The sequence below is a fragment of the Shewanella sp. S1-49-MNA-CIBAN-0167 genome (assembly GCF_040310145.1).
Classification (GTDB): domain Bacteria; phylum Pseudomonadota; class Gammaproteobacteria; order Enterobacterales; family Shewanellaceae; genus Shewanella; species Shewanella psychromarinicola.
On record NZ_JBEOPO010000013.1, the window covers coordinates 57,672 to 114,934 of the forward strand.

General features: G+C 43.3%; 46 protein-coding genes (1 of these 46 only partly in view). 10 read left to right on the forward strand and 36 right to left on the reverse strand.

The genetic code is table 11. From position 1 onward, the window contains the following. Nucleotides 1–487 carry the 5' end (the start) of a hypothetical protein gene (locus AAEZ00_RS08015; protein WP_351088528.1) on the reverse strand. 881 nt of this gene lie to the left of the window's left edge, so only the first 487 of its 1,368 coding nucleotides appear in the window; the start codon lies at nucleotides 485–487; its stop codon lies off the left edge, out of view. Between the two features lie 200 nt (nucleotides 488–687). Further along, nucleotides 688–2,067, reverse strand: coding sequence for a metalloprotease PmbA (gene pmbA, locus AAEZ00_RS08020; protein WP_351074667.1), 1,380 nt, complete (start codon nucleotides 2,065–2,067; stop codon nucleotides 688–690). A gap of 159 nt (nucleotides 2,068–2,226) precedes the next feature. On the opposite strand from pmbA, the gene yjgA reads away from it, so the two are divergent. The 3 genes from yjgA to AAEZ00_RS08035 all read left to right on the forward strand — a co-directional run bounded on the left by yjgA (nucleotide 2,227) and on the right by AAEZ00_RS08035 (nucleotide 5,812). Continuing rightward, nucleotides 2,227–2,760: a ribosome biogenesis factor YjgA gene (gene yjgA, locus AAEZ00_RS08025; RefSeq protein ID WP_101034789.1), complete on the forward strand. Its 534-nt coding sequence runs from the start codon at nucleotides 2,227–2,229 to the stop codon at nucleotides 2,758–2,760. Nucleotides 2,761–2,788: 28 nt separating this feature from the next. Continuing rightward, nucleotides 2,789–5,248, forward strand: a complete 2,460-nt coding sequence (locus AAEZ00_RS08030) for an Ig-like domain-containing protein (RefSeq protein WP_351074669.1) — start codon at nucleotides 2,789–2,791, stop codon at nucleotides 5,246–5,248. Nucleotides 5,249–5,410: 162 nt separating this feature from the next. Beyond that, complete coding sequence (locus tag AAEZ00_RS08035) at nucleotides 5,411–5,812, forward strand: hypothetical protein (RefSeq protein WP_351074671.1); 402 nt, start codon at nucleotides 5,411–5,413, stop codon at nucleotides 5,810–5,812. A 330-nt stretch (nucleotides 5,813–6,142) separates the two neighbouring features. Here the strand turns inward: AAEZ00_RS08035 and AAEZ00_RS08040 are convergent, their stop codons facing one another. From AAEZ00_RS08040 to AAEZ00_RS08205, 34 genes are all read right to left on the reverse strand, one after another. Further along, nucleotides 6,143–7,288, reverse strand: coding sequence for an ABC transporter permease (locus AAEZ00_RS08040; RefSeq protein WP_351088529.1), 1,146 nt, complete (start codon nucleotides 7,286–7,288; stop codon nucleotides 6,143–6,145). Next, nucleotides 7,285–8,457, reverse strand: coding sequence for an ABC transporter permease (locus AAEZ00_RS08045; protein WP_351088530.1), 1,173 nt, complete (start codon nucleotides 8,455–8,457; stop codon nucleotides 7,285–7,287). Before AAEZ00_RS08045 ends, AAEZ00_RS08040 begins: the two co-directional genes overlap by 4 nt. 12 nt (nucleotides 8,458–8,469) lie before the next feature. Further along, entirely contained in the window at nucleotides 8,470–9,459 is a 990-nt protein-coding gene (locus AAEZ00_RS08050; RefSeq protein ID WP_351088531.1) for an HlyD family secretion protein, read from the reverse strand. Next, a complete protein-coding gene (locus AAEZ00_RS08055; protein WP_351088532.1) occupies nucleotides 9,449–10,882 on the reverse strand; it encodes a TolC family protein in 1,434 nt (477 codons plus the stop codon). The genes AAEZ00_RS08050 and AAEZ00_RS08055 overlap by 11 nt, the downstream gene beginning before the upstream one ends. A 199-nt stretch (nucleotides 10,883–11,081) precedes the next feature. Beyond that, the gene (gene tldD, locus AAEZ00_RS08060; RefSeq protein WP_351088533.1) at nucleotides 11,082–12,530 is read right to left on the reverse strand and encodes a metalloprotease TldD; all 1,449 of its coding nucleotides are present in this window, start codon (nucleotides 12,528–12,530) and stop codon (nucleotides 11,082–11,084) included. Nucleotides 12,531–12,594: 64 nt separating this feature from the next. Continuing rightward, complete coding sequence (locus AAEZ00_RS08065) at nucleotides 12,595–13,425, reverse strand: carbon-nitrogen hydrolase family protein (RefSeq protein ID WP_101033820.1); 831 nt, start codon at nucleotides 13,423–13,425, stop codon at nucleotides 12,595–12,597. A gap of 179 nt (nucleotides 13,426–13,604) precedes the next feature. Continuing rightward, nucleotides 13,605–17,633, reverse strand: coding sequence for a YhdP family protein (locus AAEZ00_RS08070; protein ID WP_351088534.1), 4,029 nt, complete (start codon nucleotides 17,631–17,633; stop codon nucleotides 13,605–13,607). Continuing rightward, nucleotides 17,633–19,123 (reverse strand): ribonuclease G, encoded by a 1,491-nt coding sequence (gene rng / locus AAEZ00_RS08075; RefSeq protein WP_101033818.1) that lies wholly within the window; start codon nucleotides 19,121–19,123, stop codon nucleotides 17,633–17,635. Before rng ends, AAEZ00_RS08070 begins: the two co-directional genes overlap by 1 nt. Nucleotides 19,124–19,208: 85 nt before the next feature. Then, entirely contained in the window at nucleotides 19,209–19,796 is a 588-nt protein-coding gene (locus tag AAEZ00_RS08080; RefSeq protein WP_124013459.1) for a Maf family protein, read from the reverse strand. A gap of 55 nt (nucleotides 19,797–19,851) precedes the next feature. After that, nucleotides 19,852–20,343 (reverse strand): rod shape-determining protein MreD, encoded by a 492-nt coding sequence (gene mreD, locus AAEZ00_RS08085; RefSeq protein WP_124013458.1) that lies wholly within the window; start codon nucleotides 20,341–20,343, stop codon nucleotides 19,852–19,854. Continuing rightward, nucleotides 20,340–21,287, reverse strand: a complete 948-nt coding sequence (gene mreC / locus AAEZ00_RS08090; RefSeq protein WP_101033815.1) for a rod shape-determining protein MreC — start codon at nucleotides 21,285–21,287, stop codon at nucleotides 20,340–20,342. Before mreC ends, mreD begins: the two co-directional genes overlap by 4 nt. Nucleotides 21,288–21,350: 63 nt before the next feature. Next, nucleotides 21,351–22,400, reverse strand: coding sequence for a rod shape-determining protein (locus tag AAEZ00_RS08095; RefSeq protein WP_101033814.1), 1,050 nt, complete (start codon nucleotides 22,398–22,400; stop codon nucleotides 21,351–21,353). A 192-nt stretch (nucleotides 22,401–22,592) separates the two neighbouring features. Further along, on the reverse strand, nucleotides 22,593–27,212 hold the full coding sequence (locus AAEZ00_RS08100) for a DUF6701 domain-containing protein (RefSeq protein ID WP_351088535.1): 4,620 nt from the start codon (nucleotides 27,210–27,212) through the stop codon (nucleotides 22,593–22,595). Next, on the reverse strand, nucleotides 27,202–27,663 hold the full coding sequence (locus AAEZ00_RS08105) for an MSHA biogenesis protein MshP (RefSeq protein ID WP_351088536.1): 462 nt from the start codon (nucleotides 27,661–27,663) through the stop codon (nucleotides 27,202–27,204). The genes AAEZ00_RS08100 and AAEZ00_RS08105 overlap by 11 nt, the downstream gene beginning before the upstream one ends. Continuing rightward, nucleotides 27,653–28,492, reverse strand: coding sequence for a PilW family protein (locus AAEZ00_RS08110; RefSeq protein WP_351088537.1), 840 nt, complete (start codon nucleotides 28,490–28,492; stop codon nucleotides 27,653–27,655). The genes AAEZ00_RS08105 and AAEZ00_RS08110 overlap by 11 nt, the downstream gene beginning before the upstream one ends. Beyond that, on the reverse strand, nucleotides 28,492–29,130 hold the full coding sequence (locus AAEZ00_RS08115) for a prepilin-type N-terminal cleavage/methylation domain-containing protein (protein ID WP_351088538.1): 639 nt from the start codon (nucleotides 29,128–29,130) through the stop codon (nucleotides 28,492–28,494). Before AAEZ00_RS08115 ends, AAEZ00_RS08110 begins: the two co-directional genes overlap by 1 nt. After that, a complete protein-coding gene (locus AAEZ00_RS08120; RefSeq protein WP_351088539.1) occupies nucleotides 29,120–29,602 on the reverse strand; it encodes a pilus assembly FimT family protein in 483 nt (160 codons plus the stop codon). Before AAEZ00_RS08120 ends, AAEZ00_RS08115 begins: the two co-directional genes overlap by 11 nt. Before the next feature lie 250 nt (nucleotides 29,603–29,852). Continuing rightward, nucleotides 29,853–30,359 carry a prepilin-type N-terminal cleavage/methylation domain-containing protein gene (locus AAEZ00_RS08125; protein WP_351088554.1) on the reverse strand — a complete coding sequence of 169 codons (507 nt, stop codon included), beginning with the start codon at nucleotides 30,357–30,359 and terminating at the stop codon, nucleotides 29,853–29,855. Nucleotides 30,360–30,650: 291 nt separating this feature from the next. Beyond that, on the reverse strand, nucleotides 30,651–31,268 hold the full coding sequence (locus AAEZ00_RS08130) for a pilin (RefSeq protein ID WP_351088540.1): 618 nt from the start codon (nucleotides 31,266–31,268) through the stop codon (nucleotides 30,651–30,653). A gap of 108 nt (nucleotides 31,269–31,376) precedes the next feature. Then, complete coding sequence (locus AAEZ00_RS08135; RefSeq protein ID WP_351074690.1) at nucleotides 31,377–31,949, reverse strand: MSHA biogenesis protein MshF; 573 nt, start codon at nucleotides 31,947–31,949, stop codon at nucleotides 31,377–31,379. Between the two features lie 32 nt (nucleotides 31,950–31,981). Then, nucleotides 31,982–33,196, reverse strand: a complete 1,215-nt coding sequence (locus AAEZ00_RS08140) for a type II secretion system F family protein (protein ID WP_351088541.1) — start codon at nucleotides 33,194–33,196, stop codon at nucleotides 31,982–31,984. 2 nt (nucleotides 33,197–33,198) lie between these two features. Beyond that, nucleotides 33,199–34,959: a GspE/PulE family protein gene (locus tag AAEZ00_RS08145; protein ID WP_335689548.1), complete on the reverse strand. Its 1,761-nt coding sequence runs from the start codon at nucleotides 34,957–34,959 to the stop codon at nucleotides 33,199–33,201. Beyond that, complete coding sequence (locus AAEZ00_RS08150; RefSeq protein ID WP_351088542.1) at nucleotides 34,956–36,350, reverse strand: tetratricopeptide repeat protein; 1,395 nt, start codon at nucleotides 36,348–36,350, stop codon at nucleotides 34,956–34,958. The genes AAEZ00_RS08145 and AAEZ00_RS08150 overlap by 4 nt, the downstream gene beginning before the upstream one ends. Then, nucleotides 36,347–37,291 (reverse strand): ExeA family protein, encoded by a 945-nt coding sequence (locus AAEZ00_RS08155; protein WP_351088543.1) that lies wholly within the window; start codon nucleotides 37,289–37,291, stop codon nucleotides 36,347–36,349. Before AAEZ00_RS08155 ends, AAEZ00_RS08150 begins: the two co-directional genes overlap by 4 nt. A gap of 83 nt (nucleotides 37,292–37,374) precedes the next feature. Continuing rightward, nucleotides 37,375–39,039, reverse strand: coding sequence for a pilus (MSHA type) biogenesis protein MshL (gene mshL, locus AAEZ00_RS08160; RefSeq protein ID WP_351088544.1), 1,665 nt, complete (start codon nucleotides 39,037–39,039; stop codon nucleotides 37,375–37,377). 13 nt (nucleotides 39,040–39,052) lie between these two features. Next, complete coding sequence (locus tag AAEZ00_RS08165; RefSeq protein ID WP_351088545.1) at nucleotides 39,053–39,355, reverse strand: MSHA biogenesis protein MshK; 303 nt, start codon at nucleotides 39,353–39,355, stop codon at nucleotides 39,053–39,055. A 4-nt stretch (nucleotides 39,356–39,359) separates the two neighbouring features. Next, nucleotides 39,360–40,016, reverse strand: coding sequence for an MSHA biogenesis protein MshJ (locus AAEZ00_RS08170; protein WP_351088546.1), 657 nt, complete (start codon nucleotides 40,014–40,016; stop codon nucleotides 39,360–39,362). Then, entirely contained in the window at nucleotides 40,013–40,633 is a 621-nt protein-coding gene (locus tag AAEZ00_RS08175) for a PilN family protein (protein WP_351088547.1), read from the reverse strand. The genes AAEZ00_RS08170 and AAEZ00_RS08175 overlap by 4 nt, the downstream gene beginning before the upstream one ends. Continuing rightward, on the reverse strand, nucleotides 40,630–41,511 hold the full coding sequence (locus tag AAEZ00_RS08180; RefSeq protein ID WP_351088548.1) for a biogenesis protein MshI: 882 nt from the start codon (nucleotides 41,509–41,511) through the stop codon (nucleotides 40,630–40,632). The genes AAEZ00_RS08175 and AAEZ00_RS08180 overlap by 4 nt, the downstream gene beginning before the upstream one ends. Before the next feature lie 302 nt (nucleotides 41,512–41,813). Further along, complete coding sequence (csrD, locus tag AAEZ00_RS08185) at nucleotides 41,814–43,724, reverse strand: RNase E specificity factor CsrD (RefSeq protein WP_351088549.1); 1,911 nt, start codon at nucleotides 43,722–43,724, stop codon at nucleotides 41,814–41,816. A gap of 216 nt (nucleotides 43,725–43,940) precedes the next feature. Then, nucleotides 43,941–45,188: a malic enzyme-like NAD(P)-binding protein gene (locus AAEZ00_RS08190; RefSeq protein ID WP_101033797.1), complete on the reverse strand. Its 1,248-nt coding sequence runs from the start codon at nucleotides 45,186–45,188 to the stop codon at nucleotides 43,941–43,943. 662 nt (nucleotides 45,189–45,850) lie between these two features. Beyond that, entirely contained in the window at nucleotides 45,851–46,063 is a 213-nt protein-coding gene (gene rpmE / locus AAEZ00_RS08195; RefSeq protein ID WP_101033796.1) for a 50S ribosomal protein L31, read from the reverse strand. Nucleotides 46,064–46,208: 145 nt separating this feature from the next. After that, the gene (locus tag AAEZ00_RS08200; protein ID WP_351088550.1) at nucleotides 46,209–47,459 is read right to left on the reverse strand and encodes a FimV/HubP family polar landmark protein; all 1,251 of its coding nucleotides are present in this window, start codon (nucleotides 47,457–47,459) and stop codon (nucleotides 46,209–46,211) included. A 308-nt stretch (nucleotides 47,460–47,767) separates the two neighbouring features. After that, nucleotides 47,768–48,565 carry a FimV/HubP family polar landmark protein gene (locus tag AAEZ00_RS08205; protein ID WP_351088551.1) on the reverse strand — a complete coding sequence of 266 codons (798 nt, stop codon included), beginning with the start codon at nucleotides 48,563–48,565 and terminating at the stop codon, nucleotides 47,768–47,770. An 82-nt stretch (nucleotides 48,566–48,647) separates the two neighbouring features. Between AAEZ00_RS08205 and priA the strand changes: the two genes are divergently transcribed. The 7 genes from priA (at nucleotide 48,648) to AAEZ00_RS08240 (ending at nucleotide 57,197) form a co-directional block, all read left to right on the forward strand. Then, complete coding sequence (gene priA, locus AAEZ00_RS08210) at nucleotides 48,648–50,843, forward strand: primosomal protein N' (protein ID WP_351088552.1); 2,196 nt, start codon at nucleotides 48,648–48,650, stop codon at nucleotides 50,841–50,843. Between the two features lie 182 nt (nucleotides 50,844–51,025). After that, nucleotides 51,026–52,771 (forward strand): arginine--tRNA ligase, encoded by a 1,746-nt coding sequence (gene argS, locus AAEZ00_RS08215; RefSeq protein WP_335689283.1) that lies wholly within the window; start codon nucleotides 51,026–51,028, stop codon nucleotides 52,769–52,771. Then, nucleotides 52,771–53,373, forward strand: a complete 603-nt coding sequence (locus AAEZ00_RS08220) for an SPOR domain-containing protein (protein WP_351074726.1) — start codon at nucleotides 52,771–52,773, stop codon at nucleotides 53,371–53,373. Before argS ends, AAEZ00_RS08220 begins: the two co-directional genes overlap by 1 nt. A gap of 168 nt (nucleotides 53,374–53,541) precedes the next feature. Continuing rightward, nucleotides 53,542–54,066, forward strand: a complete 525-nt coding sequence (gene hslV, locus AAEZ00_RS08225; RefSeq protein WP_101033789.1) for an ATP-dependent protease subunit HslV — start codon at nucleotides 53,542–53,544, stop codon at nucleotides 54,064–54,066. Nucleotides 54,067–54,092: 26 nt separating this feature from the next. Beyond that, on the forward strand, nucleotides 54,093–55,418 hold the full coding sequence (gene hslU / locus AAEZ00_RS08230; protein ID WP_124013437.1) for an ATP-dependent protease ATPase subunit HslU: 1,326 nt from the start codon (nucleotides 54,093–54,095) through the stop codon (nucleotides 55,416–55,418). Nucleotides 55,419–55,552: 134 nt separating this feature from the next. Beyond that, a complete protein-coding gene (locus tag AAEZ00_RS08235) occupies nucleotides 55,553–55,939 on the forward strand; it encodes a gamma-butyrobetaine hydroxylase family protein (RefSeq protein ID WP_101033787.1) in 387 nt (128 codons plus the stop codon). Between the two features lie 955 nt (nucleotides 55,940–56,894). Then, the gene (locus AAEZ00_RS08240) at nucleotides 56,895–57,197 is read left to right on the forward strand and encodes a hypothetical protein (RefSeq protein ID WP_351088553.1); all 303 of its coding nucleotides are present in this window, start codon (nucleotides 56,895–56,897) and stop codon (nucleotides 57,195–57,197) included. Nucleotides 57,198–57,263: the final 66 nt, after the last annotated feature.

Sequence of the window (57,263 nt, forward strand, 5' to 3'; positions counted from 1 at the left end):
CGAGTGAAATATAGGTATCAAAAGTACCTTCATCAGTCGCTACGTTAGCCACCAGCACTTCCATTTTGCTGTAGTCATTATCCTCGTCGGCATTTAACTCGTCCATTTCATCGCGTGAATAGTTAATATCCAATAGTACGGGATCGTGATAGTCACCATAAAGCACAAACAAATGGTTCGAGTCGCTCGCTAAATCAATGGTATCGCTGTAAACGGTTACCGTTTCACTATCTTCATCTTGACCATAAATGTCCAGTTCTGTACTCCCTGTACTATAAGCATAACGCGGCATTGCATCAGCAAAATCAACCGCAGTATATGAATAGTCATCGAGCACTAACGAGGTCGATGTGCTATTAGGTGATGCATTATAAAACTGCACATATGCGACATCATCACTGCTTTCTTCACTGTCTGAGCCACACCCTAATAACAAGGCTCCCATTGCAGACACCATCATCAATCGACTTATTTTTTTGTTAAACATATTTACTCCATTAACCATCTAGTTACATTTACAAGAGTTATGACAACCTTTGCCTGTAAACGACTGTCAAGAAAGGTAAAGTAAAGATATAAAGCATCAAGAGACAAATTAAAGCCAAAAAAAAGCCTCTTAATCAATTAGATAAGAGGCTTTAATTATTTTTACATTTAAACCATAAATGCGTTTTTTAGCAAAAGGGGTTAATTACCCGCGACCTTCATCTCGCTCAGTAAAATACCCCCGGTGCGGATTGATGAACGTAAATCGCGATCTTTACCTACACCTTGTATTCCCATAAACATGTCTTTTAAATTGCCTGCGATGGTAATTTCTTCTACGGGGTATAACACCTCGCCGTTTTCAACATAAAACCCCGCCGCGCCGCGAGAATAATCCCCGGTGACACCATTAACGCCTTGGCCCATCACTTCCGTCACAATTAAGCCGGTATTCATGGCTTTCACTAAGTCGTCAAATGTTTGGTTTGAATGGCTCAAGGTCCAGTTATAAATACCACCGGCATGGCCTGTATTAGTCATCGCCAATTTACGTGCGGAGTAACTGGTTAATAAATAGGTCTCTAGTTGGCCACGGTCAATAATACGTCGGTCTTGAGTTGCCACGCCTTCACTGTCGTAATTAGCACTAGCCAGGGCCCCAACCAAATGCGGCTGCTCTTCAATGCTAAACCAGTCAGGGAATATTTGAGTGTTCAACGCTTCCATTAAGAAGCTCGACTTACGGTAAATACTGCTACCACTAATCGCACCAATTAAATGACCCATGAGGCCTGTGGCAATTTCAGGCGCAAATAACACTGGCATTTTTGCAGTAGGAATTTTACGCGCATCCAATCGACTTAAGGTTTTGTTTGCTGCTTGCAAACCTACCAATTCAGGTGAAAGTAAATCATGATACTTACGGGCCACCGTATAGTCGTAGTCGCGCTGCATATTGCCATCAGACTCTTGGCCTATTACAACACAACTTAAACTGTAGCGAGAGCTGCAATAACCGTTAAGAAAACCATGGCTGTTACCATAAACTCTGGCGGCCGTATGCGCGTTGGCGCTGGCACCATCGGAATTACGGATCCGGCTATCAACTGACAAACTGGCTTCTTCTGCACGAATGGCCAACTGAGCGAGCTCTTCTGCATCGATATCTTGTGGATGATATAACTCTAAGTCGCGAATATCTTGCGCCATCAAAGCGGGATCAGCCAAGCCACTGAACGGATCTTCTGAGGTATATTTGGCAATACCATCGGCCGCTTTTACCGCTTGGCGAATCGCCTCAGGGCTTAAGTCTGAAGTTGATGAATTACCTTTGCGGCCATCACGGTAAATGGTAATGCCTAATGCACCGTCTTTATTAAACTCAACGGTTTCAACTTCTTTTTCACGGGTCGAAACCGACAAACCTTGCTGCTTACTGATGGCCACTTCAGCGGCCGAAGTCCCCAACACTTTTGCGTATTCTAACGCAACAGTGACAGCGTCTTTTAACGCCGATAATTCAGCATCAATTCTAGGGGTTGGTTCACTTGCGCTAGGCGCTGGAGAAGGATGAGAAGCCACAAATTTACTCTTTGATTAGTCTAATTGACCTTAGCATATCAAATTCAAATGGCGATTGATAACCGAGCATTTATATCGCTGCCTATCAGCAATAAATTCTGCATATTCTAGGCCGAATAAATGTTATCATTGATGCATATTGATTTGAGGTTTATGACTATGAAAATTGTTGGCGATTCTGAGCTATTTCAGCAGCCCTATGATAATGATGACAACTATGTCAGCAGAACGGGTGTAAAAAAAGAAAGTGAGGATGCTCAAGAACTTGGCATGCGTTTGATTGCCCTGAGCAAAACTCAATTAGACAAAATGGGTTTAGATGAATTTCTGTATGATGCGATTCTAAAAACAAAACTGATTAAACAAAAAACTGAAGCCTATCGTCGCCATTTGCAATACATTGGTAAGTTGATGCGCGGATTTGAGCATGAACCTATTCAAGCTGCACTCGATAAAGTGTTGAATAAAAACAATAATGAAGCAGCTCAAGTGCAGATTTTTGAAAAAATTCGCGAACGCTTATTAACTAATGGCGATGATGAAATCCAAGTGTTATTGGATCTATACCCACAACTTGAGCGTCAAAAAATGCGTCAATTGATCCGCCAAGCCAATAAAGAACTGGCTAAAGGTGCTGAATCAAAATCATCAAGAGAGTTGTTTAAGTATTTGCGCGCTGAAATAAAAGACTAAACCGTTTAATAGAATAAGGATGTTGCTAATGCGGCTCAAAATGATGGCTCGTACACTATGGTTATTACTGACTTCAGTGTTGTTATTGACAGCTTGTAACGGTGCCGCAGACGGCACCGACTCAGATACATCAGATGACAGTTATGGTTTATCGGTTAGTTATCAAAATGTGGTTAATGGCCAATGTGATTCCAGCACCGATGGACTTATTTTTGATATCGATGGCAGTTTTTGTGCCGTAGCTCACCTCAAGTTTGGTAATACCAACGTCAGTGGGGCACTCATTACTTTTAGCACAACCAATGCAGCAATAGCCCCTACAACGGTGTTAACCCTATCTTCTGGTCTTGCAACAACAGTTGTCACATCAAGCAGCAGCGATGCCGGCGTCCTCACCGCAACTTATACATCAAGTGATGACGATTCAGTCAGTGCGACTCGTAATTATCAATTTAAAGAATATAACTCCACAGCTCCAGCTGAAGCACTTAGCATAACCGCTTCAATTAGCGATGCAACGGGCCCTATTACACGCTTTAATATTGACAATACCGTTCAACTCAACGCCTTGATTACAGACAGCAATAATCAAGGTATTGCCAACCAAATTGTTACTTTTAATGCCGGTAGTGCTACGTTAACACCAGCAACCGCGCTAACAAAAACCTCAGGTATTGCTACCCTTAACTTCACACCTTCAGATTCAGATCTCGGTGCGAGTTTACTTACCGTCACCACTGAATACGAAGACACACCCCTCAATAGCACCAGTGCTTATGAGGTGCTTTCATCTGACGATGTTGTCACGGATATCATCGTTAAAATGGGCGCTTATGTGGATGATGCGTTTATTGAGGGTAAATTATCAACGACACTTACCGCTGACATTGATGGTAATTATGCCATAAGTTCAGGTGGCACATTTGGGGTTACTGCCACACTGGTGACTGAAGATTCAGATGGTACGATTACGCGTTTACAAAGCCCAACCAGTATTAGTTTTAGCTCAGACTGTACAACAACTGATAATGCTTCACTCGATTCCCCAGTAGCTAGCTTATCAGGTTCTGCCAACTCAACCTTTTTAGATATCAGCTGCAGTGGCAACAGTGAACGCAATGACATCATTATCGCAACAGCAACCATTAATGGCACTAGCATAAGCGCAAGTTTACCTTTTACTTTGGCGCGTCAAACCTTATCTAATATCAGTTTTGTATCTGCTGAACCAAACCAAATTCGCATTAAAGGTTCAGGCGGCACTGGCACTACAGAATCTTCTTTGGTGACTTTTTTAGTGACTAGTGCGAGTGGTCAACCTGCTGAACAACAATCAGTGAACTTTAGTTTAGACACCTCAGTTGGCGACTTACAATTTATTAATGGTGACGTAACAGATAGCAGTGTCACCAATTCAGAAGGTTTAGTGAGTGTCAGAGTGCAAGCGGGTACTTCCCCAACGCCAGTGCGTGTAATGGCATCAACTTCAGATGATAACCAGACCATTACAACCCAATCAGAACAGCTAACGGTTAACACTGGTTTACCGCAACAGTTGGGGTTTAGTCTTTCAAGATCGACCGGCAACCCAGAAGCTGGAGATAACAATGGTGAAGAAGTCACTATTACAGCTTATGCCTCTGACAGTTTTGCTAACCCAGCACCGGACGACACCACCATCAACTTTACCGCAGAAGGTGGCCAAATTGAGCCATCGTGTACCATAGTAAACGGAACATGTTCAGTCACTTGGACTTCAACATCGCCTAGGGTGAGCGATCACCGCATCACCATTTTAGCTTATGCTTTAGGCCACGAAACCTTCTTCGATACCAATGGCAATAATGTATTTGACGATGCTGATGGCGGCGTAGTTAACGGCTGCTTAAGCGGTACAACGCCTGTAGTGTGTAGTGGTAACGGCATGGATGTAGAAACCTACCATGACGGCGGTTTTGTTGATTTGCCTGATGCTTTTAGAGATGACGATGAGTCAGGAACACATCAATCAGGTGAACCGTACTTTAATATTCAAGCGAGTGACACATACCAAGCGGCTGATAGTAAGTTTAACGGCCCACAGTGCCAAGGTAGCTTGTGCGATAGCAATGCCATGACCACTTATATCCGTAAGGCGTTGGTGTTAACAATGTCAGGTTCAACGGCCACGATGACAGTAAGCAGAGATGGTAGTTTGATCACTAACAATGAAGAAATTGCAAATGGCGATATTGCTCAGTTTACTGTGGTATTAACCGACAATGCTGAGCAAATATTACCCTTTGGCACGACCTTAACCGTGGCTAGCACAGAGGGTGATTTGCAATTCTCTGGCTATACCGTGCCAAACAAGACCGCTGCAGGTGGAACATCAACCTCATTTAGCATTGAAAATGATGGTACTGCTGGTACAAGCTTGGTAACACTAACAGCCACTACGCCTAAAGGCATTGAAACTGTGCTGTCGTTTTATGTCACCTTGTTGTAACTAACCAAAATACAACGACAAACTAACTAACCAGCCTGCTATTTAGCAGGCTGTTTTTTATTGGAATTTGTTGATAACTTGTTACAATGAATATGTAGACAGGGCTAGTTTACTATCACGAGGGACCGACTTATGACTCTCGACGCATACTAAGGAATAATAATGCGCATAATTTCTATACTTTTTACCTTTACAGCAGGCGTACTACTCACCGCTTGTGCAGCTAAACCACCGATCGTGGCTCAAAATAAAACGGTTGTCGTCAACGACCAAACTTTCGTGCTTGGCGGATCGTATGATACAGAAAAGAAGAAACTGCTACTGACCGCCAATGGTGACGCGATCATGCAAGGCAGATTCCCGCCTATGACGCCTACACAAAATCTCAATGCAAACTTTGAGGACATGAAGTTTAAAGGTGATTGTTACTTTGGCTCGGTACTCGGTGATCAAGGTGGACGCTTTGGTATTGTTGCTAGCATTATACAATCGGCAAAATCGAGCACGGCAGATAAGTGCGACATCTTTATCGATGGCACCAAGCAAGAAACATTGTACTTTTAACCAGACACATTAACTAAGCGCTAGCCCTGCTTACTTCACCTCACCGCGAGATAATAAACGGTTATCAGCAACCCTTTGCCCTGCTAACTACCTTGCAATAACTTGTAACAGACTTGCAATAACTTGCAATAGACCCACTATTAGCGCTGCTATTAACACGTGAAGGCACCTTGTTAACAAAAAAGGGATGTTTGAGATGAAATAGGTGAAAGAGGCTGATTTTAGCTTACTGATACCACCTCTTATACCATCTCTTAAACCGAGTAACGTTAGCTTACTGACTTCACCGGCTATGGTGCTGATGTTGTATGATGCAGGTGTTGTAGGTATTTATGATGTAACCTTAAAATCTTGCTGTTTACGCGCAATTGCCATAATCGCCATGGTGACGAATAGCGCAAACAAGCCCCACAGTTGAAGCCATTTAGGCATGACAGCCGACCAACCTGCTCCTAATTGATTCAATTCGAGCATTCCCATGATAGCAGGCACTGCGGGAATAACTTGAGATGCTAATACCAATGGTTCAGGAATAAGCGCCAATGGCCACACAAACCCAGACACGAATAGAATTGGCATCGATACTAGTAAAAACAATTGAGTTGGAAATTCACGGCGGTTAAATAAACTGCTGAGATAAATACCTAACGCACCTGTGGCCAATAAAAAGGGCAGCATAAATAAGCCTACTTCAACCACAGTCGCGACTACGCTAACCTTGTACCAATAGAAACAAACACCTAAATAGAAGCTACTAAATAGAGCGTAAATCATCATAAAGACACTTAACCTTGCCAGTACCAAGGTCACTGGACTCACCTGTTGCCAATAGCCTGGTTTACGCCATTGCCCGGCACCTAAAATGCCCGTTCCGATTAATAAGGTTTGATGCAAAATAAGTAAAAATAGACCCGGCACCACATACGGGGTGTAACCTAAACTCGGGTTAAAAACTGGAATTGAATTAATGTTAATGGGATTGACCGCTTGCTGGGCAAGTTCTGGGTTTTGTCCGCGGGCCAATAAACCAATCAGTTGCACTTGTTTACTGGCATCAATCCCTGCAGCCACTAGACCTTCTACCACGGCGGAATAAATCAAAAAGTAACTGGCATCGCCGCCGTAACTTAATGTCGCACCTTTCCCCAATAGCAAATCACGTCTAAAGTCCGCTGGGATAACCAGTACACCGTTGGCCTTGCCTTGATCGATCCACGCTTGCGCTTGATCAATACTGTTTAAATTCGCGAGTATTTTTATCTTAGCACTGGCATCTGTGTGACGAGTCACGAGTCGACTAAGTGAAGAGTTATCATGATCAACCACCACGACCTTTTGCTCTGTAGGCACCTGATACAAATACGGTAAGGGATAAAGTACCGAGTAAAATAACACCCCACCGAATAACGTCACCATAATGGCTTTGTCAGCCAAGATAGCTTTGCATTCCGCAACGATTAACTGCCAAAAAGTCATTGGTTTACCCCAGAATTAATCTGCTTGGCTGCTTGAGCCTGTGACGGTATTTTCTGAGCATGACGCCCCAACAGATAAAGTAGAGGTATTAATAATAAAAAGGCCCAATACGAACTAATTTGGACCAACACTTGCGGCAAGCCAACGCCATAGCTCACCACGCTGACATGAGAATCAATATAGTGACTCGATGGCATAATCAAGCGCCACCACTGAGCCAATAAAGGCATATCATTGACCGGAAAAGTGATCCCCATAAACGCGAATGCTGGAGCAAATAATGCCGTACAGAAACTCACCGTACGCGCACTGTCACGCATAATCATACAAATAACCAAGACGATTAACCACAATGCGATGAGCATGAAACATTGCGCCAGCACCAGCAGTAATAAAGACCCTGACGCGGGCAAGGCTAAGTATTGATATAACCATAGGATAATAAAGCCACCATGAATGAGCATAATGGGGCTATAGAATACTATTTTCACCCACACTTTTGGCCAAATATTTGCGGCGACATAGTAACGATCGCCTTGTGGGATAAGCTCTGCGTTGACACTATTGACAAACACCAGCATCGACAGCAATTGCCATAATGCCATGAGTATTGGCGGGACTAAAAAGCTGACATAATTGTTGTTTCGGTTAAACAAAGCCGTCGTTTGGCTGCTGATAGGCGTTAAGCTCACATCGACAGTGGCTTTATTGGCGCCTTTAAGTAACAGCTTCACTTCGCCAATATGAGTTAATCCCGCTGCAAGGCTAAGTTGTAGCTGACTCGATAACAATTTGCCCACTAACAGAAATTGACTGTTGTAACGAATATCAATCGTCGGCTGTTGTGCAGTTAAAAGATCTTTATTGAGTTGATAAGGTAAAATGACCAAGGCATACACTTTGGCTTGACGCATGGCTTCTATCGCCACGGCTTTATTGGCAAATGAGCGCGGTGTAATCACGGCGTTAGCCGATAATTGTCTTGTTAGCATGCGGCTGATTTGACTGTTATCTAAGTCAACCACAGCCACAGGCAGCTGTCTTGGCAAACCAGCACTAAATAACCACCATAGTGTGAGTACGCCAATTAACGGGATATAACTCACCAAGGCTAGTTGCCACGGAGAATGCCATAACGCCTTACATTCGCGCCAAAATAAATGCCTCATCAGCAAGCCTTATTAATGTGCTGCAAGCTTGTCGTAACCAAACAACACCGACATGCCTACCCGTAAATCGGTAATCGTTTGCTTAGGTGTCAGTTGGACTTCGAAGGTGCGCATATCAAAATCGTGACCACTTTCAGTCGATCGCCAAGTAGCAAAATTACCCATCACACTTATGTTCGACACAGTAAACTCTACTTGTTGCTGTAATGCTGGGATATCTAACATGACGGTTTGATCTTGTTTAAATTGCGACAATTGATCTTCTCGCACTTGTAACACAGCCCATGCATCACTCATATCAATAATGCTTACCACCGGAAATCCACTCGGTGCCAGCTCACCAGCTTGTAATAACACCTCACTCACCTCAGCTTTTTTGGGTGAGCGCATTTGGCTATCGGCTAAAATCGCATTCACCTCGTTAACTGCACCTTCTGCCATACGAGTCTTACCTGCTGCTGCGGCTTTGGTTTCATTGCGCGCGCCTTCGTCAGACATTTGATACATGGCATAGGCTGCTTGCTGGGTATATTTGGCGGCCTGCCATTGTGTATAAGCTTCATCTCGCTTTTGGCGTGCAACAACACCTTCATCGAACAGGTTTTCAATTCGTTGAAAGGTTTTTTCACTTAGTTCTGTCGCGGCTTTGGCTTTTAACCATTGCTTTTTGGCTGCTGTTATTTGCTGTTGCCTGGCACCATTAATGGCTTGTTGCTGCATAGCCGTTGCAGCGTCGAGACCACCTTGAGCCTGCAGTAACTTGGCATCTAATTCTGGACTGCTAATAGCAAACAAAATATCACCCACATTTACCTGATCGCCTTTTCGGACCAAGACTTGTTCGATCCGCCCTGGTACTTTAGAAGATATATTATATTCACGCGCTTCTATTTGCCCTTGCAACACCGAAGGTTGAGGCGTAAAAGCCAACACCACGCCGTAACCTAATAGTAATATAAGTAGCACGAATGCGATGACCGCGATGATCTTGTTAGCCCGCATAAGCAGCCCCTTGAAGTTGAGTTCGGTTAATAAATTCATCTACTTGACCGCTAATGGCCATCACTTTGGCGTAGGCTTGCATATAGCGATATTTAGCGCCTAATTGCTGAGTTTTAACCGCTGTTAGACTTAGCTCCGCATCGACTCTATCAATTGACGTTGATAAACCTTGATTAAAGGACAACTCTCGCAAACGTAGATTTTCGGTCGCTAAAGCTAATGAAACATCGAGCGCATCGGCTTCTTCTTTGGCCTGTAACATTTGCCGATAACTTTGATCAATAAGTAAACTTAAATCCTGTTTAGTTTGTGCTTTAGTATAACGTGCTTGCAGTAAGGCACTTTTCGCCGCTTGTACTTTGCCACTGCGACCATCACGACTAATAATCGGTATGCTCATGCCGACACCCACCATCCAGTCTGGCTCAACTTGAGCAAATAAACTGTCATCTTCATACAAAGTATAATTGCCGTATAAATACACTTTGGGGTAATAACTACTCTTTTCTAAGTCCACTAAACTATTGGCTTGGGCTTCTTTGGCTTCGAGTAGTTTTAACGCCGGATGTTGAGTTAAAGTCAGCTGGCTAAGGCGCGGTAATGACGGTTGCTGTTCAAGTAAAAAAAGTGCCGAAATAGGATCGACCGACGGAATATGTAACATCCTCGCTAAGGAGATTTCGGCCATTTCGTATTGACGCTTGGTTTTACCCCAATTTACTTTGGCATTTTCTAACGCGACCTGGGCATTTAATCGTTCAACTTTGGCGATTTGTCCTTGTTGCTCTAATTTTTGCGCGTGAGTCACATGCAAGGTTAACGAGTCCACCAGCTGCTTTTGGGTATTCACTAAGGTTTTTGTCACCAATACAGCATAGTAGCGATCAACCAACTGAAGAAATAATTCACGCCGAGCCAGAGCCAGCTCTTGTTCGCTCTCAGATACTTGTGCGGCATGTATCCCTTGGGCAGCGGTAATTTTACCGCCGGTATAAATGGGCCACATGGCTTGTAAACTGGCTCTAAAAACATCTTGCTCTGTAAACGGGGTAACATAAAGAGAGCCCGGAATGGCCGCTAGCGCAGTGCCAAGTGCCGGTGGCAATGTACTGTTGTCGAGCGAGGCAAGTGGATTTAAGTCACGTAAATCCAGTTCGATAGGTTTTTCGAGACGGGTATAACTGCCAGCAATATTTAACGATGGGTAATTTAACGCATCACCTGCATCTTCTTCCGCTTTCGCGCGGTTAACAAGCTGAGTTTTAGCGTGAAGATGATCGCTCACTTGTGCTAATTGCTGCCAAGCATGACTAAACGTAACAGGCTCAGCAAAAACACTAATATGAACAAAAAAAACACTGAAACACAGAGTAAGACTCCATCGCCTCCGACAATGTGTACTAATATGACGTTGTACAACCATAAACACCTCTAGAGTTAATGCTCTAATTTTTTGCTGGATTATAACCTAGATCCATTATTTTCAAAGCCGCATAGCAACTAACTCATTCAGTAAATTGACATAAGCCACGATAAGCCATTAAATGATGCTCAGATCACAAATGCTCACTGAGTAAACACACTCAGCAAGCCGTCAAAATACTAATAATAGAAGCTTAACGTTAAGCTGTGCCGCCGACCGTTAGACGATCAATTTTCAATGTTGGTTGTCCCACACCAACTGGCAAGCTTTGTCCGTCTTTACCGCACACGCCGACGCCTTTATCTAGGGCTAAGTCATTACCCACCATTGAAATTAATCCCATGGCCTCAGGTCCGTTACCAATTAAGGTCGCGCCTTTAATCGCCTGAGTGACTTCACCGTCTTCAATCAAATATGCTTCAGAAGCCGAGAACACAAACTTGCCTGAAGTGATATCTACCTGTCCGCCACCAAAGTTAGGTGCGTAAATGCCTTTTTTCACTGACTTAATAATGTCTGCTGGATTGGAATCACCGGCTTTCATGTAAGTATTGGTCATACGCGGCATAGGTAAATGCGCATAAGATTCGCGGCGACCATTCCCGGTTGGTGTTTGCCCCATTAAACGGGCATTTAACTTATCTTGCATGTAACCTTTCAAAATACCGTTTTCAATCAAGGTGGTTTTTTGGCTTGGCACACCTTCATCATCAATACTTAATGAACCACGACGATTTTCCATGGTGCCATCATCGACGATGGTGACTAAAGTGGACGCCACTTGTTGACCCATCTTACCGCTAAAAGCACTGCTGCCTTTGCGATTAAAGTCACCTTCTAAACCATGACCGACCGCTTCATGCAGTAGAACACCTGGCCAGCCATTACCTAGTACCACTGGCATTTCACCTGCTGGGGCATCAATAGCGTTAACATTAACCTGTGCTTGGCGCACCGCTTCACGGGCAAATTCAAAGCTTAAAGGTAAGCCTGCTTCATCTGTGGCTAAAAAGGCGCTGTAATCGTGACGACCACCGCCACCAGCACTACCACGCTCGCGTTTGCCCTTGTCTTCTAAGATAACGCTACAGTTAAAACGCACTAACGGACGAATGTCTGCCGCTAACGTGCCATCACTTGCGGCAATTAATATTTCTTCATGCACGCCAGATAAGCTGACCACTACCTGAATAATACGGCTGTCGAGGCTACGAATATAGGCATCGGCTTGCTTTAATAGGTCGATTTTTTTGACTTCGTCCATAGCCGCAATCGGATCGGCACTGTCATACAGTTTATGAGCCGTTTGACGTTTAAAGGCTTGCACCTTGTGTTGTTCACCTGCGCTAGCAATGCCGCGGGCAGCTTTTGCTGCAGCATCAAGGGCGGCCGGAGTAATCTCGTCTGCATAAGCAAAACCGGTTTTTTCACCGCTAATGGCACGCACACCCACACCACGCTCAATGTGAAAACTGCCTTCTTTGACTATGCCATCTTCTAATACCCAAGACTCATGACGGCTACCTTGGAAATACAGGTCTGAAAAATCGATATTGTGTTGATGAATGGTATTTAAGTAACCTTGTAGTCCATCTAAGGTTAATCCATCTTGCAATAAACTCTGCTCTATTTGGGTTAAAAATGGCATTAAAATTCTCTTTATTAATGGGTAACGCATACTGCGAATTCAGTGTTAATAGTAGTATCCAGTGTTATTTCAACTGTGGCGCCATAAATCGATTATGGCCCATCACCGGCATTTGTTGACGAATACGGCGTAATTCGGCTAAATCGACTTTAGCTTGTACCCAGCCACATTCAGTGGCTCGCTCAGCAATGACTCGGCCCCAAGGGTCGACTATCATACTGTGACCCCATGTTTCTCTACTACCTTGATTATGTTGCCCCCATTGGCCTGCGCCCAACAAATAACATTGAGTTTCAATTGCACGCGCTTGTAATAACACTTGCCAATGCGCTTCACCGGTGACTTTAGTAAATGCCGAAGGTAGGGCAATATAATCTGCCCCCGCCAAACGCAAAGCCCGGAATATATCGCCGAAGCGAATGTCATAACAAATGGCTAGACCAACTTTGCCAAAAGGTGTATCAATGACACTAATGTGATCACCGGGATGAAAGGTATCACTTTCGCGATAAGTTTTGGTGTCATCACTCACCTCAACATCGAATAAATGCAGTTTATCGTAATGACCTAGGGTGGCGCCATGATCATCAAAAAAATAACAGCGGCTGAACACTCTACCATCGTCGGCACGCATGGGAATGGTGCCGGCAATAACATACACTTGGTACTGCTTTGCCAACGCGGCTAATGCGCTTTTTAGTTCGCTTTGATGCTGACTGCCAGCATATTCAAGCTGTTGACTTTCATGGCCGCCAAACAATAAACAACACTCAGGTAACACCACTAATTGTGGCTCATTGGCATCACGGGGTAAGGCGTTGAGTTGCGAGTCGATAAACGCAAGATTGGCTTTGACATCGCGGCCGCTTTGGGATTGTAATAAGCTGATTTGCATCTCGAACTCCTTATCGCATAAACACATTAGTTGATGAGTAAACCCAAGCCTGTCTCATTGGACCGACTTCAGCATCGCTACCTGGCAGTCGGTCAGCTTAAGGTCAATTATCGATAACCGGAACGAGCTGAGTTGATGGCGCGCTCGATGGAGTATGGCCTCACGATCTATCGCTTTTATTACTGAGCTTTAACATCTGAGTCAACTTCAGTTTCGACTTTAGCCTCTACTTTAGCATTGGCGTTAGTATTAAGGTTAGTTTCTATACTGGTTTCGTCTACCTGCGGTAATATTGCCTTTGGGATTTCGATTTCTTTACTCTTACGCTCAAGCTCTTCTAGTTGCGGATTGTCCATGGTACCGGTGACTCGGAAACGAATTTCTGAGATCACTTCAATAACCGGTTCTAACACTTTTGTCAGGGCAAATGCCCCTAACCCCAAAGTCCACGCACTGGTACTCAATAACACCACGGTTGGCACACTGGACGCAAGTTGCGGCACAAAACGAATGTCATAATTTAAGCTTTGGGTGGTTAAGTCGGTGTAACCTCGTACTCGCATGTTACCGGCAATGGCGTCCATTTCAGTATCGGTGGTTTTAACCACCCCATTATCGATCATAAGATTGCCGTTAAAGGTATTGAAATATAGGCCTTTGCCGAACACATCCGAAAAGTCTAACGATAATTTACGCAATAATGAATCTAAACTAAACAATGAAAACACTCGCGCGCCTTTATCACTAATCTTCGAAAGATGACCTTTGCCTAGTGCAAACTTGAGTTGGCCGTTTAGCGTGTCGAGAGTGAAGTAATAGGGCGCACTTTGCCAAGATAACTGACCGCTGAGATCCAATGGCGCATCTTGTAGTCCAGGATTGATGTTTAATATCCTTGATAGGTCATCAAACTTTTCAGCCTGTAAATTGATATCGAACACGGTTTTATCGGTGCCATTTTCAAGCGACCATAACCCATTGGCCTGTAAGGTAACAGTAGGTTGCGTTAATGACAGCGTTTGAAATTGGTATCCTAGTTCATGGGGTAAGCCTTGTAACACTAAGTGCCCTAACGATAAGTCATTAACCTTAAAATCATCCACATCTATTGCTAAAGTGGGCAGATATTGCAGCATGGATGCCGCTGTCGGCTCTGTTTGTTCAGCCATGCTGACGCTAGGGTATAAATACAACTTTTTAGCGACCACTTTAATCCCTTGATCGCGCCAGTTAGGGTAAAAATCGATACGGCCATCAAACTGTTGCGACTCAGCGTCAAAGCGCCACACCTGTTCTGTGGGTTCGGCATAAAAATGTAATTTATCAAATGATTGTCCCAACACATTTAATTGCTCGATGTCGGCATGAATCCCAGCTAATCGAGGGAATGACCTTGCGGCATTAATAATCGCTGTGGTTTCAGCTCGATTGTCTTGAGTTGCCATCCCCGGCAACTCATCTGCTGTTAAAATACGATCGCGTACCGACGACCTCACAACATCTGGTTCAGCGCTAACACTGAAGCGATTAATAATCGGCAACCACTGCGCTAAATCGACTTTAGGCAGGTCTACATGTATATGGCCTTGTTGTTTATTTAATCTGTCACCCAATTTAAAATGACGACCAATCATCACGTCATAAAAAGCAAGCCGGCTGCCACTGTCGGCATTAAATTCACCCCAAAACTCGACATCATTAGCCAACTTAATGCTTAACGATGATTGTTTATTATCGCCAATAAGATCCACGCTTAGTTTTCTAGGTTCAGCGGCCGACTTTTGATAAGGCATCGGTAAATCCAGTGCGGTGCCGATAAGATCGGAATTAGCAGAGACTTGTAAGCTATAACCACTTGGGTCAAAAATCATGGTTAAGCCACCATTCCAGTCCATTTTGCCCTGGTAAGTGTCACTCAATGGATTGTGTAAGCTGGCGGGTAATGAGTCGAGATCCCAGCGACCATTCATATCAACAGTTAAGCTAAAATTGCTATTATTTTTCTTGGTTTTTACACTAAACGTCAACGGTTGTTGAAATAACCTCGCCTTGATATTTTTGCCTTCAACCAACTGATTCACAAAATTAACTTGTCCAGATACGCCTTGTAAATCTAAGCCGGGAGTGGTTATAAACAGCGGATTATTATCAAAGGTAACCTGACCTTTAATCAATTTTTCACCGCCTTTGTATAACGGGATCGCCAGATCTAATTGGGTATTGATTTGCTGTCGAATTTGTACCACATCTAACGTGGCACCTACTGAATCACGAAGTGAAGAGGCGTTAATCACTTTGGCAGCGGCTTGCGCGTCGGTGGTGATATCCGCTTCAATTCTTAATAAAGACTGTTTACCCAACTGCGGGATAGAGACTCGCGCGCCGTCAACCGCAACGTTATCGAGTTTGCCCTGATCAATATGCAAATCCATCATGGCATTTTCAAACAAGGCTGATAGCGTGAGTTCGCTGACCTCTGGCCAATTAGGTTGAAATTTAAAGGTGCCACTGTCGAGGCGAAATGCAGCTTGGAATACACCACTGTGATCTTGATAGGGATAACCGCCTAACGCACCATGCCACACTACCTGCGCGTCGTTGACTCGCCCTGCGACTAAACCATCATTAAGATAACTGACTAATTTTGGACTCATGGCCATCTGTGGGAAATAACGTCCAACATCGGCCACATCATCAATGCTTAAGTGAGCCGCCAACCCCATATGAATCTCGTCAACAAACTCAAGATTCAGGCTCGCTTGCAAGGTAATATCATCATTAATTAATTCAATATCAGCCACGGTAAGACGCTGTTGTTCTACATCATAACGGCCCATCATTGCGCTGCCGTGAAGCGCTAATGGTTGGCTAAAACCACCGTTAAAATCGACACTGTACTCTTGTTCTGGCAAGCTAAATTCAAGCTGGCTATTCGCCCATGTCAATTGAGCATCAATCGGACTCACACCCGGTATCGACTGATAAGCTTGCCACTGTAATTGCTGAACTTCAACGTTGCCGATAAGCGGTTTGTCGGCCGCTTTATACAGCCTAATGGGGCCAATTAGACCTTGAGGATTGAGTTGTTGCCAAATGTTCACTTGCTGTTTGCCCAAACCGGGCACTAACGGCAGCATTGGCGTTAAGTTCGACGGAGTAATCTGGTTGGCATAACCAAAAAAATCACCATCACGAGTGCCTATCGCTAACTTAAGAGACGGCCAAGTTTGATCATTAGTCGATAAATCTAAATCATGGCTGGCGATTTTCCAGCCATCAGGCTGCGGTGTCCATTGTAATGAACCTGAGTTGATAGCAAATTTTTGCTGGGTATCAGCGTCACGCCATTGCAACCAACTGGGTTTAAACACTAATACACCATCTTGGATCTGACGATGTGCAAATGTCATCCACGCATCGAGGTTAATCACGCCTTGAAATTCAATGTTGTCAGTGTTTTGTTGCGCAATATGTTGTCTAGACGCCCATTCACCTAAGTCTAATGAATCTGCGGTAACGTAAAGTTGGCCTGCGACCGTATCAGGTTGATAACCATCACCGCTAAGATCAATACGTAAGGTTAACTGTTCTTGCTGCGACTCAAGTTGATCCACATGGATCATACCCTGCGCTTGGTGACTATTGGCACTGTTTTGCCACAGCAGATTATCGATAAAAATCGGCCGATAATCCTGTTGTTTACTAAACAGTTGTAATGACGCATCGGTGATTGAAAAATGCCCTAACTGTTCTAATAACAATCCATACAACCAATCAAGATTAGTCATATCACCCGCGGTAGCGTTCTCATCCGTAGATGCCAACTCATCGAGATTTAATGCCACTTTAACACCATCAAATACCACGGTTTCAATCTGCGGGCTCAAGGTTAAAAGTGACTGCCAAAAATCGAGTTTGATATGTACATTTTCGCTGATAACGGTAATCGGCAGATTATCTTGTGGCAGTAACACTAAATTGCTCACGGTCAGTGCTGGCCCAAAAGCTTGCCATTCGGCACTGAGTTCACCCATCTGCACATGCAGTTGGTATTCGTTTTGAAGATAATGAACTAATTCAGTACGGACTTCAGGAATATGAGGCAATAAACCACGAATAAGGCTAACTACCAATGCAAATAGCACCAGTGCAATAGCCAAAATTTGCCAAGATAATCTGTTAATCGTTACCGCCTGAGTTGTCGACACTACATCATCACCACATCATATTTACTTTGAATGTATAAGGGTTCATTTTGCAAACGAATACGCTTACCGATGTAAACTTCTAATTCTGCCAGCAAATGCGATTCTTCACCACTAAAGCTCATATACACTGCCGGCGAGCAATACAGTAAAAACTCATCGGCTTTATAAGCTCGGTCTAAACGAATAATTTCCCGGAAAATTTCATATGACACACTTTCAATCGTTTTCATGGTACCCGTGCCTTTGCAAGACGGACATTCACCACACACCACATGTTCTAAACTTTCGCGAGTACGTTTGCGGGTCATTTCAACTAAGCCCAGACCCGAAAAACCGCTGACGCTTGTTTTGACTCTATCTAACGCCAATGCCGCGTTTAAGCTTTCTAACACCCGCGCTTGGTGTTCCTTAATCTGCATATCGATAAAATCGATAATGATAATCCCACCCAAATTGCGTAACCGCAGTTGCCTTGCTATCGCTTGAGTGGCTTCAAGATTAGTATTAAAAATGGTTTCTTCTAAGTTGCGATGGCCAACAAATGCACCGGTATTAATGTCGACCGTAGTCATGGCTTCGGTTTGGTCGATAATCAAATATCCGCCAGACTTAAGCTCAACTTTACGGCCTAAGGCCCGTTGAACTTCATTCTCAACATCATACAATTCAAAGATAGGTGCTGGGCCCGCATAATGCTCAATTTTTTCAGCAATTTCAGGCATAAACTCTTGGGCAAAGTGTTGTAATTCAGCATAAGTACGGCGCGAATCGACTTGAATATGGTCAAGTTCAGTACCGACAAAATCACGAATGATCCGCACAGGTAATGCCAAATCTTGATACAGTAATATAACGCCTTTACGCTTACGTCGTTCACTGACCTTAGCCCACACACGTCGCAAAAAGGCCGCATCTTGGGCGAGTTCATCTTCGCCAACATTTTCAGCTGCGGTGCGGATAATAAAGCCGCCGTCATCATCAACATAAGGTAGGGTAATATTTTTAAGGCGTTGACGTTCTTCTTCAAGTTCAATACGTTGCGATACGCCAACATGACTAGAGCCAGGCATAAACACTAGATAACGCGAGGGTAAAGTAATATCCGTTGTCAGGCGGGCACCTTTAGTGCCGAGTGGATCTTTGACCACTTGCACCATAATGTCTTGGCCTTGACGCACTAACTCGGCAATATCACGCACCACAAAGTTGCCCTTTTCGACATCGGCAACACATTCGGTATGAGGAACAATATCTGAAGCATGTAAGAAAGCGGCCTTTTCTAAGCCTATATCAACAAACGCGGCTTGCATACCAGGTAATACTCGACTGATTTTACCTTTATAGATATTACCGACCAAACCTCGCTTCATGCGGCGTTCAATATGCACCTCTTGTAAAACACCATGCTCAACTAATGCAACACGCGCTTCAGTTGGCGTGACATTGATGAGCAATTCTGTGCCTTTTTTACGTTGTGCTTTTATGTTCATAAGCCACCAGTATTCGGGTCATGCTTCAATGGGAATATTGACAGTAGTTGCACCATCGTAGATGCCCGATTAAAGCAAAAGGTTATTAAGTGTGCTGCATCATGCAGGCTAATAATTCACGTGTTTCTACTAGGGGTAAACCAACAACGGCAGAATAACTACCACTAATAGATTGAACAAAACAACCACCCAAGGCTTGTATTCCATACGCACCAGCTTTGTCCATTGGTTCATTTGAGGCAATATAAGCGTCTATGTCGGCAGCGGATAATTCACAAAAGCTCACTTGGGTACGACATAATCGGCTAAAGGTGTGTTCACCATCCGTTAACGCCACCGCTGTCATCACTTCATGAGTTTGACCGGATAACAATGTCAGCATACGCTTGGCATCATTTTGGTCCATTGGCTTACCTAATATCTGCTGATTTAACACCACGATTGTATCTGAACCCAGTACTTTAGGGGCGATAATATGACCACTGAGCGCCAAACCTGCTAGGGCTTTTTCAAGCGCTAAACGGCATACATATTGTTCTGCCGTTTCAGTCGATAAAGGCGTTTCATCAATATTGGGTGCGACGAGCTCGAACGTAAAACCGGGATGACTAAAGCCTGCTTGAGCCAGTAATTCTTTTCTTCTTGGCGATGTTGAAGCCAGTACCCATGTCATCTGATATTTACTCTAATTAACGAACATAAAAACAATATTCACCCTATCGGGTGAATTAACGTACTTTATAATGGCGACGCATATTGCGTAGTATCCAAAACACCCACCACCAAATAAATAAACTCGAAATCGCGGGTAAAAACATCTCAAGATTAAACGGTGCAGCCCCAACAACAACAAACTGTACCCAAAATATCACCACATGATAAATACAAATAAAACACGCGAGCAGTAATGACTGTTGCCAGCGAGGATAATTGCGTAATTGTTGACACAACATCACCACCAAATAAATAACCAACGACAGTGCTAATGAACGGATGCCTAAATGGGCTCCCAATAGCACATCAAGCATTACGCCGAGCAACCACGCGGTCAAAATACTGTAACGATGCGGTAATGCCATCGCCCAATACATCATCACCATAAGCAGCCAGTCAGGTCGCCACGCTTCTACCATTGTGGGCAGCGGCATAATCTGAAACATCATCCCGATAAATAAAGTCAGCCATACCACTAAGCGACCATTTGCAATATGCGCGCTCATTGGTTTATCTCGCTGGTTATTGGCGTAGTCGTGGTTTCTGAAGGTGGAGCTTGAGATACTGATTCATTCGCAGCGGCTTCGGCTGCCTTTTTTATCAACTCTTGTACGTCAGCTGGAAGCGTAAAAGGTTTGGTTTCATCCGGCCAAATAAGTAATACGTAACGTATGCGATCAAGTGCCGCTAAAGGCTGAGCATTAATCACTGCATAGCTCTGACCATCATCACGGGATACACTGATAACACGGGCTACTGGATATCCTTCTGGAAAACGACTACCTAGCCCTGAAGTGACTAATAAATCGCCCACTATGATGTCAGTACTTTTAGCCACATGGCGTAATTCAATTTGATCAATATCGCCCATGCCATTAGCAATTGCACGCACATCGTTACGGGTAACACGCACCGGAATACCATGCGTTGCATCTGACACCATCAACACACGGCTGGTAAACTCACTCACTTCAACCACCTGCCCGACAACACCTTGGCCATCAACCACAGGCTGACCGACATAAATGCCGGTTTGCGAACCATGATTTAACACCACAAACTGTCTAAATGGATCGCTGGCCACTTCCATTACTTCGGCCACCATTTTACGAGAATCCATATGCACAGGTGAACCGAGCAATGCCCGTAAACGCTCATTTTCTTGGCGAACATGCTCAAAACGTTGTAAACGCTCTGACATGAGCAGCTGTTGGCGTAATAGTTGTTTGTTTTGCAATTCAAGCATGTTGCGGGTTGCAAATGCCTCGGCTGACCAGTCGAGCATCACACCTGGTACATTGGCTAAATATTGAAGCGGGCTTAACACCGAGGATAAAGACTGGCGAATGGGATCCAGGCGATGATTAGTCATCAGTAATGCCACCGACAAAATAATTGCCAGTGTCAATCTAAATTGACTAGAGACGCCACGAACGAAAATTGGTTTCATAAATTGTTCGCAACTTTGTTAACCCATAAAATGCCATTAACAAAGCCGCTCAGCCGATGATAATTAGGTCTCTTCAGAGAACAAATCACCACCGTGCACATCAATCATTTCAAGGGCTTTACCACCGCCACGAGCAACACAAGTCAGCGGGTCGTCTGCGACCATCACCGGAATGCCCGTTTCTTGCATTAATAAACGGTCTAAGTCACGCAATAATGCACCACCGCCGGTTAAGACCATGCCACGCTCAGCAATATCGGACGCCAGCTCTGGTGGCGACTGCTCAAGGGCAACCATCACCGCACTCACTATGCCAGATAACGGCTCTTGTAATGCTTCTAATATTTCATTGCTGTTTAAGGTGAAGCTTCTTGGCACACCTTCTGCGAGGTTACGACCGCGCACTTCAATTTCAAGTACTTCGTCACCAGGGTATGCGGTGCCAATGGTATGCTTAATACGCTCAGCCGTTGCTTCACCAATTAAGCTACCGTAGTTACGACGGACATAATTAATAATCGCATCGTCAAACTTATCACCACCAATACGTACTGATGAAGAATACACCACGCCATTTAACGAAATAATCGCCACTTCGGTAGTACCACCACCAATATCGACAACCATAGAGCCGGTCGCTTCTGATACTGGTAAACCAGCACCAATCGCTGCAGCCATTGGCTCTTCGATTAGGTACACTTCACGAGCGCCTGCACCCATTGCTGATTCGCGAATCGCGCGACGTTCAACTTGAGTTGCGCCTACGGGTACACACACTAATACGCGAGGACTGGGGCGGAAGAAACTGTTGTTGTGTACTTGCTTAATAAAATGCTGAAGCATTTTTTCAGTCACATAGAAATCAGCAATTACGCCGTCTTTCATTGGACGAATAGCTTGAATATTACCAGGCGTTCGGCCTAGCATTTGTTTTGCCTCTCTACCGACTGCAGCAACTGACTTTGGCCCATTGCTATTGCGTTCGCCGCGAATGGCAACCACTGAGGGTTCGTTCAAAACGATGCCTTCATCGCGAACATAAATAAGAGTGTTTGCCGTACCTAAATCGATCGATAGGTCGTTAGAAAAAATGCCGCGCAACTTTTTGAACATGTATCAGGCCTGTATTCTGTTGAGTCAGAAGAAGAAAAATCAGCTAACTTTATCAATGACACCCCCATTCTACAATACCGAATAGGTTAACAATTGCTAATCTGGCGTTTTTTTTTACAAAAGCTGTTAAAAAAACAACATTCGCGCAGTTTTAAATCAAAAAAGCGCAAAACTGACGCTTTTTTATCCAGATCATTGACCGACTTCGCGCCAATAAATGATCCTATCATGGCCTCGGTAACGCCCCAAGAACGCACTTGCTCTTGGCTCATAGAGCAGAGTTGGACTTGCCTCGTCCCAATTCCAATACCACTGAAGCCAGGGCTCTACTTTTAACGGGGCAGTCACCTGACCTCGATATGCTGCAGAGCCGCTATTTTGCCATAATAAGCTTAATCGGCCACTGCTAACTGAACTGCCACCATCACGGCGAGTCACGGTTTGACCAGCGGTTAAAGATGGCGCGTATATTTCGCTGCCATCAAGCGCATCGATAACGTGAGTACAGCTATCATCGGTGTTAGTTATCCAAGCGCTACCATTCCAATATTGGGCATAGGTTGGCATACGCAGTATTTCATTTTCAGGGCCAAAGGTATTGTCCATCACCACTCTGCCATGACGTAAATCTTGGGTCGATAATAACGTTGCAGTGCAGTCGTTGCTGGCGGCACAGTTACCACTGCTGTCGGTTCGCATATCAGCAGAGGCAACAAAAGACACCGCCCCATCGTTATCAAATACTTGTACGCCGATAGCTAATTGACTAAATGGTCCATCCACACTAGGGGCCACAGTACGACTAAAATTAGCTTGGTAAGATAATCCTACGTTTGCTTCTCCCAAAGCCCAAGAGCTGGCATCAATAGGTAACACGCTTAACCTGCCGCTTAAATCCACACCATCATTGGCATTTTCGCCCACTAAGCTGGCACCGGCTTTAGCAAAGGCATCTTGATAATTTTGGGTAACATAACTGCCAGTATTTAAAGAACTTAAGGTTAATGTTAGATCAAAGGCTTGGTCCATATAGCTAAAGCTACCGCAAGATGGCAGCACACTTGAGCTACTCACCACAAAGCGGTCGGGTACAAAGCGCCCTATATTAGGCGATGTCGCCAGCGGAATATCGTAAAAGCTCGAACCTAAATAAGGACTCGCCGGATCTGCGGTAAATTTAAACACCCCCACTTCGGTTACCGACTGAGACACGGTATTACTGTTAGTGGTTTGGGCGACATGATTATATTGTTCTGCTCCCACCTCACCTAGCACGCCGCCAGATGGGGCAACTAATTGATGGCCTAATGTTACCTCGTTATGGGCATAATTTGGCGTATTGATGTTATCGCAGTAATCAGTATCAACGTCAGACTCCCAGGCTTTACCTTGAACAACTACGTTAAATGACTCGCCGGCTTTTTTGTATCGATTACAGCTACTATCACCTGCAGAGCACTCAGCATTATTATCTTCAGGCATAACACACAAGCCCACAGGGAAACTGACAAACTGATCTGAGCCGGTCATGATCAAACCTTGCTCATCGCCTGTACCAGTGTACTTAGCATCAAGCTGTATTTTTCCGGCATCGGGATAATTGACGTCGATGTTAGCTTTACCTGTGTCATCGAATGCCAACGCAAGCGTGGTTGCTGTGCTCTCCAGTTTACTCATCACCGTATTATTTACTGTTATCACTTGACCACTAATTGGAGTGATGGGATTGATATAAGAGCTCCAAAAATCGACATTTTTAGTGATTTTGGAAAACAGAGGGACACATTGCAGGGTCTCATCTGAGGTTTTCACCGCACTGATCGAAATATTGCCTGTCGGTTTGTTGGCCAATTTATCTGGCACATCAAAAATAAACCCGCTTTCGGCAAAACTTAAAGTACAGCTTGCGGTATTTAACCCACCAGCACCGCTTCGGCACAAAGTATTACTGCCTGCTATGGTAGAAGGAACGGAAGAACTCACCCCTATGGTTATGGGTGTAATCACATTATTGCGTAAAGCGACCGTTGCACTGCCATTTTCAAACTTCACTACATTGGTTTTAATAGCGTCAACATACCAAGCGCCATTGGTATTAGGAGCAAGCGATAAATTAGCCTCCACTGGATCAGTAAATAAATTACATGCCGCATCTTTACACGCTCTGACCGTCATGGTTTCGGCCTTACAGGTCAATGGCGAGCTAGTATAGTCAAACTCAAAATGATGAATTTGTTGACCGATCGGATTGGATTTAAGGGCACAAACCTTAAAGTTATCCATCTCATGATTATTGTTTGCGCCACCTGTGGAACCAGTAATAGACAGGTAAAAACTTTCAGGTACGGGCGCTTGCCCGCTGACGCTTAATGCATCAAAAGGAGCGATTAAGGTTTCATAATCATCTGGATCACCGTTGTTAACAGTATCTCGCAGCACTGACACCATGGCCTTACCTGGGGTTCGCGAATCTATGATGATTTTGTATTTATGATTTGGCTGAGCGCTGCTTGTGCTGCGCACATCAATTTTGGGGCTAATGTTGGCATTAGTACCTGTTAGATATTGGTAATCTGTACCTGAGGAACCACGGATAGCCACGGCCTGAGATCTAAACCCAGGTCCACCAATCTTACCTTCGTTGGGGTTAGAGAAGTTGCCGTATTCATCCAATGCGATACCAAGCCAACCACCAGCAAAACCAGGAGTACCATTATTACGCTGTGCATATCCTAAGGCGCCACCAAAACTACCAGGCTGAGGAGTAATACTGGCATCAGACAAGATAATTGCAATGCCGTCAGCCCCTGTGCCCGACTGGCTCGACCAAGCATAATAGTCAAACTCCAGCTCAACTAAGTTATCCGCAGCAGGGAATAATCGCTGATAAGTACTGGATGTCGCTTGATTGCCACTGGCTGAGGTAAAACGCAAACGGTTATTCACTATTGCAGGCGGCAATGACGAGCCTAAGACCTTGAGCGCCCAATCATCACCGACATCAGTGCGATTAAAATCGTCAGTAAAACAAGTCAAGGTGTCTACTTTTTTTTCAAACGCAACAAAGCTGTAATTCTCCCAGCGATGTTTGCGGTCGTTATCTCTAAAAGTATCTTCGTCAACGACCATGCTGACTTTGTCGTTAGTCAACTGACAACGACGCAGCCAGCCTCCATCTCCACCTAGGCGGCTGTTTTTACCTGCCACCAGCATAGGAGCATTAGTAAACCCGTTTAATTCGGTCGTTTCAGCACATTGATCGGTAATATCCTTGGTGCCATTATCTGTAAAGGTTTGCGCTTGACCAAAATGATAATTAACGGCGCTACCTCCAAGTGTTAGCGTCCCAGAGCCTGATGGCACTGATAAATAAGCAATAGTTTCATTTTGAAGTTTTCCATTTTTCAAATTTCCAGGTTGGCATTTATTATTATTAGTTCTTACCTCTGAAGTATCTAGCGCTAGTTCAATATCATAAGTAGTAGTATCAGGAGTAGGTAATTGAGAAGTACTGGTAAACCAACATTCATTATTTTGAGTTTGAATTTGATTTAATAACACATCTTGAGTAACACCTTGAGTAGAAGGTAAGGTCACTGTGGTATAAGGTGAATTAGAACCGAATAAAGCCTGATTATAGTCAACCGATCCAGCAATAAGTGGTACGCCGTCTGCGAGCTCATAAGTACCTGCTGTTACCGCTATCCAATGTACTTCAGGCATATCATTAGATTTAACATAACGGTTATCAGGTGATTCTGGTTCTTGTTGTGACCAAGTAAAACCTTGCTCAGACACACTCTTAACAAATACCGATGCAGGGCCATCACTATTACTGTCTTCTATAGTCGGCATCAAGAAAATTAATGGCGTCACACCCGTTGGAAATGGACTGTCAAAAGTAATCTTCTTGGCGGTCGCTTTACCATATTGGATATGAAATACACTAGGCGTTGATGATGCATCATTGATTTTACCGTCTGAGTTTATTTTTAAATATTTAGATGTTACCCGGCCATTAATGATTGAAGTATTATTAAGAGTTAAAGTTTCATCACTATAAATATTACCTCCAATAATTGAACCCGAATTTAACGTTAAATTATCATATGCTATCAGTTGTAACGAATTAGTATTTTCAATATTAATTTTGGCATTATTTAATTGGGAAGCGCTACCGATGAATAATCTAGCATTACCTTGCAATACGATTTCTGAATGTTGATTTAATTCCAAAGAATCGATCCAATAATCACCAGCAGGGAAAACTAATTTAGCCCCATTACCAGCAGCTATTTTTTTAAAAAAATATTCTTGTTGTGTGGAAGACATTGTTAAAGTACAAGCAGAATATAAATTAATAGAGTCAAATTGATTTAAGCCAGTATTACCTAGGACAATATTTTCATTGTCTGAGCAATATCCCACTCCACCACTAGTACCTTTACTGCTTTGAAATTTATTGCCTCCTTTTAATTTTATTCCGCGTATATCACTGCCAGTTACATCACAATAACGATCACCATTAGAAGCTGTATCACAGCTATCTGAGGGCAATCCTGAACCTTCATTATTAGAACAAAAAGCTAAATCCTCTCCCAAAGTACCATTTATTCTTGAGCCGCTTTGCATCGTTAATTGAGGGTTATTAATTTTATGACAACTCTTATTGCTGTCTTGATGATATCCTTGAGCCACATTAGGCCAAACTACTGATTCATCAATAATATCAAATGCAAACGCCTTAATAGAGAACAAGGCTATAATCACAAAAAAACTAGTCAATAAACGATAGATTGTTTTAATTCCCACGCGCTTCTACCTCCACTTGGCGACTGACTCGCAAACACGCTGAATTGTTTGAGTTTCCTGCACAGTTACCCGTTTCGCATACCGCTAAGCTGTTAATTCGATATTGGCTCACACTGCCCACAGTGGCAGTATTGCAGCTAATCGACACAGTGCAGTTATGGAACCCATTGAAGCCTAGCCCTATTGGCGGTATCCATGTTGAACTGACATCAGTACAGCTTGTGGCAGTGCCATCGACAGGAAACAGCTGAGCTAACGCGGCATCGGCACCACTGTTAGCACTAAATAATGCCCGAGTGCCCCACACTTCTTGATTAACTGACTCATCAGCATCACTAACAATGCGGATCAGACTCGCCGCAATAAGAAACATCACCGTCAGCACAAAAATACCAATAATCAGTGCACTACCTTGTTGCGAATGTTGGCTTAATTTCAGTTTAGGGTACATTCATCACCTGCACTTGATGTTGATAATTGAACGTTTCACCATTGACGCTAAATACTGGCTGTAAATGCACAATGGCATTGGTCATTAACGTTGATGGGGTAAGGATCACCGCCGGATTAACGGTTAAGGTATTAGTGATATTTTGCGCCATCAATACCCCATTGCCCATCACTGTTGGCGACATTGTTGGTGACGGTTGATTGGGCTGGTAACCATAGTCTTGATATAAGCGCAGCTCGACATTACTGGTGGTGTTAATAAAGCAGTAACTCAATGGGCTATCGGCAAGGTATAAGCGTTTTAATGGCGAAGCCTCAGTAAAGCGCACGCTTTGAGTTAAAGTAATAGTCAGCTGGTCGCCCGATCCTGCCACACTTTGCACGGTAAATCGTTTAGCGGTTGTCCCTAGGGGATGATAGATTTCTGTCGTTGTTAATGGATAAATCAGCACTGATTGACCTGCATTAATACTACGAACACTTTTAATCGCGGTTAAGCTATTTTGCGCAGCTTGCGGCACAAACGGCGCATCAAGATACGATGTGCTGGTGCTAATGGGTAATAATTCAAGGCATTGGTAACTGCCATCGGTTGCGGTAAGTACGCGCATACTATTAGGCACGGCACGGCGGATATCCCGAGTCATCCGCTCGATACCAAATCGGCTCTGACTGAGCACTTGATCAACCGCGCTTGATTCGACAAAAATGCGGGTGCCAAAAATAACAAAGCTGCTTACCCCAACCACAATAATGCCTAAGATTAGCATCACTGTAACCATTTCAATTAAGGTAAAACCAGCAGTATTTGATCGGCAGCGACAAGGCATTAGTAGTTACTCCTTAGCGCTTGGTAAGTGATCTCTTCATTGGCAGGCGTGGTTACGGCGACGGTAATTAATTTTTGCGCTTTCGTCGCCGAGTCAAGATACTCAACTGACACGTTCAACTGATAACGAGGATAGGCTTGGGCATAGGTTTGGCTTGAGTCGAGCATATTATCGTCTTGATCCAAGCCATCATAATCATCAATGTCATTGAAGGTGTCGCGGCTTTCACCGTCAGGCCCAAGAAATGGGGTTCCGTCCACTGCTAAAGCATAAGAACAAGCTGAACCTGCTGAACTATCACAGGCTGGGACACCGCCATTGGGATTGGTATTTTGATCATAACGCTTACCCCATATTTCATTCATTACCGAATGAGCCAACTCGGCCGAGCGCACTCTGTGCAAGGTTTTTGCCGCCCTGTCCGCTTGCGGAAACAACATGCTGGTGAGCATCACTATCGCAATAGCTATCACCATCATACCCACCACGAGTTCGATTAAGGTAAAGCCCCGCTCAGATGGACACAGTTGCCGCTGTTGAGGCCCTTTTCGGAGCCCTTGCCTAAGCCCTTTTACAAGCCCTTTTACATGCTTAAGTCGAGATTGCGTTTGCGTTTGCGTTTGCGCTTTAGAGAGCATAAATATACCCCTCAGACTCTACTGCTATGGCGAGGGTTTCATCGGCCACTGCATTAAAACAATGTCCTGAACACAGCGGCGATATTATCCGCCCTGCACTATCAAAGGTAATCGAAAACACTTGGCTGGCGGTACTGGCAAGGGCAATATGCGCGCCACCACTAAAGGCTTGTGTTTGCTCTTCACGTACTTGGCTTGTACATATGTTAGCCGTTGTTCTACCACTATAATGGCGTAGCGTATAGCCAGTGGCGCTAACATCAATTTGATAACACTGATCGGTATTTTGCATCGCGGTAAGCTGCACTAACCTGAGCTCGCTTATAAACTCATTGCGTAAGGTATAGGCACTGTAAGATGAGTCCGACAACAGACGCGGTAATACCGCCACGGCCAAAATGCCGATCAAAATCATGGTAGTAACCAATTCAACTAAGGTAAATCCTAGCTGAATATTGCGTTGTTGACTCACTCTGTGATGTCCTCATTCTACTTGATGAACATTAATGACATGTCAAAAGGTTAAACCACAATATTGTCAGTCACTTATATTATCTTATTCAGTATGGTAACAACAGGCTATCTTGTCTGTTTATTTATCGGGCACTATCATTTTATAGCCAAGCCAATTGAGTCGATTAAGATCTTTTTCTCAACTCACAATGCTCAAAAAAAAACCTGCAAAGCAGGCTTTTTTATGACTAATCATTAACAATCAATAATTAACAAGCGTCTGCATCAGGCATGGCTGAAAACTTAGGAGTTGATGTCGCTGTTGCTTGAGTATAAGTAAAAGAACAAGTTGATGGTGCGCCTGCTTGCTGAATTTTTAGCCCTGCTAAAGTAGCTGGAGTAACTGGAGTAGTACTAGCATCAGCTGCATCAACATCTTCAAAAATCCAATCTGCAGTTGCTACATCCAAGCCGGCTTCTAAAGCTGACTCTGTCGCTGCAATGTAACCATAAGCAATAGCTACATCATCTTCAGGTGCTGTTGTACCTGCGATATCTAAAGTTGTTGCTGTTGTTTGTTCTTCACCAGCTAAAGCCGCTTTCGAATAAACTAACGTGTTTGCACCTTGAATAGCGCCTTTTAATCCTTGTAATGCAGAAGCTCGTGCATCACCTTGCAAGTTAATAAACTTAGGTGCCGCAGTTACCGCTAAAATACCGAGAATAATGATCACAACCACTAATTCGATTAATGTAAAACCTTGTTGTTTTTGCATGTTAATTTGCATTTAACTTACCTTTTATATAATAAAATCAGATATTTAATATTTCATCTCGTTGAACCGTATTAAACCTTGGTAAAACATGACACGAGCTGAACTTCTAGCTATTGTTTGAAACGACTATCACTGACTAACGATAACCAATTAAAACGACTATCACCTTTAGTGACAATGACGGCTTAACACGGTGACTGTTTAACACTTAAGCTAAATAACACTTCGACTAATAACAGCATATTTTATTAATCATTTCAATGGTAAACACCTCAAACTATAAACTATGACTTATGGCGTGAAGGGTGTTTGGGTAAAGCTTAATACTTGCCCTGTACCTGGATTATATATCACGCCTTTTGCATCCGCAGTCGTTAAGTCAGGTGCTGGTGTAGGCACACCGCTGGTTTGGTTCAGTACTAGTGAAGCCACTTGATGATAAACACATAAATCAAGATTGTTAACGGTTATACCGTCAATACTGATAGATGAGCCGCCAGCACCATTTAGTACACTAACGGTGTAGCGTACATCGCTTGCATCTTGGTTAGCCAATACGTTTCTTGGCGCATTTTGTAACACTGAATCAAACACTTCCTGACATCGGGTGCTATTCATAGCGGTTGCATTGGTGTTTGTGGTGCCTGTTGGATAACCAAAACGCGTGTCTAATGACACACTGGTGCCGTCTAAAATGACATTATCATTACGACGACCATCGACTTCCCACTGGGCACGCACAAAACTCACCGCAGTGGCTAAACCACCCGCTACTCCGTCTACACTGGCGTCTTCAGCATCATCGGTCACATTTAAAAAACGCGGGATCGCTGTGGCGGCCAATAAACCGAGGATAACAATAACAATGACCAACTCGATCAATGAAAAACCTTGTTGTTTCAATTTCATAATATTTTACTCTTCTATATTGCGCCTAAAACAGAAATAATATTGGTTCAGCTCTAACTTAGCTAATATTATCAGCTTATTAACACTTTAACACTAATGGAACACTCTCTATCGGTCATTAATTAAAAATATCACTCTACCCGTTTGCAATTGATAACTTAAATTGGCTTTATTATCTGAAGAGTAGCGGCAAATATTAGTATCAGACTGATAATCTACCGTAATATGCAACTGTTGAAGATTAGTGGCCAGTAATTGGCCCCATAGTCGCTCGCAACCTTGAACATCATTCGTATCAATGATTGGCCAACCTTGATCAGATAAAGAAATCCAATTATTGGTGCCAACGAGATCAGCATCGTCGTTAATCTCGTCGGTGTTGGTTCGACCGTTTTTTGACGCTGTCTTATTGCTCTGTGAGGTAAGCACATTTGATGCCAGATTATGCCATGACAACTGCATTTTATCCGGCCGACCAGAAGCTAACCATTGACTGCGCACCATAGCTAACACATTCAAAAAACGATTTTGTTCAAGCTCTAGACCCCGTCCACCTATATTTGACGCGGTATTGAGATAACGTATACCGAAAATAGCCAGCAACACTAACAACACCACAATAGCAATGACCCTGCCATAAATGCTAAGCAGTTCATGATCCGCTTTTTGCTGGCTTAGCATGCCGCTATCCCATCAATAATGTGCATTATGCGTTAACCGCCTTTGACCACATTAAGCATATCCCACATAGGAAGATAAATGCCCAGTGCCAGTATCAATACAATGCCAGCAACAAAGCCGATTAAAATAGGTTCGAGTTTTGCCGTCAGATTTTTTAAATCGTAATCGACTTCGGCTTCATAAAAATCAGCGGCATCATTTAATAGCTGATCGATTTGGCCCGTCTCTTCACCCACGGCCACCATTTGCAGTACTAACGGCGTAAACAGCTGACTGCTATTGGATACCCTTAGCATTGATTCTCCCGATTCAATACCATGGCGCATCCCGACAATCTGGTCATGCATATAGGCATTATCCACTGCATCCGCCACCAAACTTAATGCTTGGGTCATGGGAACACCCGCACTGATCATCATCGAAAAACTGCGACAATAGCGCGACAAGGTTGAACGCTCAATAATGGAGCCTATAACAGGAATATGCAGTTTCCATAAGTCCCACTGTTTTTCACCTTTTGCACTATGATGCCAATATCGAATACCCACTACAACGCCAATCAATAGCACTATCATGTGGGGCCAGAAATTAACAAACAGGCTAGAGGTGCCAATTAATATTTTTGTCGCCCATGGTAGTTCGGCACCAAAACGAGAGAACATATCGGCAAACTTAGGGATAACCATAATATTCAAAATAACCATCGCAATGGTAATGGCGATCAATACAAACATGGGATAACGCATTGCCGCTTTAATCCGCCGACGAGTTTCTTGTTCTCGCTCGATATAACCTGACAACTGGATAAAGGCATCTTCCAACTTACCGGTATTTTCACCCACATGGATCATCGACACAAACAACGAATCGAATATCTCCGGATGTTGATTCATCGCTGAAGATAACGGTCGACCCGAAGTGAGCTGTTGTGAAATATCATCTAAGGCTTGTTTCATCCGATCAGAATGAGTGGTTTCTGATAAGCCCGCAATCGCCCTTAAAATGGGAATACCTGAACGGGTCAGTGAATACATTTGCCGACTAAATATTTGCAATTCTTCCAGCGACACTTTGCTTTGAAACAAGCTCATTGAGAAAGGTTGCTTGGTTTTCACTTCATGTAATTCTAGTGGAATAATCCCACGAGAAAGCAACGCATCGGCCGCCGCGCTTTCATTGGCAGACTCAAGCTGTGAACTAACAGCCTGCCCTTGTGAATTACGTCCTCGATATTGATATGTTGGCATTATTACAATCCAATATCTTGTTGGCTAATCAAATCTTCCGACAAGGCCACTTTCGATTCACTGACATCTTCAACCAGTTTTGACACCTCTTCGAGTGTGGTCGTGCCTAAGAATAAATACTCCATCGCGGAATGTGCCAGTGGGATAAAGTTAGGACTGCGCAGGGCTGCACGAGCGAAATCTTGCGGATTACCGGTGCGCATGGCATCTATCATGTTCTCATCGAGTTCGAGTATTTCAAAAATACCAATCCGGCCGCGATAGCCTGAGCCGTTACAGGTTTGACAACCGCTGCCCACTTTAAACGTGGCGCTGCTAATATCTCTTTTAGTCACACTGTTAAGCCAGCTACGTTCAGCCGCTGTGGGCTGATAATCTACCGCACAATTATGGCAAACACGTCGAACCAGACGCTGAGCGATAATGACCCGCAGCGCACTGGCAACCAAATAACTTGCCGCGCCCATATCGAGTAATCGCAACGCGCTGGTAACAGCATCATTAGTATGTAACGTCGATAACACGAAGTGACCGGTTAATGCACCTCGTAAACCAATTTCCACGGTTTCTTGGTCACGCATTTCTCCCACCATGATGATGTCGGGATCTTGACGAAGCGTGGTACGCAACACGTTAGAAAAGTCTAAACCAATCTTATGATTAACCTGGACTTGGTTAATTCGCGGTAATTGATATTCAATCGGATCTTCTACGGTGATAATCTTTTTATCTGCAGTGTTAAGCTCACTTAAAATACCGTACAAGGTGGTCGTTTTACCGCTACCCGTTGGCCCAGTAACTAACAACATACCGTGAGGACGTTTAATCTGTTTACGAATACGCGCCACAATATTCGCTGGCATACCGGTTTCATCTAAGGTGCGCAGGCCGGTGGTTTGATCTAATAAACGCATCACCACAGATTCGCCATGATAAATCGGCATGGTCGACATCCGCACGTCGATTTGATGACCTTTTATTTCCATATGAAAACGGCCATCTTGTGGCATACGCTTTTCTGAAATATCCAATCCCGCCATCAATTTAAGCCGTAATACCAGGGCCGAGGCAATATTGACTTCACTGAGAATGTTTTCATGCAATTGACCATCAATACGCTGGCGGATCCGCAAGACTTTATCGCCGGGTTCAATGTGAATATCTGAGGCACGCATTTGAACCGCATCCTCAAAAATAGACTGTAATAACTTCACCACTGTGGTTTCGTTATCACTGTCGCTTTGCGTTAAATTAGCCAAATCGAACATGTCATCAGCGGCATATTCTTCATCAAGCTTACCGGCAATCGCTGCAATTTGATCGGTACGGCGGTAAAGGTTGTCAAACGCATCGAGTAATTGTTGTTCTGGCGCCACCGCGATCATTAACTGCTTAGGGGCAACTAATACTTCAATGTTGTCGATAGCCTGCAAATCAGCAGGATCACTCATGGCAACTAACACATGGTCAGAGTGACTCTCCACCACTAAAGCACGAAAACGCCGCGCTTGTACTTCGGGGAGAATATTGACCACTTCGGCGGCAATCGGACGACGACTAATATCAAGGTACGGTAAATTAAGCTGCTGAGATAAAAACTTAAGTAACTGATCTTCAGTGATACAGTTCAAATCAATTAATGTCCGACCCAGCTTTTTACCTGAGCTACGTTGCTCTGTTAATGCTTGCTGTAATTGCTCGTCGGTGATAATCAGCTCTTGAACAAGAAGATCTCCTAACCGCATCTTTAACTTAGGCTTCATCGGTTTGCTCCTAACTGATCTAAACGCTTTTCAATAAATGTCATGGCGGACGTTGATAACCCTTCATAGCTTAATGCCGATCGGTAAGCTTGCGCGGCTTGCGGATATTTTTTCTGCGAATCGAGTGCATAACCTAAGCCCATCCACCAGCGAGATTTAGTCGATTCAGAGACCAATAAGTGACGGTAAGTCGCCTCGGCTAAAACAAAGTTTTTCGATTTTTGGGCCAAATCGGTTTGGGCGATCCATTTATCACGAGCCCACAAAGAGTTATCGGGGATCATTGCCACTGTCGACAATGCGGCGTCATAGGCTTTCATTTGGGTTTGAATTCGCGACAGAATCACATAAAACTCCCATTGTTGCGGAAACAAACTCATTCCACTTTCGAGTAATAGCATTGCCGCCGTAAGATTATTTTGCGCATAATAAATTTTGACCAATTGCTTACGGGCTTTATGTAAACTCGGTTGTAAAATAATCGCTTCTAAATAGTAACTTGCTGCATCATCAAGGCGCTGCGCTTGCTCTGCATCCATCGCTTTTTGATATTGCAATTGCGCCATTTGCGTCTTAGTGAGAACCACCTCTTTGACCGTCATCTCCACAGGTTTTTGTTTAACGATAGGTGCTTGTGCAGCTAAACCAGACGATGGCGCTGTGGTTAAGCCTTGCGTGGGGGCAATGTTATTAGATGACATATTAGTCGAGGCAATCTTAGTCGGTACGATGTTATTAGATGAAGTGTTATTAGGTACCGTGTTATCAGAGACAGTCTTATTTGAGCCTGAAACACTGGGCTTATCTGTGACTATTTCTGTGACTAAGGTTGCCGCTATTTGCACGGGTGTTTTGACTATTTCAGCGACTTTAACGCTGGTTTGTGGTGCCAATTCTGAAGACATGTCAATAGTTTCAGCCGTCGCCACAAACCCAGTGCCCACGGCTGAGGTATCCGTTGTCTGACTGTCTTGAGTGATGCCTTGAATATTGTCTGCCGTTATCGCCTGAGTTGATGCTTCAATAGGAGCTTGAATCGATGTCGCTGTTGAGCTTAGAGCCAACTTAGGCTGCTCAACATCAACACCATCATTATCTTGTGGCTGACTCAGCAATGATTGGGTTTCTTTACTCGCAGATGCGCTGACAGCGCCTGGATCACTGACCATTTGAATATTGGCTTGGCGGTACATAGACACACCAAACCACAACGTGGGGATCAATAGTGCCGCAACAATAATAAGACCAATAGATGCTGAGCGAGATTTAGCGACGGATTGATACTGAATTTGAGGACGCACGAATTCTCCCACCGGTAGTGCCGATGGGTTGTCCATTCCGGGCTGCTGACCCTGTTCTAAATCGTTGAGCATTTTGATAATCACACTCATTTAATTTCGCTTATTTGTGTCATCCATTCACCACAACAATTTGGGCCATTCAGTCCAATAAACAACATCACTGCCCCAAACAATATAATGAGCAGCATACTGACACGAGAGAACGTTACTTTATGTTGTAAATTAACATCTTCGGTATCCATTATTGCCGCGAGACAATGCCGCGACAGTACCTTTTTTTCACCTTGGCCATAACACAGCAATAAGCTCTTATGCGCCAATATGTTCACTAAACGCGGGATGCCTCGAGCGGCTTTTGCAATACGCTTAATATCGACGGTACCAAACAATTCCGGCCCTTGATAACCCGCAACAGCAAGTCGGTGATGAATATAAGCTTGTATTTCATCCCATGTTAACGGACGCAGATCATAGCTAAAGGTAATACGCTGTCTTAATTGTCTAAATTTGGGTTGCGCCAAACGTTCGTCTAATTCTGGTTGACCAAACAGCACCACTTGCAACAACTTGCGACTTTCGGTCTCTAAATTAGTAAATAAGCGTAACGCTTCAATACTGTCATCAGGTAATGATTGCGCTTCATCCAACACTAACACCACGTGAAAGCCTTGCTGACTTAACCCTAACAAACGCTGATGGATAAGCCTTGTTAGTTGTTGCTGATCGACTTTATTGGGTAATGCTAAGCCAAGCTCTCCTGCTACGGCCCAACGTAATTCTTTAGGATTCAAATAGGGATTGGGTAAGTAAGCGCAATGGTATTGAGCCGGTAAATCATTTATCAGCTTACGACAAACCAAAGTTTTACCAGTACCCACTTCACCAGTAACCTTGATAAAACCTTCACCGGTTTGTAATGCTGTTTGCAGCACTTGTAAGGCTTCCACATGCGGCGACAACCCAAAAAAGAAACCCGTATTTGGGGTAAGTGTAAAGGGTAACTGACTTAAGCCAAAGTGCTGCAAATACATAATTACTGGCTATCCCTTATCAAATTCAACCGCCACACTTATCAACCGCCTACGGCAACTTATCGATCAATCACCAACCGCCACTACTTAGAAGGATACCAACGCTCTATTAAATCTTGTGAGCGCTTTAACTCATCCTTCCATGTGTCACCACCGACAACCGTGGGTTTCAACATAATAATCAATTCGGTTTTCTTTTTAGATTTAGTGCGGCTGGTGAAAGCTTCGCCCAGAAAAGGAATATCACCCAATAACGGTACTTTTGATACGGTTTCAATGTTTTCGCTCTTCATTAATCCACCAATCACCACGACATCACCAGAAGCGGCGCGGATAACCGTATCCGACTCACGGATCTCACTTTGCGCTAACGGTAACTCTAAGGTTGAATCACTGATTTTTATCTCTTTAGTTTGTTCCTTCACATCTATCACTGAGGGATGAACATGCAATATTACATTGCCATCTTCGTCAATCTGAGGCGTTACATCTAAGGCAATGCCGGAGAAAAATGGCGTTAGTTCAACCTGTGGCGTCGTTACTGGAGTGGTGCCGGCCACTGTAGTTGTTGATACATCGGTGACAAAGTATTCGTCATTACCCACTTTAATGACCGCTTTTTGGTTATTAGAAGCCGTAACACGAGGACTTGAAAGCACATCTACATCACCTTGAGTATCCAGCAAACTAATAATGCTACTAAAATCGCTTCCGGTGAAATTAATCGAGGTGACACCGCCAATGGCAGATGTAATGGCATTACTTAAACCTTGTCCTGCTGAGGTACTGAAATCAATGTTGGTATTGCCGGCATGGCCTAAAACATTCTCCCACTGGATCCCTTGCTGGTAACCATCAGATAAGGTTACTTCTATAATTTTTGCTTCTAAAATCACTTGGCGCTGTAAATGGCTTTCGGCTATTTGTAAGAAGCTACGGATTTGACGTAATTCATCAGGGAAAGCCCGAACGGTTACCAGCCCTGCTTGAGGTGTCACCACCACTTGTCGCCCGCCACCGGTTTCACCCATAATTGACATTAAGGTGGCTTCTAACTCACCCCAAAAATCCGTCTTGGTCGTTGAACGAATAAACGTACCATTGGTATTGTCACTGCTGTTGGCATTGCTACTATTGTTACTGTTACTCGAACTACTGTTGTTGCTCGAACTGCTATTACCGCTGCTGTTTGAGTTACTATTTTGATCAGAAATACGACCGGAGCTCACCGAGGTTAATGACAAACCTTCTCGTTGCATATAGATATAATTTAATGGGAACGTTTCGGTTCTCATACCCGACGGGTACACCCGTAAAATACGACCTTCGCGCTTAACTTGGTAACCGTAAATGTCTTCAACAACCTGAATGGTTTCTGCCAAGGTGACCGCTTTTAATGATAACGAAATGTTACCTTGCACATCAGGATGTACCGCAACACTTAATGGCGTGTCTTTGACTAAGCTTGGAAAGAACACTCTCGCATCAACGTCATTTGCTGACACATCAAAACGACGCTCTGCAGGTAAGGCCCTTGCTGATGAGCTCAACACATTATTACCATTAAGCTCACGTTGAACATCTTCAGGCATAACCGCTGGTGGTGGCACAGTGGCTTGACGGGTCTCAGCTTGTTGCCTTGACTCATTCAAGGCCGCTTTTGCGGTTTGTGGATCGGGTCTATCTGTCGTTTGGCAAGCAACTAGGCACAGCGACATCAGAGGAGTAACATATTTAATTACATTCATTTTTATTCTTATCCTACCGCTCTGTTATCGACTGAAATAGCTGAAGTTTTCTTCCATCTGACAAGGTGACATAGTCTTTGCTAATCTTTGATACACGTAATCCACTGCCGCTAATTGTGTCACCCACCGAAAGAATAATATTATTAATGACCGCATAGCTATGTTGGCCGTTAACAATACTGTTTAACACCAAAGATGGATTATCGGCTTTGGCCTTAACAGTAACAAAACCCTGACCCGGTAAGGTTGGATCTCGTAATGTCTGTGCGTTTGCAGCAAACACTAACAGCATCATTAGGCAGGATGCATACGCCATGGGATTAATCTTGTTTCGCAACACTGATAAAGTCCTTATTCACACTCAGTGTGTAAAGTTCTAATTCAACTAACGCTTCGGGATGAGATTCAACACGGTAATCTAAACGCTTCCAATACAATTTATCTGGCATTGTTTCAACGGCTTTAATAAACGCTAAAATAGCAAAATAATCGCCTTTTAACATCAGCTTAATACCATGACTGTAAAGGTTAACGTTACTGCCATCACCCACTTGCAGTAAGGCTTTGGGTGCAATGGAGGCAAACGAGATTAATGTCACACCTTTCACATTACCCAACAAGTTGGCTAATACTGTTGGCATGTAATCCGCAGGAACCATATCAACCATTTGATCGGTGAGATCGGCATCAATCAATTGCATCTGCTCGGTAATGATTTGTAACCGTTGCTGATAATCTTTATTAGGGTCAAGTTGTAAACGCTCTTCATAGAGTGCCACTTGCTGTAAGGAAATCGAATTTTCTTGTTCTAGTCCCTTAAGCTGATTTTGTAAGCTTTGGTGCTGTTTCCAAAGTGATTCTAATGGCATAAACAGCAACATCCCTGCCACAACTAGCAGAGCAAACGTAATCAATATCCGCTCTCGAGGGCTTAACGCATCAAATTTTGACGACCACACCAGCCATTGCTGCTTCATTGTGCTGACTCCTTAGCAATGGGTTGGCTTATTAATTTAAACGCCAACGGTTGTGCTTCGCCGCGATCCATCGTCATTGCTGAAAACGCATAACCCTTTAATGTTGAAGTGGTTTTGAGTTTATCTATCCATAATGGAATACTTTGCGGATGACGACCGTAACCTTCAAACTCAATGCGTTGAGCATCGTTGTTTTGCTGTTCAATGGTGATATGACTCAACCACACACTGCTATCCGCCACGGCGGCCAAGTCAGTCAGCATTGGCGAGTAACCTTGGCTAATCAGAGTATTGCGTTGACTAAGTTCATCTTTTAACAGTTTTTTTAGATCTAAACGCTGCTGCTCAAGCTCAACCTTTGCCACTAAGTCCCCATTGGGCTTACGGGCAGCAATTTGTTGTTCAAGCTGACTTTTCTGGTTTTTTAAACGATTTTTCTCAGTGCTTGCCTGCTGGTTTAGGGTTTGCAACTCATCGGTATGCCACAGTCCTACTGCATAAAGTACCGCGCTGCATCCGCACAGAAAGGCCAATGCAAGCATCAGCCTTATAAACGTCAGTCTTTGTTTTTTCGGCAACAAATCTGTGGAATATAAATTAACGGCGGTTTTTATCACACTTCACCTCGAGCTAATTCCTGCAACGCTAACTGAGCAAGTAAACTCGGTACGCCATCGTGAGTCACGGCAAACACTTTTTGATTAAAGTTAGCGCCGACAAGATTGGCTACCGATGAACTATCACCTTCAGCCAAGATACTAATCGATCCCACTGGAGCTTGACGTAATTGGCTTTCAAAATAGTCCATAGACCGTTGAATTTCTAAACTGAGATTATCGGCTAAGCCCAGTTTTAACTCCTCTAAAGTCGCTTTGTTAAGCTGATTAAACCCTCTCACTCGACGTTGCATTAACACTTCACCCGCTTTAACAACCAACAACAACAACTCTTGTTGTGGCAAGTGGGCTACCAACATATGTGCCATATTATCGTGAGCTAATAGGTGGCTTAATGCTAATTCTTCAATGCTTATCCCAGCAACATCTAGTCCATTAGCATCACAAGCACTCGCCACTTGGGTTAAAAACTGACGGCTACTAACCACCACATTCACTTTTGAACTGGAGATAAGACTGGACTCAAAATAATCCAGATAAATATTAGTGACAGGCTCTGACACCATATCTTTAACAGACCAGATCAACGCCTGAGTCACTTCGCCAGGTTCGACATTGGGTTTGTCAGCTTGTAATAATTGATAATACTGCTGCGACAGTACTAATTGCACCCGAACTCGGCCAAACTGGCTCTTTAGTGTTTCAAAGGCTTGAAGCAAATTGTTTTTTTGTACTAAAATTTGATTGATAACTGGCGCGATTTGACCTTGTTGGGGATGACACACCCACAGCGAATTACCAGTGATAAATACGCCTACATTACCCATCAATTGCGATGTCTGCCAAAAAGCTAGTTTACTCAAAAAACCATTGTCCATTGGGTAGTCCATATTCACTAACATATTAATTAGTTAGTTAAGATTACTGAGCAGAGGTACAACATCAAAAAAACGACATTATAAATCTAATACACCAACACGTAACATCGATTCAATTCGATTAAGATATATGGTGTTTTCTAGTATTACCGGGCAATTTTATCACGATTACAGTTTGTTATTATTGCGTTAATGCTATAAATCATCATAAATATGCCACATATCTACTTACAATAAGGTGCAATCTATTGATAAACAAGGTCTAACGTGAATGAATTACAGCAAACATAGCACTATAATACTCAAACTTCAGATCTTTGCCCCAAAAACTCTCCCTGAGCGGCACTCACGCCTAGAATTTTTAACGTTTGCCATTCTTCGAAACATTCAACACCTTCAGCAATAACTTTCACTTCGGCGCGATAAAGGCCACCAATTAGACTGCGTATAAACAATTGATTTTCTGAACGTTGATGTACTCGTCGCACGATCGAACGATGTAATTTCACTAAATCAAAGTGGTACTCCTGAATATAGTGAGTCCCCACAACATATTGGCCAACATGATCTACCGCTAATTTAGCGCCCATTTTTCTTAACATATCGAGCGTTTTAAGCAGTGAAGTATTTTTCTGGTTTTTAACAATGATGTCTTCCGACACTTCAAAAATAAGTCGAGCCGCTAAAGGGCGATGTTCCAATAACGTCGATTGTAACCAACGAACAAACGCTCTACTGGTCAAACTATATAGGCTTAAGTTGATACTGTAGGTTGATGTATTTTCGGACATTAACCTGAAGAGTACTTGTTCCAACATTTGGCGTTCAATCTGTGGCATCAATCCACATTTATTGGCCATCGGAATAAACAGTGTTGCGCGCACATCATTACCGTGTAAATCACGAGCACGACTGAATATTTCATAATGTAAAATCTGATTATCGCTATCGACAATAACTTGCTGTAAGGTAAAAAATCGTTTTGAAACCAGTGCATTTTCAATGAAACTACGCCAACGCACAGAACCTTTAGCAATTTGTTCATCTAACGCGCCTTTGTCGTACATAAACCAGTTATTAACCCGTTGTAATTGTGCTGCTCGAAGTGCCATCTCTGCTTCTTCAACAAGTTGAACTTGTAAATCTGCAATTTTAAAAAACGCACAGCCTAAATGTAGAAAATTATCAGGATTACCTATGCCAGAAAAAGGTAATGCAAGGCAGGTTTTGAGTATTCGCTGGGCTAACTGATCCGCTTCTACCTGGGATAATTGTGGTACGACTATGGCTAGTTGTGAGTAACTACGCCGCGCAAAAATACTGTCCTCATATTGGACTAATGCAGTAGTAATGGCTTGGGTTGTTAATGAAAGCATGGTCTTCACACCGCTCTCACCGTATTGGTCTTCGACTAAATCAACATCATCAAACTCAATCAACATCAGTACGCCATGAACAATCATTTTTTGATTATGGCTCAATCCATCAAGACGGTTTTGAAAGAATATCGGGTTGCCAATCTGAGTTTGTTTATCAAGGAAAGTATCTTTACGAATAAATTGATCTAAGCGGCCACGTTCTTTGCAGGCATCATCGAGCTCGGCGAGTAATTGACTTATCGCACGATTGATCATCCTTGGCTTACCATTAGTCGGCATATCGGCAGCTTGCTTTAAATGACCGTCTAAAATGAGCTTACTGCGCAGAGCGAGTTGTTCAATCCCATCTAACTCCCTGGAATACCAACCATAACCAAAACGCACAAAAATTCCGATGCTGATAAAACCAATGACGAGCATAATCAGCTCATGCCAGCCAAAATCATGTAAAGAAAATGGCGGAGGTAAGGTTATCGTCATCGATAATTTTCCATGACTTAACTGGGTCTGATAAAGGGTCAAACTGCTGCTGGGCGTATCGGCTTTACTGCGATGAAATTGATAAACTAATTGGCTGCCTTGCGACAGAGCAAAATCAACCGCGTTATAAGCCGTTAGCAAAGGGGGTAACCAAGTAGAAAATTGATTATTGCCATGTTGTTGATAGTCAGCAGCTAACATGGTTTCTAATTCAGCGACTTTCTGTTGCTGAAAAGTGTAGGTTAATTGAGTAAAGCCCATCACCGCACACAGTAAAAACACAAAAGCCACTGCGACTAATGAAAGCAGCCAAAAGCTGGTCAGTTTTTTGGTAAGGATCTTGGTGAGTTTCATTTATCCGCTATCCTGCTGGATTTATTTATTTTATTAATAACTCAAATTTTGTCCAGTATAACGATTGTGCTCGGCAAGTTCACTATTCGTTTTTAATCATGCTTTTGCAATAGCCAATAAAAAGGGGCAAAAGCCCCTTTAATTAACGATATTTTTTTACCATCATGCGATGACTTATAGCAGATCATCTATCGCTGATTATTTATAGCTAACTGTCTATACCTGATATTCAGTCGGCAAGGTGATGATTTTAGCCACCCCAGAATCGATTGCCGCTTGTGATACTGCTCGAGCAACTAGCGGCAGTAATCTTGGGTCCATTGGTTTAGGCAACACATATTGTGAACCAAAACTCAATGATGACACGTTTGGATAAGCGGCTAATACCTCAGCAGGGACAGGCTCCTTGGCGAGGTTAGCAATAGCATACACTGCAGCCAGCTTCATTTCGTCGTTAATCACAGCCGCGCGGACATCGAGCGCGCCTCGAAAAATAAACGGGAAGCACAATACATTGTTTACTTGATTTGGATAGTCACTACGACCCGTACCCATAATTAAGTCTTTACGGATGCTATGGGCTAATTCAGGTTTAATTTCTGGATCAGGATTTGAACAAGCAAAAATAACCGGGTTTGGTGCCATTAAGGCGATATCATCAGCAGCCAGAAGGTTCGCGCCTGACAATCCTAAAAATACATCGGCATCCTTCATCACATCTTGCAAGGTGCGTTTGTCAGTATTGTTAGCAAATAATGCTTTGTATTCATTGATATCGTCACGACGAGTATGGATAACGCCTTGCCTGTCGAGCATGTAAACATTTTCTCGTAATGCACCACATTTTACTATCATGGTCATACACGCAATCGCAGCAGCACCAGCACCTAAACAGACAAATACTGCATCGTCAATTTTTTTACCCTGAATTTCGAGCGCGTTTAACATGCCGGCAGCCGTGACAATAGCAGTGCCATGTTGATCGTCATGAAACACCGGAATATTACAACGCTTAATGAGCTCGCGTTCAATTTCAAAGCATTCTGGCGCCTTAATGTCTTCTAAGTTAATCCCACCAAAAGTATCGGCAATAGACTCAACGGTATTGATAAAATCTTCAGTGGTGCGGTGTTTCACTTCAATATCAATCGAGTCAATATTAGCAAAACGTTTAAAGAGCAGAGATTTGCCTTCCATAACAGGTTTTGAAGCTAATGGACCTAAATTACCCAGTCCTAAAATAGCGGTCCCGTTGGTGATCACCGCGACAGTGTTGCCTTTATTAGTATATCGATAGGCATTTTCAGGATTCGATGCGATCTCTCTAACAGGCTCTGCCACGCCAGGACTATATGCCAAAGCAAGATCGTGGCTCGATTGAGCGGGTTTTGTCAGGCAAACAGCTGTTTTACCTGGTATGGGGAATTCATGATAATCGAGGGCTTGTTGACGAATATCTGACATTTTATACATCCTGAAATGCGCTATCTATGAAGGAAAGTATGATCCGCAGTACACACTTACAGTGAGCTTGCTAACCATCGAAAATTTTAATCACAATACGCTAATACAAGGACGATATAAATCAAAAACTTAATCATAGGAGGTGTTGTGGGCCAAAACAGAGGGTATGTTTTATTAATCTAACTCTTCGAATATGAATATATATAAATCAATAAGTTAAAAATGTAGGAAAATAACAAGATTTACCATAACAATCGGATATAGAGGTTGATATTTGCAGTTTATTTTGTCTAAATAACAATAAAGTAGCCTTTATTTTTTTTATATTGTTTATCACTAAAAAATTAGTTTTCGCCTCAGCACAATACTGGTTAACCTCAATTCGGGATAAGAGATGGAGTAACGTGTAAAAAATAGGTTTATTTCAAGTCTGCAATATCAAACTTGCATTTGTTTTGCTAACAAGGCGTATTGACGCGGCAATAACTGGCCTATGGTAAGTCGATACAACACGTAGAGCGTAACAAAGGGCTGGTTGATAACCGTTTATTCGCCAGAATTGAGGTTATTTATCCTCAACTCGAGTTAAGAGGTAGGATTAGTTAACGATAAGTAATAAAAAAGGCGCCAAAGGCGCCTTATTAAAAATAATTGCAATCCAATTATTTTTTGCCAAGCATACCAAAACGCTTGTTGAACTTATCAATACGTCCGCCAGTATCAACAACTTTCTGAGTACCAGTGTAGAATGGGTGACATGCACCACATACGTCCAAGTGTAGGTTTTTACCTGCAGTTGAGTTCACTTTGATGATGTTACCACAACTACAAGTTGCAGTAATTTCAGCGTAATTTGGGTGGATACCTGTTTTCATTTGGGGTTACCTTAAATTGAAGGCCATGTCGCTCTCCCAACCCGAAGTTGAGCACCACATGCAGTTAATAACAATATGTTTTAGGCGCAAGATAATACAGTGTCTTATGTACACAAACAAGTAGAATTTCTAAACGATACTATGACTACCTATGCCTGCGTGCTAGAGCCTCGTAGGTAACTTGGGCCGCCGACGAATTTTGATATTGGTTCAATATCACCCTAGAGGGACATTTTAAACGGCTATCTGCCATCAGTAAGTAAATTTTATTATTTGCAAACGCATTCGGATTTGCATCATAAATCGCCAGCATTGCCCCGAAGACACTAATTTGCCATTGTCGATAATAACGATCGGCAACACGCCATAACGTATCTTGTGGAGATTTATCAATTACACAGATTTTATCCTGTCCATCGGTCTGCATGCCTTTTTTCGCAGGGGCTGATGTCTTGGCTACTTTATTGACGGGTGTTGGCTGAGGCACTATTTGCGTTTTATGAATAGCCGCTAATAGTTGATTACTTTCAGATTGTTTACTGTCAATTGAAATGATTGAGCCATTTGTCGATACAGGCTGAGTCACGATAACCGATGCACTAACGGGTAACGCCCGCGTTGATCCCACTTGAGACTTACCACCTTGAGTAGCCACTAAATTATCAAATGTGACCCTATCTACAGCGACATTTTGATAGCGTGAAATTGTCTCCACTGATGGGCAGCGTAATGAGCTTCCTAATTGAAGTTGGCTAATATTATTTTGATGAAATGCTGATGGATTCGTTTGATAAAGGGCAAGCATTGCACCATAAATGTTTGAATTCCATTGCTTACGATAACGCACAGCAATTTTCCATAAGGAATCATCCGCTAACTGAGTGATCTGACATTGATCCATTGCCTTTTGTGTTGGCGCTACTGGAGGTAGAGCGATGGACTTGCTACTTGTTGGCGTGGGTATCGATGTTGGTAATGCCAAAGAAGACTTCATTGTTTTTATGGCAACAGGCTGATACTGACTCTGGACAATGGCTTGAGAGAATAAAGATACAGGCGAATATTGCAGCCATTTGGCATTGCGAGATTCAGATACAATAAGTGCCGCATCCGGATCGTGTATTTTTTCAGCACCGTTTAACACAAAGACATCACCATCGCGTCGTTCTACAGTAAGCTTTTCTAACACTATATTATTTTGATAAATTTGACGTAAATAAAAAGTCAGCCGCGATAAATCATGTTGATCGGTTATGATTTGCACGGTTAGGTTAGGAGATTGTCCACTTTCAAATGGAATGGTATCAATACTGATATGACTGACTTGTGCAATAACCGTTGAAATACTATCAACAGCCAGTAATGCTAATATTGCTAGCACCTTAAAGCCTCTCATTAAATCAATCCTTTTGATTATAAATCGCTTCAACACAGCGCAAAATTACGCTGTAAAACCATGATATTTAATGTCCTTATACACTACTTCGCTTGCTAACAGCACTGACTAATAATGTTCTTACACTAAGCTTATCTGGTTGTAATTTATTATTATTGTTTACTTTTCAACCTTAATAACTATAAGGATCAAAAGTATTCGCACGAACAACTATATAAATTAACACAATCAGCTGCAACCCATTACTGACAAACAAGAGTAAATACTCGATGGGTGATGCTGATTATCACTCTTTATGGTCAGAAAACTTATTTCTCGCCATGCTTCGCTTCAATCATCTCAAAGACTTTCTTGTCGAATGCTTTATTATTGTATTCCGCCAAAATAGCAGTTGATGGGCAATTCAATGGAACATCTTTCACTAATAAGTGAATTTTTTGTTTGGAAAAAGCCAGTAAATTAGTCTCAAAAATAGCTAGCATCGCACCATAAACACTCGTATGCCATTGTTCTTTATAACGGTTAGCGATTCGCCATAACGTGTCACTATTATCCCGTTCAATCAAACATCTAACCTGTTGAGCTGATTTCACGCTTGATGGTGCTGGTAGTGATGGCTCTTGAGCCAAGCGATTGTCAACTTGCCGAGTTTTGGAGGCTCTCATCACCGGGGGGGTCGCAACTGGTGATGTTTGCTGATTATCAAAATTAGAGACTAAGGTTGCACTATTAACCGAATACGGTGCATCAAAAACGGCCATTATCGCTAACGTCGCCACTCCTGCCGCAGTGTCTTGAGTAATCATTAACTGCGCATTTGGATCACTGACAACGTCTGTGCCACTAAGCTGAAATAAGAAGTGATTAATCCCTTGTACCGTTAACTTCTGCTGCTGAACGTTACCATCATCTAACTGACGAATATAAAAGCTTAGCCGCGACACATCATCATTTTGAGCCACCATATTGACTCTTAATCTGGCCACTTTATTCAATTCAAATTGACGACTATTAATACTGACATGATCCACTTGAGCCGTTACTGCAGCAATATTACCTAATAATCCAAAGACTATGATACCGACCTCAATAAGTCCTTTACGCATATATGTTGCCCTATCTCTTTGATGACACTTAGAGGTAAACTGATCAACAATCCACTATAAAATTGAAAAATGATGAAGCCTTATGCCCGTGTTTGTTGAAGTCGCCTTACCCGTCCCCTTGCGCAGAAACTTTAGTTATCGCGTAAAAGAGCAACATCAAGCGGGATTGCAAATAGGTCTTAGAGTTAAAGTCCCTTTTGGCCCTCAACAACTCATCGGCCTAATTACCGCTATTAATGATAGCTGTGACTTGGCACCGCAACAAATTAAATCTGTCACTGCAGTACTTGATGAAGCCCCATTGCTACCTGATTCGCTCTATAAATTAACCCTATGGGCCGCCCGGTATTACTTTACCACTCAAGGACAAATGCTCAGCCAAGCGCTGCCGGTTGCATTGCGAAAAGGCCTAGACGCTGCACCGCAGGCGGTGATTGAATATCATTTAAGCCAACAAGGACGCAATGCTGATTCTAGCGTATTAAAACGTGCCCCAGCACAAAAAAAACTGTATGAGTTATTGCTGGCCAACTCAATTAGTCACGATGAATTCATCACCCAACAATTAAGCAAACCTGCGCTAAAGGCATTAGAACAAAGAGAGTGGATTGAACGGCAGCAAAAAGTGCTCAGCCATGATTTAAGTTGGCGTCAAAAGCTGATCATGAATGAATCACCCCATAAGCTTAACAAGCAACAAGCCGTCGCGGTGTCGGTGCTAACGCAACAACAAGGGTTTCATTGCACCTTATTAGAAGGGATTACCGGCTCAGGTAAAACCGAAGTCTACCTAACCTTGCTTGAGACTATTTTACAACAAGGCAAACAAGCACTTATTCTTGTTCCGGAAATCGGCTTAACCCCGCAAACCATTAATCGCTTTAAACGCCGTTTCGAAGTCAATGTTGCGGTGATCCACTCAGGACTAACCGATAATCAACGACTTGAGGCTTGGCGGCAAGCGCGTGTGGGCGAAGCGGCAATTATCATTGGTACTCGCTCAGCACTCTTTACGCCGATGGCCTACCCTGGATTAATTATTCTGGATGAAGAGCATGATAGTAGCTTTAAACAACAGGAAGGAGTGCGCTATCACGCCCGTGACTTAGCGGTAATGCGCGGACACCTTGAAGATATCCAGGTGGTTTTGGGGTCGGCGACACCATCGTTAGAAACCTTACAAAATGCATTATCAGGACGCTATCATCACCTTGAACTGAGCGAACGCGCCGGTGCGGCCCAAAAGGTCAAGCAAGGTATTGTCGATATTACTTCGCAGCCACTAAAAGCCGGCATGTCTACATCATTGATTAATGAAATGCGTATGCACCTTGACGCGGGTAATCAGGTGCTTCTGTTTTTAAACCGCCGTGGATTTGCTCCCGCCTTGCTGTGCCATGAATGTGGTCACTTACATGAATGCGATCGCTGTGATGCCTTTTTTACCGTCCATCAAGGCTTAAATGAAATATGTTGTCATCACTGCGGCAATCAATACGCTATTCCACGTCAATGCCATCAATGTGGTAGCACCATGCTAATGGGTCACGGCTTAGGCACCGAACAGCTAGAACAAGAATTAATCAAACTGTTTCCCAAACACCCCGTGGTGCGTATTGACCGAGACACCACGCGAAGAAAGGGCTCACTAGAGCAGCAGTTGCAGGGAATTTATATGGGAAAATATAAAATCCTTGTCGGCACGCAGATGCTCGCAAAAGGCCATCATTTCCCAGATGTGACCTTAGTCGGATTACTTGATGTTGACGGCGCATTATTCAGTGCTGACTTTCGTGCACCAGAACGTTTTGGCCAGCTATATACTCAAGTATCGGGCCGTGCTGGCCGCGCAGACAAACCCGGTAAAGTGCTACTGCAAACCCATCAAAGTGATAACCCCATTTTACGTGATTTATTGAAACGCGGTTATGGTGAGTTCGCTCGCAGTCAGCTAAAAGAACGCCAACAAGCATTATTACCACCCGCATGGCACATGGTGTTAATTCGTGCAGAAGCGCATTTAGCAGAAGATGCTGATGCTTTTTTAGCCCGAACCAGTGAGCTATTACCACAAGATAAGGACTTTGAAATCATTGGCCCAATTCCGGCCCCCCTTGATCGCAAAGCAGGCAAATATCGACGCCAATTAATACTGCAAGCCAAGAGTAGGCAGCGTTTACAAACTGAATTTGAGCGGGTATTAACCCAAATTGAACAAATACCTGAAAGTAAGCGTTGTCGTTGGAGTATCGATCGTGATCCACAGGATTTGATGTAATAAAACAGCAACATTACCGAGTTAACCGACCTTATATATGACATAAACTTCACTTAGGTTAGTCTTCAATACAAAAAAACCCATATTTCCGTTAAAGCAGATAGCAATCACACCCCATAAACGGCTAAAATATGCGGTTCCGTCATGTCATTCATTTAACGAATTAGTGCAAGCAAACGCCCATGAAATCACATATTGAATCTTTACTAGAACAAACCATCGAATCCTTCAAACAACAAGGAATTGTGCCAGCTGATTTTCAAGCTCGCATTCAGGTCGATCGCACTAAAGATAAAAGTCATGGTGACTTAGCGACTAACCTTGCAATGATGCTGACCAAAGTGGCTAAGAAGAACCCTCGCGAATTAGCACAACTGATTATTGACACCTTGCCGGCATCATCTTATGTGGCCAAAGTGGAAATTGCTGGCCCAGGTTTTATTAACTTTTTCATTGATGATAATGCCCTCGCCAACCAACTGCAAAATGCATTGGATGATGCGCATTTAGGCATCACACTGCCGGCTAAGCAAACCATCGTTGTTGACTATTCATCGCCAAACTTAGCCAAAGAAATGCACGTAGGTCACTTACGTTCTACCATTATTGGTGACAGCGTGGTGCGTGCACTCGAGTATTTAGGTCATAACGTCATTCGCCAAAACCACGTTGGCGACTGGGGCACCCAGTTTGGTATGCTACTGGCGTTAATGGAAGAGTTACGCGCAGCCAATGGCGAACAAGCCAAAATGGAATTGTCTGATTTAGAAAGTTTTTATCGTGCGGCCAAGGTACGTTTTGATGAATCAACCGAATTTGCCACCCGGGCACGCCAACTGGTCGTCGCGCTTCAATCGGGTGATGAATACTGCAATAAATTATGGCGCGAGTTTAACGACATATCATTAAGCCACTGCCATGATGTATATAAGCGTTTAGGGGTTAGCTTAACCCGTGCCGATGTACACGGCGAAAGTGCCTATAATGCAGACTTAGCTCAAGTGGTTCACGATCTTGATGCACAAGGTTTATTAGTCGAAAGCAATGGCGCTAAAGTGGTATTCCAAGAAGCCTTTCGCACCAAAGAGGGTGAACCTCTGCCTGTTATTATCCAAAAAGCGGATGGGGGTTATTTATATGCCACCTCAGATCTTGCCGCCATGCGTTATCGCTCAAACGTACTAAAAGCCGATCGCGCCTTGTACTTTGTCGACTTACGCCAAGCATTACATTTTCAACAAGTGTTTAGTCTTGCTAAGTTAGCCAAATTTGTTCGCCCAGAAATGTCACTCGAGCACACGGGCTTTGGCACCATGAATGGCGCAGATGGACGCCCTTTTAAAACCCGTTCTGGTGGTGTGGTTAAATTAGTTGATTTACTTGACGAAGCCGATGTCCGCGCACTTGAGCTGGTTCGCAGCAAAAATCCAGATATGGATGAAGCCACACTGACTGAAATTGCACGCGTAGTGGGGATAAGCTCAGTCAAATATGCAGATTTGTCCAAAAACCGTAGCAGTGATTACATTTTCAGTTTCGAGCAAATGCTCAGCTTTGAAGGTAATACCGCACCTTATCTATTATATGCCTACACCCGTGTCGCCGGTATTTTCAAGCGTGCTGAAGATATTGATCTTAGCCAAGCTAAGATTGTGCTTGAGCATCAAAAAGAAAAAGACTTAGGCACTAAACTGGCGCAGTTTGGTGAAGTATTAGCCCGCATGACAGACAAAGGTTTACCGCATGTATTGTGCGGTTATCTTTATGAGCTTGCGAGCGAGTTTTCGAGTTTTTATGAAGCTTGTCCTGTGCTTGCTGCCGAAACCGAGACTGAAAAACAGAGCCGTTTATTACTTTCACAATTAACCGCAAAAACGTTAAAAACGGGCTTATCGCTACTTGGCATTGAAACCCTAGAGCGGATGTAATTATGAGTCGTGACTACGCAAATCGCAAACCTCGTGCGGGCACTAAAGCCCGCGCGCCACAACGAAAAAAAGCACCTAAGGGCCCTTTTCCCTATTTGACTTTTTTTGTGATACTCACATTACTCATCGGTTTTGGCTATTTCTTATGGTCCATTAATGGCAGCTCCGACTCATCCGTCGTGACCGAGCCCGTTCAGCAACCGAAAACGAAAACGGTGCAAACTTCGACTGCAGAAGATCCTAAAAAAGTCATCAAGACAGATCCCAATGCACTGCCACCTAAGCCACAGGAAGAGTGGAGCTATCTGGAAGAGCTTGAAAACAAACAAGTTGAAATAGACTTGCCTCAGTCAGGCGTTGTGTCCAGCGGTATCTATCAAATGCAATGTGGATCATTTAGGAAAGAGTCGCAAGCAAATGAAATGAAAGCCAGAATAGCCTTCCAAGGCGTAGAGGCACAAGTGCGCCGCAGTGAGGGAAGCAACGGATTGTGGTTTCGCGTGGTATTAGGGCCTTATCCTAACAAACGCGATGCAGAAAATAACCGCCACAAAATGCAACGAGCGGGTTTAAATGGCTGCATACTTTTGTCGTTGGACTAACGCTAGCGATCGGTTATAAAGCATAAATCTCCTAGCCCTGTCCACTCGAACAGGGCTTTTTATTACGTATCTCTTGATATCTGTCATTTTGTCCCCATATCCATTTTATCAATCAACAATTGCATTCACCCTAATCACCCGTTGATGTATTAGTAAAGAGGATTTAACGTGACTACTATCGTATCCGTACGCCGCAATAATCAAGTTGTCATCGCTGGTGATGGCCAAGTGTCTCTAGGCAATACCGTGATGAAAGGTAATGCACGTAAAGTGCGCCGCCTATACCACAATAAAGTCTTAGCCGGTTTTGCTGGCGGCACTGCCGATGCATTTACGCTTTTTGAGCGATTTGAAGCCAAGCTTGAAATGCATCAAGGCCATTTATTAAAGTCTGCTGTCGAATTGGCCAAAGATTGGCGCACCGACAAAATGCTGCGCAAACTCGAAGCCATGCTGGTAGTGGCTGACACTGAATCATCATTAATTATTACCGGTAATGGCGACGTTGTTGAACCTGAACATGATTTGATTGCAATTGGCTCTGGCGGAAACTATGCCCATGCATCAGCTTTAGCATTACTGCAAAATACCGAGTTAAGCGCCGAAGAAATCGCAGAAAAATCACTGACGATTGCAGGCGACATTTGTGTATTCACCAACCAATTTAAAACTATCGAAAAGTTAGACTACTAATTCGAGCGTAAAGATAAGGAACCGTTATGTCTGAAATGACACCTCGTGAAATTGTTCACGAACTAGACTCGCATATCATCGGCCAACAAAATGCCAAACGCTCGGTTGCAGTCGCTCTTCGTAATCGCTGGCGCCGTATGCAATTAGAACCGGCGCTTCGTCATGAAGTGACCCCAAAAAATATTTTAATGATTGGCCCTACAGGCGTAGGTAAAACTGAAATCGCCCGTCGTTTAGCAAAGTTGGCTAACGCACCCTTTATTAAAGTTGAAGCCACAAAATTTACTGAAGTCGGCTATGTCGGTAAAGAAGTTGAACAAATCATCCGAGATTTGACTGACTCCGCAGTGAAAATGACCCGCGAACGACAAATGAAAAAATGCCGTCATCGCGCCGAAGAAATGGCCGAAGAACGTATTCTAGATGCGCTATTACCTAAGGTAAAAGATGACTGGGATACTGACAAAAAAGATAACTCTACCACCCGTCAGGTTTTCCGTAAAAAACTACGCGAAGGTCAACTCGACGACAAAGAAATTGAAATAGAAATTGCGGCTCCTCAAGTTGGAGTTGAAATTATGGCACCGCCAGGCATGGAAGAAATGACCAATCAGTTACAAGGCTTATTTCAAAATCTTGGTCAAAGTACTTCTAAGCATAAAAAGCTTAAAATTAAAGATGCTTACAAACAGTTAGTTGAAGATGAAGCCGCTAAGCTGGTCAATCAAGAAGACTTAAAAGAGCAAGCCATCGAGCTTGTTGAGCAAAACGGCATTGTGTTTTTAGACGAAATCGACAAGATTTGTCGGCGCGGCGAAAGCACTGGCCCCGATGTATCACGTGAAGGGGTACAACGTGACTTACTGCCATTAGTGGAAGGCTGCACTGTTAACACTAAGCATGGCATGGTAAAAACTGACCATATTTTGTTTATTGCTTCTGGTGCATTCCAGATGTCAAAACCGTCTGATTTAATCCCAGAACTTCAGGGCCGTTTACCGATTCGAGTTGAATTGGACGCCCTTACCGCTGCTGATTTCAAGCGTATTTTAACCGAACCTTATGCTTCGCTTACGGAGCAATATATTGCCTTAATGGCGACGGAAGGTGTAACCGTTACGTTTGAAGCGTCGGGTATTGAACGAATCGCAGAAGCCGCATGGCAGGTCAATGAGCGCACTGAAAATATTGGTGCTCGGCGTTTGCATACCGTGATGGAAAAATTGATGGAAGAGATTTCTTATGATGCCTCTGAAAAATCAGGTTCGACGTTTGTCATTGACGCTAAGTATGTTAATGACCATCTTGATACCTTGATACAAGATGAAGACTTAAGCCGCTTCATTTTATAGAGATGGCCCATAGTTAACCGTCAGTAAGTGTGATAAATCACGCTATATTTGCCTGTTATCACCCTCTTGCCATAGCAACTATTGAGTGATTAGTGCCACAATGGACTAATCATTTTTTTTGTGCAGGAAATACCATGACTCAATCAACGCCCACTGTGACCGGCATTAAGCTTAAACGTCAATCCAAGTTATTAGAAGTCACTTTCGATAACAGCCAAACCTACAACATCAGCTGTGAAATGCTACGGGTATTCTCACCCTCAGCAGAAGTGCAGCGTCATGGCAACCCAATATTGGTTACCCATAAGAAAGCCGTCAATATCACAACCCTCGAACCGGTTGGACATTACGCCGTTAAAATCATCTTTGATGATGGTCATGATACAGGCTTGTATTCTTGGAAGGTGCTACATAACTTATGCAGTAATCAAACTGAATTATGGCAACAGTATTTAGCCAGATTGCGGGCTGAGAAAGGTTCTCGCGAACCAATGATTGATATGAATATTAAGTATTCATAACCTTGTTTTAACAATGGCCTGCGGCCACACCTGCTTTTTCAAACTTCGTTTGAATTAACATCGCAAGGTTCCACCCTGCACGGGACCAAAAGGGGATCAAGTTCAGAGTTGAATTAGTCCCTTTAAGCTAGTATGGCTGGCACACTTCTGCCCCAAAGCCTTTTTAAGATATGGCCTGCGGCCACTAACGTCGTGGCGCTTCACCCACACCAGACCAAGAGGAAATCAACGGCTATTCCCTCTTGGTTCTTTGTTAAAGAATTGGCCCAGCCGCCCCGCAACATTTTTCCTATTGGCTTAAATAACAGCAGCGAAAAGGTCGCCATGGGGATTGATCCCGCTTTTAACTTCATTTGTAACCGTCTTCGGACTTATTCGAAAATGCTAACGCTTCCGATGGGGCGTCCCTTCCCCTCGAAAGCTAGCTGGCCGTCCATGGCCAGCTCACGTCATTTTCTTCAACGTCCTCAATTTAAATGTTGAATTTGTCCATTTCCAAATCAAGCAAACTAACTCATTTTGCCCAAAGTTTGTTAGAACCAAAGCTCTATTTAACAATGCTTGCCTTCGTTTTCCATACAAAAGTTAATCGATATTGCTCTTCTAAAGAGACCATTTTTTACTGGCTAGATTGCTTAATCTAATGAGCTGGTTTTATATACAGTTATAATGAGTTTTAGCTTAATTTAAATCAAACAACCCAATAAGTAAGTCTAAAGTAGTAAGTGTCAATTATGCGATTAAACATAAATGATTGATATTGAGGCAAATAAATTTATTTGGCGATTTTATGAGCACTTTATTTTGGCTACCTCGGTTTTTTTGGAGTTTTGCGAATAACTTATCGCTTTACATCAACGACATAGCAAATGTAGGATGATATTAATCAATAACTTAAGCGGCCGACTTTATTGGGCGAGCCGTTCAATAGGTTTTATGCATCAAGAGAATAATCATGTTCATCGTAAATATTGAGTATCCAGGTACTTGGCTAGAACTTCCAGATAGAGACAAGGCATTCGAAATTAAAAGTCTTATTTCATCTATGGAAACGGCCGTTACAGATATGGCTATTACACTTACTATGTTTGTAGATTGCCAACGTGCATCTCATGAGGAGCATCGCTCTGAAGCTTTTAAAGATTCATGGGAACGAGATAGGCAATTACGTATGCGTATAGAGGATGAGTACCGTAATAAATTACCAAAAGAGCATGACTTCTATAATCAACATGAATATCACCGTTTATACCCGTGATCATTGAAAATGCTTGATTTTGTCCCAAATGGGATCATCATAGCCCCATGAAACAAATTACACTCT

Excerpts from the sequence above, each read along its gene's own strand:
- csrD (WP_351088549.1), bottom strand. The coding sequence starts at position 43,724 with ATGAAACTCACCAAGATCCTTACCAAAAAACTGACCAGCTTTTGGCTG.
- mreD (WP_124013458.1), bottom strand. The coding sequence starts at position 20,343 with ATGAGCGCGCATATTGCAAATGGTCGCTTAGTGGTATGGCTGACTTTA.
- AAEZ00_RS08150 (WP_351088542.1), bottom strand. The coding sequence starts at position 36,350 with ATGAGTGTGATTATCAAAATGCTCAACGATTTAGAACAGGGTCAGCAG.
- AAEZ00_RS08030 (WP_351074669.1), top strand. The coding sequence starts at position 2,789 with ATGCGGCTCAAAATGATGGCTCGTACACTATGGTTATTACTGACTTCA.
- AAEZ00_RS08130 (WP_351088540.1), bottom strand. The coding sequence starts at position 31,268 with ATGAAATTGAAACAACAAGGTTTTTCATTGATCGAGTTGGTCATTGTT.
- AAEZ00_RS08135 (WP_351074690.1), bottom strand. The coding sequence starts at position 31,949 with ATGCTAAGCCAGCAAAAAGCGGATCATGAACTGCTTAGCATTTATGGC.
- priA (WP_351088552.1), top strand. The coding sequence starts at position 48,648 with ATGCCCGTGTTTGTTGAAGTCGCCTTACCCGTCCCCTTGCGCAGAAAC.
- AAEZ00_RS08205 (WP_351088551.1), bottom strand. The coding sequence starts at position 48,565 with ATGCGTAAAGGACTTATTGAGGTCGGTATCATAGTCTTTGGATTATTA.
- AAEZ00_RS08065 (WP_101033820.1), bottom strand. The coding sequence starts at position 13,425 with ATGCAAATCAGCTTATTACAATCCCAAAGCGGCCGCGATGTCAAAGCC.
- AAEZ00_RS08165 (WP_351088545.1), bottom strand. The coding sequence starts at position 39,355 with ATGGCGTATGCATCCTGCCTAATGATGCTGTTAGTGTTTGCTGCAAAC.
- AAEZ00_RS08235 (WP_101033787.1), top strand. The coding sequence starts at position 55,553 with ATGACTCAATCAACGCCCACTGTGACCGGCATTAAGCTTAAACGTCAA.
- mreC (WP_101033815.1), bottom strand. The coding sequence starts at position 21,287 with ATGAAACCAATTTTCGTTCGTGGCGTCTCTAGTCAATTTAGATTGACA.
- AAEZ00_RS08050 (WP_351088531.1), bottom strand. The coding sequence starts at position 9,459 with ATGCGGGCTAACAAGATCATCGCGGTCATCGCATTCGTGCTACTTATA.
- hslU (WP_124013437.1), top strand. The coding sequence starts at position 54,093 with ATGTCTGAAATGACACCTCGTGAAATTGTTCACGAACTAGACTCGCAT.
- AAEZ00_RS08140 (WP_351088541.1), bottom strand. The coding sequence starts at position 33,196 with ATGCCAACATATCAATATCGAGGACGTAATTCACAAGGGCAGGCTGTT.
- mshL (WP_351088544.1), bottom strand. The coding sequence starts at position 39,039 with ATGAATGTAATTAAATATGTTACTCCTCTGATGTCGCTGTGCCTAGTT.
- AAEZ00_RS08105 (WP_351088536.1), bottom strand. The coding sequence starts at position 27,663 with ATGTACCCTAAACTGAAATTAAGCCAACATTCGCAACAAGGTAGTGCA.
- AAEZ00_RS08180 (WP_351088548.1), bottom strand. The coding sequence starts at position 41,511 with ATGGACAATGGTTTTTTGAGTAAACTAGCTTTTTGGCAGACATCGCAA.
- AAEZ00_RS08240 (WP_351088553.1), top strand. The coding sequence starts at position 56,895 with ATGTTCATCGTAAATATTGAGTATCCAGGTACTTGGCTAGAACTTCCA.
- AAEZ00_RS08170 (WP_351088546.1), bottom strand. The coding sequence starts at position 40,016 with ATGAAGCAGCAATGGCTGGTGTGGTCGTCAAAATTTGATGCGTTAAGC.
- AAEZ00_RS08035 (WP_351074671.1), top strand. The coding sequence starts at position 5,411 with ATGCGCATAATTTCTATACTTTTTACCTTTACAGCAGGCGTACTACTC.
- AAEZ00_RS08055 (WP_351088532.1), bottom strand. The coding sequence starts at position 10,882 with ATGGTTGTACAACGTCATATTAGTACACATTGTCGGAGGCGATGGAGT.
- AAEZ00_RS08145 (WP_335689548.1), bottom strand. The coding sequence starts at position 34,959 with ATGAAGCCTAAGTTAAAGATGCGGTTAGGAGATCTTCTTGTTCAAGAG.
- AAEZ00_RS08155 (WP_351088543.1), bottom strand. The coding sequence starts at position 37,291 with ATGTATTTGCAGCACTTTGGCTTAAGTCAGTTACCCTTTACACTTACC.
- AAEZ00_RS08045 (WP_351088530.1), bottom strand. The coding sequence starts at position 8,457 with ATGAGGCATTTATTTTGGCGCGAATGTAAGGCGTTATGGCATTCTCCG.
- rng (WP_101033818.1), bottom strand. The coding sequence starts at position 19,123 with ATGAACATAAAAGCACAACGTAAAAAAGGCACAGAATTGCTCATCAAT.
- AAEZ00_RS08125 (WP_351088554.1), bottom strand. The coding sequence starts at position 30,359 with ATGCAAAAACAACAAGGTTTTACATTAATCGAATTAGTGGTTGTGATC.
- AAEZ00_RS08190 (WP_101033797.1), bottom strand. The coding sequence starts at position 45,188 with ATGTCAGATATTCGTCAACAAGCCCTCGATTATCATGAATTCCCCATA.
- AAEZ00_RS08200 (WP_351088550.1), bottom strand. The coding sequence starts at position 47,459 with ATGAGAGGCTTTAAGGTGCTAGCAATATTAGCATTACTGGCTGTTGAT.
- rpmE (WP_101033796.1), bottom strand. The coding sequence starts at position 46,063 with ATGAAAACAGGTATCCACCCAAATTACGCTGAAATTACTGCAACTTGT.
- AAEZ00_RS08095 (WP_101033814.1), bottom strand. The coding sequence starts at position 22,400 with ATGTTCAAAAAGTTGCGCGGCATTTTTTCTAACGACCTATCGATCGAT.
- tldD (WP_351088533.1), bottom strand. The coding sequence starts at position 12,530 with ATGCCATTTTTAACCCAAATAGAGCAGAGTTTATTGCAAGATGGATTA.
- argS (WP_335689283.1), top strand. The coding sequence starts at position 51,026 with ATGAAATCACATATTGAATCTTTACTAGAACAAACCATCGAATCCTTC.
- AAEZ00_RS08115 (WP_351088538.1), bottom strand. The coding sequence starts at position 29,130 with ATGCTCTCTAAAGCGCAAACGCAAACGCAAACGCAATCTCGACTTAAG.
- AAEZ00_RS08110 (WP_351088537.1), bottom strand. The coding sequence starts at position 28,492 with ATGCCTTGTCGCTGCCGATCAAATACTGCTGGTTTTACCTTAATTGAA.
- AAEZ00_RS08080 (WP_124013459.1), bottom strand. The coding sequence starts at position 19,796 with ATGACATGGGTACTGGCTTCAACATCGCCAAGAAGAAAAGAATTACTG.
- AAEZ00_RS08040 (WP_351088529.1), bottom strand. The coding sequence starts at position 7,288 with ATGACTTTTTGGCAGTTAATCGTTGCGGAATGCAAAGCTATCTTGGCT.
- yjgA (WP_101034789.1), top strand. The coding sequence starts at position 2,227 with ATGAAAATTGTTGGCGATTCTGAGCTATTTCAGCAGCCCTATGATAAT.